Consider the following 57,671-nt stretch of genomic DNA (forward strand, 5'->3'; position numbering starts at 1 on the left):
AACCCCGTGCCGCTGGCCCGCTGTGCCCACGCGAAGCTGCCCATGCTGCCCGCATTAGTCAGTTTGGCCACGAATACGTCGGTACTGAACGCGGTGCTGGAATTGGTCAGGGTTAAGGTGGCGAGGCCAAAGCTCGCCGTAGAACTGTCGAAAGCACCAGCCACATATACGCCATTTTCACTCACAGCCAGCACGTTGACTGTGTCGCTGCCCGTGCCCCCTGCTCGCTGCGCCCACACGAACTGGTTGCTGGACGGGTTGAATTTCGCCACGAACACGTCACGGTATCCGATACTCGTTAGCGTGGTGCCGCCCAGCACCACCGTATTCTGGAAATTCCCTGCCAGGAACACATTGCCCGCCGCATCGACGGCCGTAGCCGTCACTATCGAGAAATTATTCGCAACTGCCGTGGCCACCGCCACGGCCCGCGCCGACTGCCAGGCCGGGGCCGGGGCCGCCGCCGGCAGGCGCAAGGCCAGCAGGAGAATAGCCAGCAGGGTGCGAGCCACCCCGGCAGGAAGTGGGAAGGAGGAAAAGTTGAAGATGGAAAGGAAGGAAATGGAGAGGAATAAAAGTTGCGGTAGGGCCAGCCCCGCACCCTACCCTACCTTGTTCGTGGTCTCGAACTCGTCCAGTTTGGCCAGGGTGGCGGAGATATTTTCCGTAAAAAGCGTAACCACGGCACCTTTGGGCGCGGTTTTCAGGATGTGGTCGATGGCATCGGGCTCGTGTTCGATGTAGGTAATTTTCAGGTCCGGCTTGTCGAGGCGCAGGCCACGCTCCATGATTTCACGCAGGTACCCGGCCGTTTTGCCGCGCAAGTCGGTGTCCTGGCGCAGAATCACTTCGTCGAAAATGCGGCCCGCAATGCGGGCGAAGCCCAGCGTGTCCTCGTCGCGGCGGTCGCCGAGGCCCGATACCACGCCGATTTTATGCGTGGCCGTCGTGGCCTCCATGAACTCGGCGAATTTGGTGATGCCCGCCGTGTTGTGGGCATAGTCCACGATGACTTCGAAGTCCGGAAACTTATACATGTTCATCCGGCCCGGCGTTTTCGTGCCCGAGGGCACAAACGTGCGGAAAGCCGTTTTGATGGTGTCCTTATCGAACCCAACCACGTAGCCGGCCAGGGCCGCGGCCAGACAGTTCTCGATGTTGAAGCCGGCCCGCCCGCCAAAGGTGATGGGAAACTCCACGGCCCGGTCGATGCGCACCTTGTAGGAGTTGCGGTAAATCGTGACGTAGCCTTCTTCGTACACGGCGGCCACGCCGCCGTCGGCCACATGCTCCAGGATGCGGGGGTTGTTTTCGTCCATGCTGAACAGGGCCACCTGGCAGTCCACGGTGCGGGCCATGGCGTACACGAGGTCGTCGTCGGCGTTGAGCACGGCCCAGCCGTTTTTGCGTACCGTACGGGGCAGCACGCCCTTCACGGCCGCCATTTCTTCCACGGTATGGATGTCGCGCAGGCCTAAGTGGTCAGCGGCCACGTTGGTCACCACCGCCACGTCGCAGTTATGGAAGCCCAGGCCGGAACGCAGCATGCCCCCGCGCGCCGTTTCCAGCACGGCGTAATTAATGGTGGGGTCCTTCAGCACAAACTCGGCGCTTTGGCTACCGGTGCAGTCGCCTTTTTGCAACTGCACGCCCTGAATATAAATGCCATCGGTGGTCGTAAACCCTACTTTGTAGCCGATGCTGGCCACCAGGTGCGCGATAAGGCGGGTGGTAGTGGTTTTGCCGTTGGTGCCGGTCACGGCAATAATCGGCACGCGGGCCGTGCTACCGGGCGGAAACAGCATATCGACCACCGGCGCGGCCACGTTGCGGGCGAGTCCCTCGGTGGGCGCAATGTGCATCCGGAAGCCCGGTGCGGCGTTCACCTCAATCACGGCGCCACGGCTCTCGTTGAGCGGTACGGCAATGTCCGTGGCCATCAAGTCAATACCGCAGATATCGAGGCCCACGATGCCGGCCACCCGTTCGGCCAGCAGCACGTTGTAGGGATGCATCTGGTCGGTCACATCGGTGGCGGTGCCGCCGGTGCTGATGTTGGCCGTGCTTTTCAGGTACAGAATTTCACCGGCCGGCAGCACCGATTTCAAACTCAGGTCACGGCCTTTGAGAATATCCAGCGTAGGCTTGTCGGCCTTGATGCTGGTCAGCACCTTCTCGTGGCCAATGCCCCGGCGCGGGTCCTCGTTCACTTTGGCAATCAGTTGCTGAATCGTGCTTTTGCCATCGCCGGTCACGGCAGCGGGCGTGCGCCTGGCGGCAGCAATGAGTTTGCCGTTCACCACCAGCAGCCGAAAATCGAACCCCTCAATGAACTGCTCCACAATTACGGCCCGCGAGTACACCTGCGCGGCCACCAGGCCCTCGGCGGCATCCTTCCAGTTCATGATGCGGATGGTGGCGCCCTTGCCATGGTTGCCATCGAGCGGCTTGGTCACGATGGGGAAGCCCAACTCCTCAATGGCATCGCGCAGGCCCGCTTCCGAATACACGGTGGTGCCACGCGGCACGGGCACGCCCGCATCGTTGAGCATGGCCTTGGTGCGGTTCTTGTTGCCGGCCACCTCCACGCCCGCGTGCGAGGTCAGGTTGGTGGTAGTAGCCCAGATGCGGCGCTGGTTCACGCCGTAGCCCAGCTGAATAATGGAAGTATTCTTTAGTTGGATGTAGGGAATGTTGCGCGAAGCGGCTTCGGCCACGATGCTGTAGGTACTCGGGCCAATAAACTCATCTTCCCGGATTTCGTGCAGTTCGGTAATGAGTAACTTCAAATCCACCTTTTCTTTCTTGCAGAGGGCTTCCACAATGTCAACGGCCGCCTCAGCCGCGCGACGGCCGGCGCGCTCCTCCTGGTAAGCAAACACCACGTATTCCAACCCTTCTTCGTGCGCCGGGTAGCTCTTACCCCAATACACCGACATGCCGGACTGCCGCTGCAGTTCCAGCGCTACGTGTTGAATAACGTGGCCCAGCGGCTCGCCATCGTTGAGGGCCTCCAGGGTCAGGGGCTGGTGCTTGGCGGCCTTCTTGCCGCTCATGCCGCCCGGCTGCACCTGGCCAATGTTGGGAAAAAGCTTCATCAACCGGCCGGGAAACCCTGAGATGGAATTAGACCATTTCCCGGCAAATTCCTGCAAATCAACTTTGGCTACGATGAGTTTATGGTGTTTAACAGACCAATAGCTCGGCCCGCGCATCGTGCGGAGGTCAACAATTTTCATAAGATGGCGGAGTGGTAAGGAAGACGGGTTTGACGACAAGCGGGGCACTGCCCAGCTTGGCTACGAAATGTAGGCATAATGCCGCCCAAAACCCGCAAAGCGCGCCACTTGCCCCGAAAAAAGCCTCCCAGGTTGACTGCTTATTTCCTGATTCCACGAAAATACTTGATGTCCCAGAGCTTGCTCAGGGTCCTGATAACAGCGCTATTAGCCGCGACTCGCCGCCGCCCGTCCCAACACTCGCCGCTGCCGAACGTTTTTTCCGGTCGTATTTGGGCTATAAGCAGCAATCCCCGAAATAAGCACGGGGCTTGTTTCGGGGATTGCGAACTTGAAAGAGGTGACGGGCGGATTCGAACCGCCGTAGGAGGTTTTGCAGACCTCTACCTAGCCACTCGGTCACGTCACCAGTAATGGGCTTTTGGGAGCGCAAAGGTAAGCAGCCCGTTTTGGCTGGGCAAGGTGCCCGCACAAAAAAAGCCCCGACGCGTGCGTCGGGGCTTTTTTTCAAACGATGCTAAGCGTTAGGCTTTGGCTTCGTCGTCCTTCTTGTCGGCAGCTTCGTCGCTACCGGCTACCAGGCCTTTGGCCTTTTCAACCAGGTCACCAGCTACTTCCGAAGCTTTGGTGAAAGCTTCCGAATGCGTTACAGCATCCACAGCGTCCGAGGCAGCGTGCTTCACTTTGTCGAAGGTTTCGCTGTGCGAAACGGCTTCGGCAGCGTCAGCGGCCACTTCTTTCACCTTGTCGAAGGCAGCAGCAGCAGCACCGGTGATGCCGGCCAACAGGCCACCCTCTTCGGCTGCCGGAGCAGCTTCAGCGGCGGGAGCCTCAGCCTTAGGAGCCTCAGCTGCCGGAGCAGCTTTCGGGGCTTCAGCAGCAGCAGGCGCTTCAGCAGCGGGCTTGGCAGCCGCAGCTTTCAGCTTTTGCTCGCCAGCCTTGCGCTCATTGCCCATCATCTGGTCGCGCAGGGCGCTCAGCGCGTCGAGGTCGCCGAGGGTCGACTTCTCTTCCGTCTTCTTCAGGTCGCTGATTTTGCCTTCACCCTGGGGCTCGCCCGCTTTGGTGTTGGTTTTCTTCTTGAACTTGGAGTTGCGGTTGTCGTCTTCAGCGGCGGCTTCCTTGTTGTAAACAGCCGTGTGCGAGAGCACGATGCGACGGTCATCCTTCGAGAATTCCGTTACGCGGAAGTCCAGCGCTTCGCCGTTTTCAGCGGTCGTGCCGTCCTCTTTCACCAGCGATTTGGGGTAAGCGAAGCCCTCGATGCCATAAGGCAATTCGAGAACCGCGCCACGCTCCGACTTCTCGGTGATGGTAGCACGGTGCACCGAGCCGGGGGTGAACACCGACTGGAACGTATCCCAGGGGTTTTCTTCCAGCTGCTTGTGGCCAAGGGCCAGGCGACGGGCGCCGAGGTCCAGTTCCAACACGACTACGTCCAGTTTGTCGCCCACCTTCACCATTTCCGATGGGTGCTTGATTTTCTTGGTCCACGACAGGTCGGAAACGTGTACGAGGCCGTCCACGCCCTCTTCCAGCTCAACGAACAGGCCGAAGTTGGTCAGGTTGCGCACGAGGCCGCTGTGCTTGGTGCCCACGGCGTACTTGTCGCCGAAGTCGCCACGCGTCCAGGGGTCTTCGGTCAATTGCTTGATGCCGAGGCTCATCTTGCGGTCTTCGCGGTCGAGCGTCAGAATCTGCGCTTCTACCGTGTCGCCCTGCTTGATGAAGTCCTGCGGGTTGCGCAGGTGCTGGCTCCAGCTCATTTCCGAAACGTGGATGAGGCCTTCCACACCGGGCACCACTTCCATGAAAGCGCCGTAGTCGGCCACGTTCACGATGCGGCCCGATACTTTCGAACCCGGCTGCAGGTCGGCCGGCAGCGAATCCCACGGGTGGGGAGTCAGCTGCTTCAGACCGAGGCTGATACGCTTCTTGGCTTCGTCGAAGTCCAGAACCACGATGTTCAGTTTCTGGTCCAGGGTTAGCACTTCGCTCGGGTGAGCGATGCGGCCCCACGAGATGTCCGTGATGTGCAGCAGACCGTCGACACCGCCGAGGTCGATGAACACGCCGAAGTTGGTCATGTTCTTGATGTTGCCTTCCAGAATCTGGCCTTTCTCCAGGTTGTTCAGGATGGCCTCACGCTGCTTCTCGAGGTCTTTCTCGATGAGTACTTTGTGCGAAACCACGACGTTGTCAAAAGCGGAGTTGATTTTCACCACTTTCACTTCCATGCGACGGCCCACATAAATGTCGAAGTCGCGGATAGGTTTCACGTCGATTTGCGAGCCGGGCAGGAAGGCTTCCACGCCGTCGAGTTCCATGATGAGGCCGCCTTTGGTGCGACGCTTCACCACGCCTTCGAGGATGGTATCCAGCTCGAGGGCATCGTAAATAGCCTTCCAGGCCTGCTTGATTTTAGCTTTCTTGCGGCTCAGGATGAGCTGGCCGTTGATGTCTTCCTGGTCTTCGATGAACACCTCCACCTCGTCACCGATTTTCAAATCGGGCAGGTCGCGGAATTCAGTAATCGACACCAGACCATCGGATTTGAAGCCGATGTTCAAAATAACGTCGCGGTCGGTGATGCCAACCACGGTGCCCTTCACAACTTCTTCTTCCTGTACGGTCGTCAGCGTGTCGCCGTACATTTTCTCCATCTCGGCGCGCTGGTCCGAAGAGTAGTTTCCACCAAACCCGGTGGCTCCGACATTATCCCAGTCGAAATCGTCAATCAATTCTGCCATAATAGCTTGTGGGTACCTCTTAGGTAAACGAGAAGGCCGGTGCCCGGGCCAATCCGCGGTTCTTGTTGAACACCTTGCCGTTAGTGAGCAAGGCCCGCCACCCTGGCGGGGGCGCAAAGGTACGGGTTTTTGTACTCAAGTAATTGCTTTTTTGCACAAATGGCCTTTAACATCATAGCGCCTCAGTGCGGCGACATTATGCCGATGAATTCATTAACGAAAAGGACAGCTTCTTTCATTAAAATCCCTTGAATGTGTTTATCAATATCTTTCTCTTGCACAGGCACTTCCACAGTTGCAAAAGTTCGTGCATCGTCTTTACTCACCTTCACCCTGGATTCAAAATACTCAACCGCAAAGGCATCGTTGGCTTCGCCCCAAGCCACCATTGAGTGCACCAAGGCATTTTCCAGCACCGATTTACGGACTGATTTGCAGAAAGCGACAGTGCCCACGCTGGTAATTCACGGCGATGAAGACCAAAACGCGCCCATTGCCAACAGCGGTGCCCGCACGGCCAAGTCGATTCCCGGCGCGCAATATCAAGTGTACGAAGGCGAGCCTAACGGTTTATTCTTCACCGCAAAAGATAAGTTGAGCCGCGACTTACTGGCTTTCATCGGCAAGTAAGCAGCACTGGATAAAAGTCCCGAGCGGCCCGACAAAAAGCACTGCTTTTCGCCGGGCCGCTCTTTTTAATGCGACATCAGAATTAGCTTTGGCCGCCCCCTCCTACCCGTCCAAAGTTCAAACCTGCTGCATGAGCATTGCTTCTTCCCTGGCCAAATTGTCTTTCTGCTGGCGGCTGGCCCGTACCCCCGCCACGTTTCTGCGGTTGGCGCTGCATAGCAGAGCGGCCGCCCGGGGAGGCAAGGCGCCTACCGCAACCCAAAAAACCGAGCAGGTAGCGTACCCGTTGAACCTAGCCAACGCGCCCAATGCCACGGTGTTGCGCACGTATGCCGGTGACCTCAGCATCCTCTACGAAATTTTTTGGCAGCGGGCCTACGACTTGCCCCAGCTGCAAAACGGCACGTTCCGCACGGTGGTGGACGTGGGGGCCAACGTGGGCCTGGCCGCGCTGTACTTTCTGGAGCGATTTCCGGTTTCCCGGTTGATTTGCGTAGAGCCGGAACCGGCCAACTTCCGGCTCCTGCAAACCAACCTGCGCGGCACCTCTGCCGTGGCGCTGCAAGCGGCGTTAGCAGCCACCGATGGCACGGTAAGAATTGATTCCAGCCCGCAGGCCTACAATGCCAAAATCAGCGCCGAAACCGGGACCACGGAAGTGGCGGCCATTTCCATGCCCACGCTACTGCAATCGCAGAGACTTTTCTGGGTCGATTTATTGAAAATAGACATCGAAGACTACGAGCAGCAGGTGTTTACCGGGCCCAGCGATTGGCTGGCGCAAGTAGGAGTTTTGCTTATCGAAATTCACTCAACGGCCAGTCAGCTGGCAGTGCGGGAGGCCGTGCAGGCGCAGGGGTTCAGTTGGGAGCAGGCGGCCGGACGGCACCCCGAAACGGGGCTCTTCGTCGCCCGCAATCCCCGGCCGGCAAGTCAGTAAGGCCCAAAGCAAAAGACCTCACCCTGACCGAATTGGCTGGGTGAGGTCTTTCATTTTAAAGAGAAAATATCTGGTTGCTAGGCAGCGCGGCCCATCTGGCGCAGGAATCCGACGTGGGAGGCGATGGCCGAGCGGGTGCGGGCGTAGTTGTTGTACGTCACATCAAACTCAACGCACACTTGCTGCACAATTTTGCTGATGGCGGGATAGTGGACGTGCGAGATTTTTGGAAATAAGTGGTGCTCAATCTGGAAGTTGAGGCCGCCTACCAGCCAGCTTACCACTTTGTTGTCGGTGGCGAAATTGGCAGTGGTGCGCACCTGGTGAATGGCCCACTCGTCTTCGAGCTTGCCGGTGGTGGCGTGGGGCACGGGAAAGGCAGCATCCTCAACAGTGTGGGCCAGTTGGAACACCATGCTCAGCACCAGGCCGGCCACGGCCGTACTCAGGAAGAAACCCACCAACCACGGCAGGAAGCCAACCATGTAGATGGGCAGCACCACGTAGAGCACCAGGTTCAGGGCCTTAAAACCCCAGAAGCTAACGTGCTCGCCGGTGTTCATCGGCTTGAGGCCGATGGCGCCAATTTGGCGGCTGAAGTACTTCTGGTAGTCCATGGCAAAAATCCAAGACGAGTAGAGCATGCAATACAACAGCCAGAAGTAGAAGTGCTGGAAGCGGTGCAGCGGGTGCTTGGGCTGGTCGGGGGTCATGCGCATCCAGGGCTGGATGTTGATGTCGTCGTCGTGGCCCTCGATGTTGGTGTAAGTGTGGTGGATGAGGTTGTGCTTGGAGTTCCACATGTAGGGACTGCCACCCATCACGCCCAGCGTGTAGGCCGCCACGCGGTTCACCCAGCCAAAGCGCGAAAAGCTGCCGTGGGCCCCGTCATGCATTACATTGAAGCCCACCGAGGCAATGGCACAGCCCAGCAACGCGCATTCGAGCAGCGCCCAGCCGGTGGCAGGCGTGAAGAACACCAGGTGCACGTAGAGGCCCACCATCACGGTTACGAGTAGCACCGCCTTGAACAGTAAGCTGAAATTTCCCGTCATCGGCCGACCGGATTCCTCAAAGTATTGATTTATCCGGGTTTTTAGCTCGGAGTGAAACGAGCGAGTAGCAGCGAACTTGGGGAGGGCCATGGGCGGAGTTTGGAAAATGGAGTTTGGAAAATGAAGGACAAATGTACTTCTTCTCCAACCCCCTACCGCTGAACTTAGTTTAAATATGCGTGCCAGTTCTGGTCAATCGCGCCCGCTGAGAGCTTCAGGAAGCCGGCCAACGTGGGCTTTTTGGGATGCTGCCGAATGGTGAGACCGGCCTCATTGGGGGTGTGGTGGCCCTTTGCGTGGTTGCAGCGGGCGCAAGCAGTGAGCAAATTCGTCCACGAAGATTCTCCGCCGCGCGAGCGCGGCACGACGTGGTCGAGGGTTAAATTTTTGGTCGACCCACAGTACTGGCACTCGAAATGGTCGCGCTTGAAAATGTTGTGGCGGCTTAGGGCAATGCCTTTGTAGGGCACGCGCACGTACCGCTGCAAGCGGATGATGCTTGGCTTGGGGTAGGCATGCGAAATGGTGCGGAGAGTGCCGTGTTCTGACTTGGCTACCATTTCCGCTTTGTCGAGAAATAAAAGCACAAACGCTTTTTGCACGCTGCACAGGGTGATGGCGGTATAGTCGCCATTCAGCACTAACACTTTTTGGTCCATACACACTTGGGGGCTCGGATAACCCGCCGAAAGCTAGCGGTTTCCGAGCGTATAAACAAGCGGCACGAGGTTAAGTTCAGCGAGCGTGACGTTCCTTTTTCCACCATTGTGGCCTCCCTTCTACTCCGGCAGCAGGCGCTTCAGCAGGCGCAGTTTGTGGCTGTAGCGTTGCCGGTCGCGGTTGAAGATGCCGTTGTGGTCGAGCGGGTCGAGGCGAACTTCGCCGTGGGCGTGGAGGATTTGGCCTTCGTCCATCACCATGCCCACGTGCACGATGCGGCCCTCGGCATTGTCGAAAAAGGCGAGGTCGCCGGGCCGGGCCTGGGCCACGAAGTGCACCGGCCGGCCGTGGTCAATCTGCTGGCGGGCATCGCGCGGGAGCTGGATACCGACCAAGCCATAGAGCTGCTGGCACAGGCCGGAGCAGTCGAGGCCGAAAATGCTTTTGCCGCCCCACACATAGGGCGCTTTCAGGTACATGAGGGCCGTTTTGCGCAGCAGGGCGGCCTGGCGGGCAGCATCGGGCGCGGCAACGGGGTTGGTGGCGGTGCCGTTGAAAAAGTAGTTGCGCTCCCCAATGCGCACATTCATGCCATCGAAAAACGGCAGGCGGCAGCCGAGGGTGAGCGGGATTTTGGTGGTGGCGTCGCTCACGGCCTGCACCACATCGAGGGCGCGGGGATGGTCCTGAGCGCACCAGGCGGCGTAGTATTCGGGCGAGACGGGCGTGTACTGTTTGGCGTCAATCCAGCCCACGTAGTCGTCGGCGGCGAGCTGCACCTGCAACCAGCTGTTGTCCTGCGTGACCAGAATCTGATAGCACTCGCCAAACAGGAGCTGGGTAACCAGTTCGGCCCGGTCGTTGGGCTCGGCGCGGACGGGGACGGCGCTCAGGGCGCAGATGCCGGGATTCAAAATAATGTGGAAAGGTGGGTGATGTGGAAATGTGAGAATGCAGATTAACTCATGCTTCCAACAGACCACAAAGATGCTACGGTTGCCCCGAATGAAGCTTTACTAAAATCACATTTCCCACACTCCTCACGCTGCCCACATTCCCTGCATTTCCCACATTCTCACATTCCCCATATTTCCACATCATCACATTCGCTCCATATCGCGCTTCTGGGCTTTCTCCTTGAGGTCGTTGCGTTTGTCGTAGAGCTTTTTGCCCTGGGCAAGGGCGATTTCGATTTTGGCGAAGCCCCGGTCCGTCACGAACAGGCGCAGGGGAATGATGGTGAGGCCCTGGTCCACGCTTTTGCCGGCCAGCTGCTTCAGCTCGCGCTTGTTGAGCAGGAGCTTGCGCTCGCGCATGGCGTCGTGGTTGTTGTAAGTACCTAAGGAATAGGGCGCGATACGGATAGAATGAATCCAGAGACTGCCATCGGTATGGAAAAGGCAGTAGCCGTCGGTGAGGTTGACGTTGCCTTCGCGGACGCTTTTTATTTCGGTGCCTTGCAGCATCACGCCCGCGTCGTACTTGGCCAGGAACGTGTATTCGTGGCTGGCGCGGCGGTTTTTGATGTTGATAATGATGGGTTTATCGTCTTTGGCCATTGGGCTAGTTGTCAGGTGCTCGTTGTCAGTTGTCGGGCCAACGGCGGCGGATGGGGCGGCAAAGGTAGAACGGTGGTGCTGGGTAGCTACGTCAGCTTCAGGCGCGGGTTGGGGCTGCTGAGCTGGGTGGCAAAGTCGCCGGCTTCGAATTGAAAATGGGCCGTCATGGCCACCATGGCGGCATTATCGGTGCAAAAGGCGAAATCGGGGATAAATACCTGCCAGCCTTGCGCCACGGCTTCGGCTTCCAATGCCGTGCGCAGGCCGGAGTTGGCCGCCACGCCGCCGGCCAGGGCAACCTGGGTGAGGCCGGTATCGGCGGCGGCGCGGCGGAGCTGGCGGAGCAGCGTGGCCACAATGGTGTGCTGAATGCTGGCGCAAAGGTCGGCCAGGTTTTCGGCTACGAAATCGGGATTGGCGGCGGTTTCTTTTTTCAGGAAGTAGAGCACCGAGGTTTTCAAGCCACTGAAGGAGAAGTCATAGCCGGGCATGGCGCCTACCGGGAAGGCAAAGCGCTGCGCATTGCCCTGGCGGGCCAGCTTGTCGAGGTGCGGGCCGCCGGGGTACGGCAGGCCGAGGAGCTTGGCGGTTTTGTCGAAGGCTTCGCCGGCGGCGTCGTCGATGGTTTGGCCGATGACTTCCATATCGAGGGCCGATTTCACGACCACCAGCTGCGTGTGGCCGCCGCTCACGGTGAGGCACAGAAAGGGAAAGTCGGGCTTGGGGTCGCGCAGGAAATGGGCCAGGATGTGGGCCCGCATGTGGTTCACGGCCAGCAGCGGCTTGTCGAGGGCCAGGGCCAGGGTTTTGGCAAACATGCCGCCTACCAATAAGGAGCCGAGCAGGCCCGGCCCCTGCGTGACCGCCACGGCGTCGAGGTCGGCTTTGGTGATGCCGGCTTCCTGCAGGGCGGCCGTGACGACGGGCAGCAAGTGCTGCTGATGGGCGCGCGAGGCCAGCTCGGGCACCACGCCGCCGTATTGCTCGTGTACTTTTTGGGTGGCCACGACGTTGCTTAACAGCTGGCCGCCAGCCAGGACAGCCGCGCCGGTGTCGTCGCAGGAAGACTCGATGGCGAGAATAATGGGGTGAGCGAGCATAAAAACAAATTCTCTGGAATGGGCCGGGGCCACGGGCAGCGAAGTGGAGCTGTACATGGAGGAAACCGCCGACGCTGGGCAGACTAAGCGGCGGCAGTCCGGCGTCAGCGGCCCGCAAAGTTCGGCCGAAGGAGTTGAACCCCAGCCCAACCGTGACCGTTCCATTGGCCTGATAGTTGACTTGCGCTGTCCTGCGCTTGCCTGCTACGGCTAAAAAACCGCAACTTTGCGGATTGACCCGCGTTTTTCGCTCTCAACCTTCTTGCTCCGGTGCGTCGTTTCTTCTCCATTTTGCTAAAAGTGCTGCTGGGCCTCGGGCTGGTGCTGGTGCTGGTGGTGGTGGGGGCGCTGGGGGCGCTGCGGGTGCCCAGCGTGCAAACGCGCCTGGCCCACGAGGCGGCCGATGTGCTCACGCAAAAACTTGGGCAGCAGGTCACTATCGGGCGGGTGGACGTGCGGCCGTTTTCGCGGGTGCTGCTTGATGGGGTGCGGGTGCAGGACCGGCGCGGCGGCGAGCTGTTCAGCATTGGGCGGGCCGATGCCGACATTTCGCTGTTTTCGGTGTTTGACCCGCGGCACCTGCACATTGCCACCCTCACGCTGAATGAGCCGCGCTTCGAGCTAAAAAACCTGCCCGGCCAGCCCGATTCGACCACGTTCAGCCAGTTTATGCGGGCCATAAAGCGGCTGATGGGGCCTTCGGACACCACCAAATCGGCTCCGTTCGATTTCAAAATCGCCGACATTGCCCTCCGCAACGGCCACTTCGCCATTGAGAAGGCCGACAAGCCGCACGCCAAAACCTACGGACAAAGCATTGACTACGACCACCTTTTAGTCGACAGCATTTACGCCGACATCTCCAAAGTGCACTTGGGCGACACGCTGGGCCTGCGCATCAGCCACCTGCACGCCGTGGAAACGCCTTCGCAGACGCAGCTGCGCGAAATCACGGCCGACATGAAGTACGGGCCGCACTTCTGGGAGTTTAAGGATTTGAGCCTGCGCGTGGGCCGCAGCCAAATCAAAGATTACGTGCGGTTTGAGTTCCGGGTGTTCGGCAATTTCTCGGACTACAACGACTCGATGAAGACCATTGCGCACCTGCGCAACTCGAAGGTGTATTCGGACGACATCGCCAAATTCGCCCCGCAGCTGGCCACCATGCACGAATCGGTGGCCATTTCGGGTGATGCATCGGGTTATGTACGTGATTTTAAGGTAAATAACCTGGACGTGCGCTACGGGCAGGGCACGCACATCGTGGCCAAACGGGCCCACGCCGACAACCTGCCCAACTACAAGGAAAGCTTCATCGACCTGCGCCTGCTGCCTTCGGTGGTGATGACCAGCGACTTGAAGAAGTGGCTGCCGGCCTCGGCCAACAAAATTGTGCAGCGCCTGGGCACCGTGAAATTGCAAGGCCAGATGCTGGGTTTTTATAATGACTTCGTGGCCAATGCCTCGTTCGACACCGCGCTCGGCTTTGTGGCGACGGACGTCAACCTCAAGACCAAAACCGACCTCACGCACGCCACCTATGAGGGCACGGTGCGCTCGAATGCCTTTCAGCTGGGCAAGTTTCTGGGCGATGAATCGGTGATTCGGGACGTGACGATGAACGGCCACGTGGCCGGCGTGGGGTTCCTGCCGCCGTTTGCGCGCGGAAAGGCTACCGCTACGGTGCCGAGCATCTGGCTGAATGGCTACCGCTACCACAACATCGCGCTCAATGGCGACTTTCACCAGCAGGCGTTTAGCGGCCACCTCAGCGTGAACGACCCGGCCGTGCGCCTCGTGGCCGATGGCCATGTAGACCTGGACCGGGAGCACCAGGACGTTGACATTCAAACCAAAATTGAAAAGGCCGACCTGCGCGCCCTGGGCCTGATGAGCCAGCCGCTGACCGTGGCCACCACGGCCGACGTGAAATTTAAAGGCGTACAGCTCGACTCGCTCATTGGCCATGCCTCCCTGCGGCACTCCCGCTTCACGCTGGCCGGCCGCAAGCTGGCCCTCGACACGCTGGACGTGGTGAGCACGCGCAACAGCCGCAACCAGCGCCGCGTCACGCTGCGCTCGGAGGCCGTGAATGCCAGCCTGGCCGGCGCTTTCAATACCTCCGATGTGGTGCGTGACGTGCAGACGCTCATCACCGAGTACCGGCTCAACTTTGAAAGCAACGCCACGGCCACGGCCAACTATTACCGGCGCAAGCAACAACGGACGCTGCCGGTCTATCAGGTTGATTTGCTGTTGAATTTGAAAAAGCCGAACCCGTTGCTGAAGCTTTTTATGCCCGACCTGGAGGTGGCGAATAACAGCCGCATCGACGGGTCTTTCCGCAACGGCGCCACCTCGATTCTCCAGCTGGGCGGGCACTTGGACAGCCTGCGCTACGGCCCGGTGCAAACGGTGAACGACGATTTTGACTTCCTCACCTCGAAGCTGCCGTACAAGGCCGACATCCTGGCCCAGGCCAGCGTGACGAGCGACCGGCAAGTGCTGCCCACGCTGGGCCGCACCGAAAAGTTTATTCTGGAAGGCGTGTGGGACCAGCAGCGCATCAACTTCTCGACCTCGCTGGCCCAAACGGGCACCACCAATAAGGCCACCATCAACGGTTCGCTGGGCTTTTTGCCACGCGCGGTGGAGGTGGTGTTTCGTCAGTCGGGCCTGCACCTGCTGGACAAGGACTGGACCATCGCGGCCGATAACTCGGTGACAATTTCGGATTATGGGCGCGAGTTTGATATTAAAAACCTGGCCGTTAGCAACGGCGTGCAGTTCGTGGGCGCGCAGGGCTTCATCTCACCCAATGCCGGCAAGCCACCCCTGCAATTACAAGTAAAGGACTTCCAACTGGCCACGCTAAACACCCTGACCGGGCAACGGCTGGCCGGCCGCGTGAACGCCCAGGGCACCGTGAGCGGCGTGTACGGCCCGCTCACCATCAACAGCACGCTGGGCGTGGATTCGTTGAGCTACGACGGCACCCTCATTGGGCAAGTGGCAGGGCGCGGCGACTGGGACAACGCCGCCAGCAAGCTGCGTGTGAACCTGGACGTGGCCCGCGACCACCAATCGGTGCTGACGGTGCTGGGCGACATCGCCCCGAAGGACCCGACCAACCAATTCAACCTCACGGGCACACTCAACGACGCGCCCATTGTGCTGGCCCAGCCGTTTTTGGGCTCCTTGTTCAAGAACCTGGGCGGCACCGGCCGGGGCGAGCTGCGGCTCACGGGCTTGTTTGGGGCACCCAATCTTATTGGCGCGGTGGACGTGAGCAACGGCCGGCTCACCTTCGGCTATCTGGGCACCACTTACACCTTTGCCGACCGTATCAGCTTCACCAATACCAGCATTGCGTTTCATAATATCAAGCTGCGTGATGTGCTGGGCAACACCGGCACCGTGGACGGCATCGTGCGCCACCACGGCTTCAAAGACATGAGCCTGGAGATTGCGGCCAGCTTCCGCAAAATGCAGGTGCTCAACACCATACGCAAAGACAACGACCTTTATTTCGGCACGGCCTACGCCACCGGCACGGCCCGCGTGACCGGCCCAACCGATGACCTGAACATCACGGTGCGGGCCAGCAGCGAGGCGGGCACTCGCCTGTCGCTGCCGCTCGACAACGCCGCGCACGCCCAGAAAGCCGGCTATATCAAGTTCGTGAACAACAACCCGGTGGGCGACACCGTCATCACGAAAAAGGCCGTGGCCATCGCGGCGCAGGACAAAGTTGACCTCTCCGGCATCACGCTTAACATGAACCTGACCGTGACGCCGGATGCCTACCTGGAAATCCTGCTCGACGAAAGCACCGGCGATGTCATTCGCGGCTCGGCGGCCGGGCAGCTGCGCATGGCCATCGACACGCGGGGCGAATTCAATATGTTTGGGCAAGTGGAAATCGTGCGCGGGGCGTATAACTTCACCCTGCAAGGCCTGGTGAACAAGGAATTTGTGGTACGGCCCGGCGGCATCATTTCCTGGAACGGCGACCCGCTGGCCGGCGAAATGAACGTGACGGCCACCTACACCCAGCGCACCTCGCTGGCGCCGGTGCTGGGCACGGGCTCGACCGGGGCGGCGGCCGTGGTGCCCGTCACGGCCGTGATGACTTTGACCGGGCCGCTGCTGCTGCCCGCCATCCGGCTGGGGCTGGAATTCAACGACGCGCCGGGCACGCTGCAGGGCGATTTGGCGGCGTTTACGGCTTCACTGCGCAACGACGAGCAGGAGCTGAACCGCCAGGTATTCAGCCTGCTGGTGTTTAAGCAGCTGTCGCCGCCGGGCTCTTTTGGCAACACCATTTCGCTGCGCGGCCAGGACAATACGGTGCAAAACAGCCTGGGCCAGATTCTGAGCACGCAGCTGGGCCTGCTCACTTCGCAAATCGACCAGAACCTGGAAATCGATTTCAACATCAACGGCCTCACGGCCGAGCAGTTGCAGGCCCTACAGGTGCGTCTGAGCTACTCTTTCCTGAACGGCCGCCTGCGCGTGACGCGGGAAGGCGGTTTCACCAGCAATGCCAACCTGGTGAACGCCCCCGGGGGCTCGCTGCCCGTGGGCACGGGCAACACCGCCGGCCAGGCCTCGCTGCTCGGCGACCTGAGCCTGGAATACTACCTGCGGCCCGACGGCAAGTTCCGCACCAAGCTGCGCTACGAAACCACCCCGCGCGACCTGGAAACCATCAACCAGCCCCGGGCCGGCCTTTCGCTGCTGCACACCGAGCAGTTCAACTCGTTCGGCGAGCTGTTCAGCCGCAAAAACCCCGGCAAGAAGGAGCGCAACACCCAAAAAGCCCGCCAGGGCAAGGAAGTGCTGACCGTGGACGAAGACCCGCGCTCGAATCTGTAAGTGTGGGTAGGTGGTGTCAATAGGAACATCAGGCTGAGCCTGTCGAAGCATCTGTACCGCAGTACTAATTCAATCACATGAGTTAGTGGCGCGGTAGAGATGCTCCGGCAAGCTCAGCATGACATTCTTTTTACTTATCCCTTCCGTTACCTTTGCCTCAATATGGCCGACCCCACCACCTCACATACGCGCAAGAAAAAGCTCGGCTCCTACCCTACTTTGCTCGTGGTGTTCAGCATTACGCTGGCCTTGGTGGTGATTGGTTTGTTCGGCCTGCTGCTTATCCACGCCCAGAAACTCTCGGAAGTGGTGCGCGAAAACCTGGAAGTGCAGGTGTACCTCGACCGCAACCTGCCCGAAACCGAGCTGCTGCGCCTGCAGCAGGACCTGGGCCAGCAGCCTTTCGTGGCCGAGCGCGGCGGCAAGCCCCAAATCAAGTTCGTGAGCAAGGAAGAAGGTGCCCGCCAGCTGCTGCAAAGCACCGGTGAGGACTTCCGCCAGTTCCTCGGCGACAACCCGCTACGCGATGCCTACGTGCTCAAAATCAAGCCCGAGTACACCGACACCGTGCACCTGCACCAGCTCCAGCGGAGCGTGGCGGCCCAGCGCGGCGTGTTTGAGGTGCAGTACCCGCAGGACCTGTTTGCGAGCATCAACAACAACCTGACGCGGGTGAGCCTGGTGCTGCTGGGCTTTGCGGCGGTGCTGGTGCTGGTGGTGGTCATTCTGATTAACAATACGATTAAGCTGGCGCTGTTTTCGCAGCGTTTTCTCATCCGCTCCATGCAACTGGTGGGCGCGACGCGGCTCTTTATCCAGCAGCCATTTTTGCGGCGGGCTACGTGGCAGGGCCTGGCCAGCGGCGTGCTGGCGGCGCTTATTCTCATTGCCCTGCTGCAATACGCCTACCTCGAAGTGAGCGAGCTGCGCATGCTGCGCGACGACTTCCGCCTGGGCCTGCTCCTGCTGGCCGTGGTGGGCCTGGGCGTGGTAATCGGCTTTTTCAGCTCGGCCCGCGCTGTGCACAAGTACCTTCAAATGTCGCTCGACGACCTGTATTAATTTTTAATTGTTGGTTGTCAGGTATTCATTCCCGGCGCTGGTTAGACCTAACAACGAACAACTGACAACTGACAACTAATTATGACTCCCAAACCCGTTTTTCACTTTGCCTTTGGCCCGCGCAACTACCGCCTGATGTGGTTGGGGCTGGCTCTGCTAGCCGTCGGTTTCATCACCATGATGTTCGGCGATAAGGAGAACTACGGCGAAGATTTCGTCGGCATCACGCTGGGGCCGCTGCTGCTCATTGCCGGGTTCGGGGTTGAATTTGCCGCCATCATGGTGCGCGACCAAACGCTGGCCGTGCCAACGAGCGCCCCCCTGGCCGCCCCCAATTTCACCGCTGAAACCGTGGCCGCGGCCAACGCGCCGGTGGCCGCCCCCGCTTACAAGCGCCTGTAATTCCTGTTTCTGATTATGACGTATTGGCACGCGCTGCTCCTCGCCATCGTGGAGGGCATCACCGAGTTTTTGCCCGTTTCCAGCACCGGGCACATGATTATTGCCTCGGCCCTGTTCGGCATTCCGGCCACGCCGTTTTTCAAATTATACCTCGTCGTCATTCAGCTGGGGGCCATTTTATCGGTACTGGTGGTGTACTGGCGGCGCTTTTTCCAAAGCATCGACTTCTATTTGAAGCTGCTGGTGGCCTTCTTGCCCATCGTGCTGGTGGGCCTGCTGCTCAAAAAGCACATCGATGCGCTGCTCGAATCCGTCACGACGGTGGCGGTCATGCTCGTTGTCGGTGGCGTGGTGCTGCTGTTTATTGACCGCTGGTTTCCGCAGGAAGACTCGCAGGAAGGCGGCCACCCCGTCACCAATCCCAGCTTCAAAGAAGCGCTGATTATCGGCCTGTTCCAGTGTCTGGCAGTGGTGCCGGGCACGAGCCGCTCGGCGGCCACCATCATCGGCGGCCTCACCCAGAAGCTCACGCGCCGGGCAGCGGCGGAATTCGCCTTTTTTCTGGCCATGCCCACCATGGCAGCCGCAGCGGTGAAAGACGTGTACGACTACTACAAGGAAGCCAAAACCCACGGGGTGGACCTGGGTCATTTGTTTTCTGCCGAACAGGTGAAGCAGCTTGCGTTAGGCAACGTGGTGGCCTTTGTGGTGGCGCTGCTGGCCATCCGGCTGTTCGTGGGCTTCGTGGCGAAATACGGGTTCCGGGCCTTCGGCGTCTATCGCATCATTGCGGGTGGTATCTTGTTGATTATGCTGGCGCTTAAACTTCCTTTGAACATCGTGTAATGACAAAAACTCTGGCCGATTTTGACTTTGAAGCGGGCGAAGTCCTGCTCCTCGAAAAGCCCCTGACGTGGACTTCGTTCGACGTGGTGCGCAAGGTAAAAAACGCGTTGCGCATCAAGAAAATCGGCCATGCTGGCACGCTCGACCCGTTGGCTACCGGCCTGCTCATTCTCTGCACCGGCCGGAAAACCAAGGAAATCGACCTGATTCAGGCCCAGGAAAAGGAGTACATCGGCACGTTCCGTCTCGGCGAAACCACGCCCAGCTTCGACCTGGAAACCGCCGTGGATTTGGTGCGCCCCTACGCCCACCTCACCGACGAGCAGATTACGGCCGCCACGGCCCAGTTCATCGGCCTCATTGAGCAAAAGCCGCCCCTGTTTTCGGCCGTAAAAATTGACGGCAAGCGCGCCTACGAACTGGCCCGCACCGGCCAGGAAGCCGACATCAAGTTCAAAACCGTGGAAATAAAAACCTTCGAGCTGACGCGCATCGCGCTGCCCGAAGTGGATTTCCGGGTAGTGTGCTCCAAGGGCACATACATCCGTAGCCTGGCCCGCGACCTGGGCGTGGCCCTGGGTTGCGGCGCCCACCTCACGCGCCTGGTGCGCACCCGCATCGGCGAGTTTCGGGTGGAGGACGCGTTTTCGCTCGAAGCCATTGAGGCCCTGCGGCCGGGCCGGCCCGACGGTGCCGGCCCGGCCCGGCCCGAGCGCCCGCGCACCGCGCCCAACCGCGCCGGCCTGCAGTATTTTGCCGCCCTCCAGGCCGATGCTTTGGCCGCGAAAGAACATCAGGCGCCCGATGCGGCGGCCCCAGCCCCCAAGCACCAGCCGGAATAAACCCCGCTCCGTTTCGCGGTGAATAAGCCTTTATGAGGTGTCGCGGCCACGGCCCACGGTTTGGGTAAGCCGAGCGCCCGCTACCTTCGCGGCGTTTCCAGTTCCATTTTTCGCTTCCCCCCGGTGCCCCATGCACGTCATCCGCGACCCGGCCCAGTTTCCGTTTCTGACCAATGCCGTTGTCACGAGTGGCACGTTTGATGGCGTCCACCTCGGGCACCAGCGCATTCTGGCGCGGCTGCGCGAGGTGGCGCGGGCCAGCGGTGGACCGGCGGTAGTCATCACCTACTGGCCGCACCCGCGACTGGTGCTGGGCCCGCCGCCCTCGCACCCCGAGCTGCTCGATTTGCAGCTGATTAACACCCTGGACGAGCGGATTGCCAAGCTGGCCGAATTCGGCGTGGACTACCTGCTCATCGTGCCCTTCACCCGGGAGTTTGCGCAGTGGACATCGGAAGAATACATCCAAAACCTGCTCTTGAAAACCGTGGGAGCCAGGCAATTGGTCATTGGCTACGACCACCGCTTCGGCAAAAACCGCGAAGGCGGCTTCGACTATTTAAGCCAGAATGCTGACCGCTACGGCCTGACGGTGGAAGAAATTCCGCGCGAGGACGTGGACGCCGTGGGCGTGAGCAGCACCCGCATCCGCCAGGCCCTGCGTGAGGGCGACATTGCCACCGCCAGCCGCTACCTCGGCTACCACTACCCGCTCACAGGCCTGGTGGTGCACGGCCAGAAGCTGGGCCGCACGATAGGCTACCCCACCGCCAACCTCGCGGCCGTGGAGCCGCTGAAGCTGGTGCCCGCCCGGGGCATCTACGCGGTATGGGCCATCACGGCGGCCGGCACCCGGCACCAGGCCATGCTCAGTATTGGTGTGCGGCCCACGATTGGGAATGATTTGGCGCAGACAATTGAGGTGAATCTGCTGGATTTCAGCGGCAACTTGTACGACCAATTGCTGACCCTGGAATTTGTGGCCTGGCTGCGGGCCGAAGAAAAATACGACGGCCTGGACGCGCTAACGGCTCAATTGGCGTTGGATGCCGAGAATACGCGGGCGGCGCTAGAAATCAGATAGTTGATTTAAAAATGGACCCCAACCAGACCTTCAAAACCAAAACAGGATTCTGTCACATCATGCCCGACAGAATTGTGCTGACCCGCGACGGCATTGCGGGAAACATGGCCAAGGCCACTATTGGAAACACTATTTGGCGAGCCCTGACAATTTACACAATACTAGCGGCAGTGCTTTTTTATTTTGCCTTCGAGGCGTTCCAAAAAGGTCAGAAATCAGAAGCCATTTTCCCGGGAGCACTGGGCATTTTTCTGCTCTTCGGAATACTGAGAAGCCTAAATAACTCGGCCACGCCGGTCATTGAGCGCAACCGAATTCAAGCGGTCAACTTTATAAAGGGCATTAGGTGGGTGACCCGGTCGCGCTTTGAGGTGTTGTTTGCGGATGAGCGGGGCAACATCAAGAAAAGACTAATTATGTTGCCGGGTTCGTTGACGGGTGGAGCAAGCGAAACGGAGAAAGCCCTCGAACTGATGATGAAAGAGAAGCTCATTACCGCTCACTAATCGTTTTATTTCTTTTTATTTTATTCTAATCCTGAAATTATGCGCGTTTTACTATTCTGTTTATTAACATTTTGCTGGTTTGAAACCTTGAGCGCGGCGCACGCTCAGGGCAAGCTCAGCGGCGTGGTGCAGGACTCGGCCACGCACGAGCCGCTGGCGTTTGCCAGCGTATTTCTGGCCAACACCACGCTGGGAGCTACCACCACCGAGAAAGGAGAATTTGAGTTTCCGCGCGTGCCCAAGGGCACCTACGACGTGGTGGGCTCTTACGTGGGCTACCGCCTGGCCAAGCAAACCGTCACGGTGGGCCCGGCGCCCCAGGAGCTGAAGCTGCAGCTGGCCGCAACGGGGAACCAGCTGGGCGAAGTAGTGGTGCAGCCGGCCCCCAACAAGCCGGAAGAATTCCAGCGGTTCACCGACATGTTTCTGGGGGGGAGCACGTTTTCGGAGCAGTGCCACATCAGCAATCCCGAACAGGTGCGCGTGTTTTTCAACGACTCGACCAAGGAGCTGACGGCCCAGACCAAAGGGTATTTGCAGGTCGACAACGACGCCCTGGGCTACCGCCTCAAGTACTACGGGCTGTATTTTGCCTACGACGACGAGGCCGGCTCCATTACGTATTACGGCCAGCCGGTTTTCGAGGAAATGACTCCGCGCGACGAGCGCCAGCGGCAGCAATGGACGGCCAACCGCCTTACGGCCTACAAGGGCTCGTTCATGCATTTTCTGCGCTGCGTGTACACCGACCGCGTGAAGACGGAAGGCTTTTTGGCGCAGCAGGTGCGCATGGTGCCCAATCCCCGCTTCGAGCGCGCCGAACGCCAGCGCAAACTTCTACTGGCACACCGGCCCAACGGCGCGTTCACGCCCGCCGAAAAGGACTCGCTGGCCCGCTGGGACCGCCTGCCACCGGCCTTCGCCACGCTCTACCCCGCCGCCCGACCCATCGACAGCCTGCGCCGGGTGTCGGCCGATGGGCAGCACACCTTTTTGCGCTTCTCGGGTGAGCTGCAGGTGGCCCACTTCGGCGAAGCCCCCGATCCGCGCTACAACCGGCCGATGGGCACGCTGGGCCCTGCCCGCACGCCCTACCCCGCCAAGCGGCAGGTGTCGCGCCTGAAATTGCAGGACGGCGAGGCCGAGATTCAGGCCGATGGGTCGGTGATTAACCCGCTGGAGGTATCAGTGGGCGACTACTGGGGCTTTGAGAAAATCGGGGAATTTTTGCCGTATGACTACGTCCCATCGGCCGAGCCCGCGCCGGTTATGCCTGAAAGCAAGAAGCAGCAGTAGCGCAACTTTCACTGCAATACGCTTTTACTCAGTGCTGCTGTTGCTTGGGCTGCTTTGGTGGCCGGGCTTCGCAGCGGCGCAGGTGCCGGCTTCCGTCATGGGGCAGGTGCGCGACTCGGTGACGCACGCGCCGCTGCCCTTCGCCAGCGTGTCTCTGGCCAACACCAGCCGGGGCACCACCACCGATGCGGAGGGCCGCTTTCAGCTGCCCGGCATTGCGCCGGGCCACTACGATTTGGGCGTGAGCTACGTGGGCTACCGGCTCTACGGCCAGCCGGTGAGCCTGACCGGGCCGCTCGTGCTCAACCCGGCCGTGACTCCGGCGGCCCAGCAGTTGGCCGAAGTGGTGGTGCGGCACGACCCCAACCGTGAGGCTGACTACCAGCGGTTCAAAGAGTTGTTTCCGGGCAGCTTGGCGCTAGCCCGGCAGTGCCGGATTCTGAACCCGGACGGCGTGCACGTCGATTTCAACCCGGAGCAGAACGTGCTTTCGGCCGTGGCATCTCACGCGCTGGAAGTGGAAAACCCGGCCTCAGGCTACCGCCTCAGGTTTTACCAGCTGGATTTCCGGGCCGAATTTGCCAACTAAACCATGGGCCTTACGCTGCTCACTCAAGTGGTTTTCAAAGAAATGAGCGGCACCGAGCGGCAGCAGAAGCGCTGGGCTGCCAACCGTGAAAAGGCCTATCCGGGCTCCTACCAGCACTTTTTGCGCAGCATCTACACCAATCGGGTGGCCGAGGAAGGATTTCGGGTGCAGAAGCTGCGGCGCGTGCCGAACCGGCACCGACTGGCGGCCGACAGCGTGCTGCGCGTGCGGCAGCGGCAGGGCCTGACGGCCAACCTGCCCGATTCGCTGCTCAAGGCCTTGCGCCAGCCGCGCATCCTTTCCTTCCTGTATAAGACTGTGCTGCCGCCCGATAGCCTGCGTCGCGCCGAGGCGGGCACCGGCCGCGTCTGGCTGCGCTTCCACGACTTGCTGGCCGTGACCTATGAGCGCGAGTCGCCCGATGTGAACTACCGGCTGCGGGGCCCGGATTTTATTTACATCCGGCCCAGATACCAGGAATCGGTGGTGCATTTGCACCAGCCAGAAGCGGCCGTGGAGTCGTTTGGGGCGCTGGTGGTGCCGCTGGCCGTGCTGAGCGAGGACTACTGGGGCTTTGAGAAAATCGGCGAGATACTGCCGCTCGATTACCAGCCGCTCGCCGCCCACCCAGGCGACGCGCCCGCCAAACCCGCGCCCTGATGTAATTTTCGGCCCCAACGGTGGCACCGCCGCCCAAATCCCACCCATGATAGACAAAACCGTTCCCCACGCCCAGGCCGCCCTCCAGGGCCTCGCCGATGGCATGACCCTGATGCTCGGCGGCTTCGGCCTTTGCGGCATCCCCGAAAACTCGATTCAGGAAATCCTGCGCCTCGGCGTGAAGAACCTGACCTGCATCTCGAACAACGCCGGCGTCGACGACTTCGGCATCGGCCTGCTGCTGCAAACCAAGCAGGTGAAAAAGATGATTTCGAGCTACGTGGGCGAAAACGCCGAGTTTGAGCGGCAGCTGCTGAGCGGCGAGCTGGAAGTAGAATTGATTCCGCAGGGCACGCTGGCCGAGCGCTGCCGGGCGGGCGGCGCGGGCATTCCGGCCTTCTTCACCCCGGCCGGCTACGGCACCGAGGTGGGCGAAGGCAAGGAAAGCCGCGAGTTCAACGGCAAAATGTACCTGATGGAAACCGGCCTCATCGCCGATTTTGCCTTCGTGAAAGCCTGGAAGGGCGACACGGCCGGCAACCTGATTTACAAGGGTACCGCCCGTAACTTCAACCCCATGATGGCCACGGCCGGCAAAATCACCGTCGCCGAAGTAGAAGAATTAGTGCCGGCCGGCGAGCTCGACCCCAACCAGATTCACACCCCGGGCATCTTCGTGCAGCGCATTTTTCAGGGCGCGCACTACGAAAAGCGCATCGAGCAGCGCACGGTGCGCGCCTGATTTGCTGATTTGTTAATGGGTTGATGTGCTACTTTTTGAAGCACATTTGTAGGGTTTCCACGAATTTTCCAAGCACAATGAAACGGACTTCTCTCGCGCTGCTTCTGTTGCTGAGCGGCTACGGCGCGGTTGCCCAAGTGGCAGCCCCGGCCCGCAAGGCTACCCGCCCAAACCCGGTGCTGCGGGCGGCGCCCACGGCCGCCCCGGCCACCATCGACCCGGCCGGTGCCCAGCGCATCGACCAGCTGCTGCAGGAATACACGGTCGATAACCGTGTACCCGGCGCCATCGGCCTGGTGCTGCGCGATGGCAAAGTGGTGTACCGCAAGGCGTTTGGCTTCGAGGACGTGGCAACCAAAACGCCGCTGCGCACCGACGCCATCGTGCGCATTGCCTCCCAAACCAAGGCCCTTACCAGCATTGGGCTGATGATGCTGTACGACGAGGGCAAATTCCAGCTCGACGACCCCATTTCGAAGTATTTGCCGGCCTTTGCCCATCCCAAAGTGCTGGCCACGTTCAACCCCGCCGACTCCAGCTACACCACCGTGCCGGCCAACCACGAAATCACCATCCGGGAGCTGTTTACGCACACGTCGGGCATCAGCTACCCGGTGATTGGCACGAAGGAGGCGCGGGCGATTTATGCTAAAGCCCACATTCCGAGCGGCATTGGCACGCCGACTGGCCTGCTGGCCAACTCCATGGACGCGCTGGGGCCCCTGCCGCTGATGCACCAGCCCGGCGAGCGGTTCACCTACGGCCTGAGTGTGGACGTGCTGGGGCGGCTGATTGAGGTGCTCTCGGGCCAGCCCCTGGATACGTACCTGCGCACCCGCCTGTTTGAGCCGCTGGGCATGAAGGACACCTGGTTTTACCTGCCCGCCGACAAGCAGGCGCGCCTGGCCCGGCTCTACACCGAAGACGCGGCCAAGGCCACCGTGCTCACGCTGCCCCACGACGGCATGACTCCGGATTACCCCAAGGCCGCGGGCACGTATTTTTCCGGCGGCGCGGGCCTCTCGTCCACCATCGACGATTACGCCCACTTCCTGCAAATGATGCTGAACAACGGCACCTACCAGGGCCACCAGCTGCTGAAACCCGCCACCGTGGCGCTGATAACGCAGAACCAGATGGGCGAGGTGAGCCAGGGCGGCAATAAGTTCGGCCTCGGCTTCAGCATCACCACGGCCCAGAACGCGGCCAAGCAGCCCGGCAGCCTGCAGGAAGGTTCTTTCGAATGGGGCGGCATTTTCGGCACCACCTACTGGGTCGACCCCAAGGCAAAGCTGGTGGCCTTGATTTACACCCAGAAATACCCCAACAGCACCGGCAACGACCTGGACGACAAGTTCAAGCCGGCCGTGTACCAGGCCTTCGTGCCCGACCCAAAAGCGCCGGCCGCTTCCGCCGTTTCGGGCACCAAATAATCCGGCATTTCAGCCTTGAAGGCCGCGCTGCAATCACCCCCCACCCAACCCCAACGGAACCACAAAAATCCGTTTCAATCTGTTTAAATCCGTTAAATCTGTGGTCTTATGCTTGACAAACACGGCATCGCCAAACGAATAGCCCAGGAGGTGAAGGACGGCTCCTACGTCAACCTCGGCATCGGCATTCCCACGCTGGTGGCCAATTACATCCCGGCCGGCATCAACGTCGAGCTGCAGTCCGAAAACGGCCTGCTCGGCATGGGCCCCTTCCCCACCGAGGACCAGGTCGACCCCGACCTCATCAACGCCGGCAAGCAAACCGTGACCACCCTGCCCGGCTCGAGCCTCTTCTCCTCGGCCGATTCGTTCGGCATGATTCGCGGCGAACACGTCGACCTCACCATCCTCGGGGCCATGGAGGTTTCGGAGCGCGGCGACATCGCCAACTGGAAAATCCCCGGTAAGATGGTGAAGGGCATGGGCGGCGCGATGGACCTCGTGGCATCGGCCAAAAACATCATCGTGGCCATGCAGCACGTTGCCCGCGACGGTTCTTCCAAGCTGCTGTCCGACTGCACGCTGCCCATTACCGGCCTGCGCTGCGTGAAGAAAATCGTGACCGAGCTGGCCGTGCTCGACGTGACGCCCGACGGCTTCGTGCTGCGCGAGCGGGCTCCCGGCGTGACGGTGGAGCAAATTATAGCCGCCACCGCCGGCAAGCTGGTGGTGCCAGCGGGCGAAGTGCCGGAGATGGTGATTTAGTGGTGCTTCAGGTATCCGACGCTCCATAAGCAGCACGTATCTTCGTAACCACCCATTACTGCGACCTTATGCGCCGACTCCTACCCCTTTTGCTCCTGGCCACCGCCTCCACGCTGGCCCAGGCCCAGGTTTCCCCCATCATCGACCGGACCGACATGCCGGCTCCGGCCAGTGGCGTCGATAGCCTGCGGCTGAGCGTGGCCCGCCCGGTGCTGCCCGTCACCGCCCCGCCCCTCACCCGGCGCGGGGCTAACCAAAACTGGAATTACGCCGGCCTGGCGCCCATCTCTCAGCGCGTAGAGAAATACGTGCCGGTGGCCACCGTGACGGCCACTTCCGTGTTTTATGTGTTGACATTCGGCGCGTTGGGAGGCGTGAACCGGGCCACCGTGGCCTCGCCGCAGGCCCTGCCCGGCGCCTTCCCCGTGCCGGTAACCGATACGTACCAGTTCTACGCCACTTCGGCCGCCACAGCTTCGGCCCAGGATTTTCGGGCGGTGGGCTTTGGTGCTTCGCTGAATGGCACGGCGCTGCCGGTTACCTACGCCAACCAGGCCCAGCAGGACGTTATTTACCGCTTCCCGCTGAGCTTTGCCAGCGCCGCCGACTCCAGCAATTCGTTTTTCCAAACGCCAGCGGCCATCGCCACGGTGGGCTACCTGAGCCAGAAACGCAAGCGCGTGAACCGGCCCGATGCCTGGGGCACGCTCATCACGCCCTTCGGCACGTACCAGACGGTGCGCGTAGTCACCACCCTGGTTGACCACGACAGCGTTTCGTTCAGCGGTGTCAGCCAGGGCTTCACGCTGCCCACTACCCGCGAATACAAGTGGCTGGCCAAAACCCAGCACGTCCCGCTGCTCACCATCACCACCACCCTGCTGGCGGGCCAGGAAACCATCACCGGCGTGGAATACCGCGACAGTTACCGCCGCATCATTCGCCTCGGCACCCGCGACGCGGCCACCGATGCCGTGCTGGCGGCCTACCCCAACCCCTCGGCCGTGGGCGGCCCGCTCGCGCTGAGCGTGCCGCTGGGCAGCGGCCCGCTCACGGTTTCAGCCACCGATTTGGTGGGGCGCGAGCTGTTCCGACGCAACTTTTCGGGCAGCACCGGCCTGCTCAGTCTTGGCGCCGAAGCCTTCGGAACCTTCCGGGGCGTGGCCCTGCTCACCGTAACTACTAGCCAGGGCACGGCCACGCGGCGGGTGGTGCGGGAGTAATTTTTACCGGTTTCCGCACCGTTCGGGCTGGTTTTTTGTTTGACTACCCGTTGGCGACTGCCGCCAACGGGGTTTTTTACGGGTAATTTTGTGGGGGCAAACGTTGCTCCCGCTCTCTGCGGACGCACCCTGTCCGGTTTTTACAGCACTTTCGTTTTCAATTATATGGCTACTTCTTCCAACGGCAAAGCTGCCGCTACCACCAATGGCCACGCCACGCCGGGCGGTGCCCACGCCAAAAAAATAGGCAAGCCCGGCGCGGCGCTGGTTGCCGAGCGCCTCACGCCCACCGCCGTGCCGGCCCACAAACTGGTGCTGCGCACCCTGCGCCGCTCCGATTTCAAGGCCATCAAGGACATCATGGACCAGGTGTATTCCAACATGGAAGGTGCGTGGTCGGCCGACGAGTTCAGCGCCCTGATTCGCAAGTTTCCCGATGGTCAGATTGGCATCGAGGACAACGGCCGACTGGTGGCCGCGGCCCTGGCCATCATCGTGGACTACGACAAGTTCGGCGACAAGCACACCTACGCCAAAATCACGGGCAACGGCAAGTTCGACACCCACGACGCCGACGGCGACACGCTCTACGGAGTGGACGTATTTGTGGACCCCGAATACCGCAGCCTGCGCCTGGGCCGCCGCCTCTACGACGCCCGCAAGGAGCTGTGCGAGAACCTGAACCTGCGTGCCATGGTGGCAGGCGGCCGCATTCCCGGCTACGCCGCCTACGCCAATGAAATGACGCCCGGCAAGTACGTGGAAATGGTGCGCAACAAGGAGCTGGTCGACCCCATCCTCACGTTCCAGCTCTCGAACGAGTTCTACGTCCGCAAAATCATCCGCGGATACCTGCCTTACGACTCCGAATCCAAAGCGTATGCTACTCTCCTGGAGTGGATTAACGTGTATTACGAGGAAACGGAAAAGCTTATCGGCAACACCAAGTCCAACGTCCGCATCGGCATTGTGCAGTGGCAGATGCGCGCCACCCGCAGCCTGGAAGACTTGTTGCAGCAAATCGAGTTTTTCGTGGACACCGTAAGCGGATACAAATCTGACTGTGTGCTGTTTCCGGAGTTTTTCAACGCCCCGCTCATGGCCTTGACCAACGAGGATTCGCCCTCGGTGGCTATCCGGGCCATGGCGGCGTTTACCGAGCCGATTAAGGCCAAAATGATGGAGCTGGCGGTGAGCTACAACATCAACATCGTGGCAGGCTCGATGCCGGTGTACGAGGAAGGCAAGCTGTTCAACGTGGCCTTCCTGTGCCGGCGCGACGGCACCGTGGACGAGCAGTACAAGCTGCACGTCACGCCCGATGAGGCCAGCTACTGGGGCATGCGCGGCGGCGACAAACTGAAATGCTTCGACACGGACTTTGGCAAAATCGGCATCCTGGTGTGCTACGACGTGGAATTCCCCGAGCTCTCGCGCATGCTGAGCGACGAGGGCATGAAAATCCTGTTCGTACCCTTCTGGACCGATACCAAGAATTCCTACCAGCGTGTGCGCCTCTGCGCCCAGGCCCGCGCCATCGAAAACGAGTGCTACGTGGCCATCACCGGCTCGGTGGGCAACCTGCCCCGCGTCGAAAACATGGACATTCAGTACTCGCAAAGCGCGGTATTCAGCCCCTCGGACTTCGCCTTCCCGCACGATGCCATCGTGGCAGAGGCCACGCCTAACACCGAGATGACCCTGATTGCCGACCTCGACCTTGACCTACTCAAAGATCTGAACACCAGCGGTGCTGTGCGCAACCTGCGCGACCGCCGCAAGGACCTGTACTCGGTGAGCTGGGTGAAGAAAACCGAGCGCGACGACGAGCTGCTGGCTCAGGGCGAGGAGCGCCTGCCCAAAACCAGCCGCCGCAAGGCCATCGCGGCAGGGTAAGCCAGGGCTTAGGCAGTAAAATTCAGGAGGCGGCTGTGGGAACGGCTGCCTCCTTTTTTATGCGGCTACTCTTCTGTGGCCAGCAGCTTGTAGTACAAGGCCGTAGCGTGCAGCTTGCCGTCATTGTTCAGAAAATATTCCGGAATCAGGCCCACCAGCTGGTACTGCAGGCGCAGGTAGAGCTGCTCCGACACGTCGCCGTGCCGGGTATCGAGCACCAGGGTGGTGCGGCCCAGCTCCCGGGCTTTTGCTTCCAGCGCCCGCATTATTTGCTCGCCAAGGCCTTGCCGCCGGGCCTGGCTGTGCACCATCACCTTAGCCACTTCGGCCCGGTGCGGGGCGTTGGGGTTGAGCACCAAAACCAATTGTCCGGTGGCCAGCACAGCTTTTGTTTGGGGGTGCCGGGCCACCAGCAACACCCGTTGCCCGGCCTCCACGGCCGCCACTATGTCCTGCCAAAACTGCTGCGCTTCGGCGTGGGCCATTGGAGGCATAAACCCAATTGAAGCGCCCGAATCGACCGCATCCTGCAATAAGGCAATCAGTTGCGGCAGCAATTCCTGGGTTTCGCTGGCGGTAAGCATTGAAATAGCAGCGTTCATTTCAGGCCGGTAGTGGGGTGGTTGGTATTGCAAATAATGCCCCAGGGCCATCCAATATCCAAACTTCTGTGGCCTGAGTACAGCCAGGACGTGCGCTTTTTTGCGTAAACTTCGGCCCCAAATTATTCCCGCTAATCCTCAAACCCACCACATGCGCGTTTTCATCACCGGAGCCAACCGGGGCCTGGGCCTCGAACTTACCCGCCAGTACCTGGAGCGCGGCGACCAGGTTTTTGCCGCCAGCCGGCAGCCCACCGACGCGGGCGACCTCCAGCGCCTGCGCCGCCAGTACCCCGACCTTCTCGTACTGCTCCCCCTCGACGTGACCAGCGCCGAATCAATTGCCGCCGCCGTGCAAACCGTGAGCACCACCACCGACGGCCTTGACGTGCTCATCAACAACGCCGGCGTGTATCCGCACGCCGGCTCCGGCGATGGGCACCAGCGCCTGGGCCAGCTCACGCACGACGACGCCATGGAAACCATGCAGGTGAACGCCATTGGGCCGCTGCTGGTGTCGCAGGCGCTGCTGCCGCTGCTGCGCGCCGGGCGCAAGGGGCGCATCCTCAGCATCTCCTCGGGCCAGGGCTCCCTCACCTGGAAAGCCACCGGCGACCCCTACCACTACAGCGCCAGCAAGGCCGCCCTGAACATGTACATGCGCAGCCTGGCCGTCGAAATCGGCCACCTGGGCCTGATTTCGGTGCTGGTGGACCCCGGCTGGATGCGCACCGAAATGGGCGGCGACAGCGCCACCCAGGACCCGGCTGACTCGGCCCGCGGCATTATCCGCCTGGCCGAGCAGCTGCACGCCGAAGAAAACGGTAGTTTCGTAACCTGGAAGGGGTTGCCTGTGCCGTGGTAATATCTTATATTTCAATGATTTATATCTAACAAACCCTCCTACTTTAACTGTTGTGCATTCTTTGAAAAGCCGCTCCGCAAGGGGCGGCTTTTTTGCGTTACCCGGTTTGAATTATTGCAAAACAAGTAGTCTGATTATCAATTTCCTATTTCCTGGCACTACCCAGTAAAACTCTTCTTTCAGCCGGCTTTATTTCGGTGTTACCCTTCTGTAATTTTACCACACCCGCCCCCGCTCAACCTAATAAAGGCCTCTGTGGTAGCAGCTGTAGAGCTACTTGCCGGCGTGGTTTCACTTCTCATTTTTTGTTCATGAGGAAATCCTCTACATTGAAACTGGGTCTGGCTGCACTCGGCCTATTGCCCCTGACTGCGCTGCACGCGCAGTCCATTACTCCCCAACAGGCCTTTGAACAAGCCCTCGCAGTGCGCACACAGTGGGCCGGTCCCGGCTTCCCGGCCGCCGACCTGCGCCTGAGCAGTACCTACGCCGACGCCAACGGCCTGGAGCACGTGTACGTGCAGCAGCTGAACCGGGGGGCATTCCGGTGTACAATTGCGTGCAGTCGCTGGCCCTGATGGGCAGCCGACTGGTTTCCCACGCCGGCGCCTTCGTGCCGGCCAAGCAGCTGGCGGCCCTGTCGGCCAGTCCAGCCATTGGCGCGGCCACGGCCATGAGCCGTACGCTGCAGCACCTGGCCCGGCCCTACGCCGCCACACCAAAGGCATAAAAAAGGCCCGCTGAGTTCAGCGGGCCTTTTTTATGCGCGGAGGGGCGCAGCGCTAGCTGCCCATCGACAGGTGCGCGTGGTCTCGCAGCACGGTTTTGAGGAAAGGGCCATCCTGCAAGTCAGTGTAAATGCCGGTGATGGCCTTGACCTTGTTGGCCACCTCATTAAGCAGCAAATAGTTTTCCTGCTTGGCGCTGTGAAACAACAGCTTGCGAATGAGGGCTACGTCGTGGTCGGACAAAGCGGCGGCCTGGGCAAATACCGGCTGATAGCCGGCGATGGCCGCCACATCGGCCGCCATTGGGGAGTTGTAGTCGGGCCGCTTTTTGAGGCTGATGACGGTGGTGCCGGCCGCGAGGTCGCCCAGGCGCTGGCCCCGGCCGTTGAGCAAAATGGTAATCAACGCGCCCACGCCGGCCGTCATCACGATTTCGATGGGGCGCAGCAGCCAGCGCAGCAGGTAGTCGCCGAGGCCGGCGCGGGTGCCGTCCACGCGCACCACGCGCAGGTGCAAGGCCTTTTTGCCCAGGGTCTGGCCGTTGAAAAACACTTCGCAGACCAAGAAATAAAACGTGGTGGGCAGCATGGCCAGGTAGGTACCCACCACGCCCACGCCGCCGATGTTCAGCCGGATGCTCAACAGATTCCAGGCAATAAACCACGTCACGTACAGCCCATAGTCGATGAGCGTGGCCACGATGCGGTCGCCAACGCTGGCGATTTCATACTCCAGGGTGACGTTTTGGGTGGTCTGAATGCGAATCGTACTCATGAGCTGAATAAAGGAAACGGGGCGACGGGCCGCGCAAACAAAGTCGAAATTTACGCTGCCGACGCCTGTTTTCCGCTGGCTTGCACCCGGCTTTTTGTCCCGGCGGTAGTTGGGGGCCGGCTAGGCCACATCGGCGCGGCTTGCTACCTTTAAGGCTCTAACCATGCCCCATGCGCGAAGCTCTTTTTCTGCGGCAAAACCAGGCCCGTTGGCAGCAGTACGAAACCAAGCCGACGGCCAGCCCCGATGAGCTCGCCGCCCGGTTCGTGGCCCTGACCGACGACCTGGCCTACGCCCAAACCTTCTACCCCGAGTCGCCGACCACGGCTTACCTGAACGCCCTCACCGGCAAGCTGCACCAGGCCCTCTACAAGAACAAGCCGGAGGCGCGCGGGCGCTTTGGCCAGTTCTGGGCGCGCGAGCTGCCCCTGGTGGTGAGCCGCCACCACGCCGTGCTGGGCTGGGCGCTGGCCTTCTTTGCGCTGTGCACCGCGCTGGGGGCCCTTTCGGCCGCCTATGACGACACCTTCGTGCGCTCCGTTCTCGGCGACAACTACGTGAACCAAACCCTGGAAAACATCCATAAGGGCGACCCGATGGCCATTTACAAGGGCGACGACGAAACGTCGATGTTCCTCCAAATCACCTACAACAACATCAAGGTGGCGCTGCTCACCTTTGCCTCGGGCATCACGCTGGGCCTGGGCACAGGCTACCTGCTGTTCACCAACGGGCTGATGCTGGGGGCTTTCCAGTATTTTTTCTATCAGCAGCACGTGCTGGCGGCGTCGGTGCTCACCATCTGGATTCACGGCACGCTCGAAATCTCGTCCATCGTGCTGGCCGGGGGCGCAGGCTTCGTGATGGCGCGGGGCCTCCTGTTTCCGGGCACCTACGGCCGGGGCGAATCCTTCCGGTTCGCAGCCCGCGAGGGCGGCAAGCTGGCCCTGGGGCTGGTGCCCATTTTCATGCTGGCCGGCTTCCTCGAAAGCTTCGTGACGCGCCACACCGAAATGCCCATGGCGGCCAGTGTGGCCATTATTGGCGGGTCGGCGGCCTTCATTCTGTGGTATTTCGGGTGGTATCCGTGGCGGTTGCGGCAGCAGGGAGCCACGCTGCCGGGGCCAGCCCGGTACTAAGTTGTTGGTTGTTGGTTGTTAGTTCTTAGTGTGTAGACAGCGTCTTGACTGACAACTAACAGCTGACAACCCGTTTACTTTTGAACGACTACTTAAAAGCCAAAGTCTGCGCAGCTCCAGATTCCCGCTTTCTCCCCTTTTCCAGCTTTTCCCTTTTCAAATGCGCCAACGCTATACCCAGGAATCCGATTTTCGCCAACAGCGGGATTTCGGCCAGAAAATCACCGCCACGTTCGAGTTCATCGGCGCGCATTGGCAGGGGTTGGGGCGGGCCCTGCTCTACATTGTGCTGCCCACGGCCCTGCTACAGGGCCTGGTGGCCGGCCTGCTGAACCGGCAGATGTTCACCAATGGCTTGGTTGCCGGCAAAACCTACGGCACCGGCTCTGGGGTAACCGAGCGCCTGGCTATGTTCAATTCTCTGCGCCAGTCGCCTTATTATTGGGTAAGCGTTGTGCTAGGCGCCATTTTCGTCACCATGCTGGTGCTCACGGTGTATGGCTACATGCTGCGCTGCCTGCGTCCCAACCCGTCGAACGAACCCATCACCGTGGGCGAGGTGTGGGCCGTCGTGCGGCAGCAATTCCTGAGCTCCTTCTTCTCGTATTTCGGCCTGATTATCCTCGTTATTCTGGCCTCGATTCTCCTCTTCTTTCCCGGTATCTACATCGGCGTGGCATTTACCTTGTTTTACGTGGTGAAGGTGGTGGAAGGCACTGGTTTTGGGGCCACTTGCAGCCGTTGCCTGCGCCTGACGCGGGGCAAGTGGTGGTCCACGTTCGGGCTGGGGTTCATCATGTCGCTGATGCTGGGGATAGTGGCCGCCGTTGTGGGTGGCGTTGCGGGCGCGTTGGCCCTGGGCCTGGGCAGCGTCCTCGGCTTATATCATGCCGGAGACGCTGGCGCGACTATTGGCCTGTTTACGGTGGTTACGTCCTCCCTCGGGGGCTTGCTTTACCTGCTGATTTATCCGCCGCTGCTCGTGGCATTAGCGTTCCAATATTTCAACCTCGTGGAGCGCCAGGACGGCGTGGGCCTGCACAACCTGGTCAGCCAGCTGGGCCAGGCCCCCGTCGCGGTGCAAAACGCCACCTATCGCCCCGATGAGGAGGGCGAATACTAAATTTTAATGAGGAATGAGGAATGAGGAATTTATTTTTGGCTTCAGGTGAAGCTGTTTAGAACGTCCGTTCGCCGCTGTAGAGACGCCGTTCGGGCGACTTTCTAAACAGCTTTGGTATCATTCTTCATTCCTCGTTCCTCACTAAACGCAGCGCTTCATTCCTCATTAAATTATCCACCACGGCTTTGGCTTTCTTTTCCTGTTGGTTTCGGGTGTTGATGGTGCTGGCGGCCCTGGGCGCGGGCGCAGCCCACGCGGCGCCACCGGCGGAGAAACCGCCCACCACCCGCACCCTGCCGCCCGACCTCGGCCCCGCCCCCACGCTGCGCCACCCCGACGCGGCCCGCCTGCGGGAGCTGCGCGGCCAGCGCGCCTTTCAGTACGAAGAGCCGGTGGCCCGCCCCGAGCAAAGCGCCTGGGACGCCTTCAAGGCGCGGCTGTGGCGGGCCATTGCCGAGTGGCTGAACAGTCGCAGCTACAGTCATTTCTGGCGCTGGGTGTTCTATGCGCTGTTTTTGGTGGTGGGCGTGTTCGTGGTGCTCAAGCTGTTGCAGCTGGACATCACGGCCATGCTGGGCCGCACGCCCCGGCGCGTGGGACTGGCCTACGATACCGCCGCTGAGAACATTCACGAAGTAGACTTCGCCACGCGCCTGGCCGAAGCCGAGGCAGCCGGCAACCTGCGACTGGCCGTGCGCCTGGGCTATTTGCAGCTGCTCAAAGCCCTTTCCGACCGGGGCCTCATCCTCTGGCAACCCGACAAAACCAACCACGCCTACCTGGCCGAATTGCCCTTAAACGGGCCATTACGGAACGATTTCCGCGAAATCACGCGGCAGTTTGAGTTTGTGTGGTACGGCGAGCTGGCGCTGTCCGGGCCGCTGTATGAGCGGGTGCGGGCCGGGCACCGCGCTTTCCAGCGCCAGGTGGCGGGGGCCAACGTTGCCCGCCGCGCCGCCTGATTTATCTTTCTGCCTTTATGACTACTCTTCGCTGGTATTTAGTGGGTTTGCTGGCCCTGTTCGGGGCCTACGTGGCGCTGGAATACTACCGGCCCAAGCCCCTGGACTGGCGGCCCACGTTCGTCAACAAGGACAAAATTCCCTATGGCACCTACGTGCTCTACGACCAGCTGCCGCACCTGCTCGGCACCGATTCGGTGGAGATGACCCGCCTGCCCATCTACAACCAGCTCACCGGCGTTTCGCTGGAGCTGAGCGATGCCATGACGGAGGCGCAAACCCACACCGTGACCAGCCCGCCCGACACCGCAACGGCTACGGCCACGGCTTCGGACTCAACGGCGGCGGATTCGGCAACTTCTGATGCTGATTCAACCGAGGAAACCGCCGATACAACTCCCGGCCGCGACACTGCCGAAGCTCGCGTCCCGGCTACCGGCAGTGTCGCTCAGGAAGAAGAAGAGGACGAGGACGGCCAGAACCACAATTGGTCAGAGGAACACCTGTTGGCGGCACGGGCCAACTATTTGTTCGTCAACACCCGTTTTCAGGCCGGCAACACCGACACCCACGCCCTGCTGCGCTTCATCGGCAATGGCAACGACGTGTTCATCGTGGCCGAGGATTTTGGCGATTCCGCTTCCGCTTTTCTCGACACGCTGGGCGTGCGGACCCGCACCATTAATGTGCCCACCCACGCCGGCCCGCAACGCCTGCCCGTGGTCGATTCGGTGACGGTGCGCTTCACCAATCCGGCCCTGGCCGGGCCGCGCTACCGCCTGCCGGGTGCCGATGCCAACGTCCGGTTCGTGGTTGATTCGGGCCGGGTGGGCCGCGCTCTGGCCGCTGATGCCCAGGGGCGGCCCGTGCTGGTGCGCCTCAACTACGGCCGGGGGCACGTGTATTTGTGCTCAGTGCCCATTACTTTCACCAACCAGTACGTGCTGCGGCCGGCCACCAGCCAGTTTGCCGCCACGGCCCTCTCCTACCTGCCCGCCCGCCGCACCTGGTGGGACGAATACCAGAAGCAGGGCCGGCGCGGCGACCAGTCGCTGCTGCGCATCGTGAGCGGCCACGAAGCCCTCAATACCGCGTTTTATCTGCTCGTTGTTGGCGGGCTGCTCTTCGTGTTTGTGGAGGCGCGCCGCCGCCAGCGCATTATTCCCACGCTCAAGGCGCTGCCCAACACCACGCTGCTGTTCACGCGCACCGTGGCCAGCCTGTACCGCCAGGGCAGCAGCCACGCGCTCATTGCCGAGAAAAAAGTCGGTTTATTTATGGATTACCTGCGCACCCGCTTCCAGGAAACCAACCCGGATTTTGGCGATTCCGACTTCCGCGAGCGGCTCAGCCAGAAGTCGGGTCTGGCCCGGCCACGGGTTGACGAGCTACTTCGCCTCGTAAACTTTGCCCGCACCGCGCCCCAGATGACCGACCGCGACCTGCTGCAACTGAGCAAGGCGCTGAGTGATTTCAGGCGGGAAGCCAGCCGTTAAAACCGTTTTGCACTGTGCCGGGAAACGGCAATTTCAGCGAATTGCACTATCCCGTTACCTTCAACTTACCAGCCTTTCAACCAGATTATTACCTGCAGTAAATTACTGTTTTTGCTTCGCTTCGACCAGCGGTATTACGTGCCGCCAAATGTAATGGAAAACAATAACCTCGATACTACTTTCGGTGCTGATCCGGCCGGCCTTTCGGGCAACGTGCCCGCGCTGGATGCCCTGAATCCCGCGGCTCCGGCCAGCCCACCGGAAACCCCTAGCAAACCGGCGGCCCCGGAAGCAGCCTTCGCCCCGCGCACCGATTTTGCCCGGCTCACGGCCCAAACCGATGCCATCCGGGCCGAAATCGGCAAAATCATCGTCGGCCAAACCGACTTGCTGGAGCTGCTGCTCACCGCCGTGCTGGCCGATGGCCACGTATTGCTGGAAGGCGTGCCCGGCGTGGCCAAAACCCTCATGGCCAAGCTGCTGTCCCGCACGCTGGAAGTCCCGTTCAGCCGCATCCAGTTCACGCCCGATTTGATGCCGAGCGACGTGCTGGGCACGTCGGTGTTCCGGCAGAACAAGGCGGATTTTGAGTTTCGGCCCGGCCCCATTTTCGCCAGCGTGGTGCTGATTGACGAAATCAACCGAGCCCCCGCCAAGACGCAATCGGCGCTGTTTGAGGTGATGGAGGAGCGCACCGTGACCCAGGACGGCACCACCTACGCCATGCCCGAGCCCTTTTTGGTACTGGCCACCCAAAACCCCATCGAGCAGGAAGGCACCTACCGCCTGCCCGAAGCCCAGCTTGACCGCTTCCTGTTCAAGCTGCACGTGGGCTACCCAACGTTGGCCGAGGAAGTGCAGATTCTGACCGGCCACCACGCCGGTTTCGGCAGCACCAATCTCGAAGCTGTGCAGCCCATTCTCAGCGCCCCCGACCTGGCCTCGCTGCGCCAGCAAGTGCGCCAGCAGCGCGTGGAGGCCAATATTCTGGAATACATCGCCAAGCTGGTGGGCCAGACGCGGGCGCACAAATCCTTGTACCTGGGCGCTTCGCCCCGCGCCTCATTGGCCCTGCTGAACGGTGCCAAAGCCCTGGCCGCTCTGCGCGGCCGCGACTTCGTAACGCCCGAGGACGTGCAGTTCCTCGCGCCCAGCGTGCTGCGGCACCGCATCATGCTCACCCCGGAGCGCGAGATGGAAGGCGGCACCCCGGACGAGGTAGTGAAACAGATTATCCAGAGCGTGGAAGTGCCACGGTAGATGTAGTTTGCTGGAACGTCATGCTGAGCGCAGCCGAAGCATCTCCCGTGCAGCAGTAAAATCAATACACCCGACCATAATTTTTCACTCTGCTAACTCAATAGGCCATGAAGAATAACATAGCATCATTGCCTGTCATGGCGGAGGCTATTCAATCTGGGGCGGCAGCAATTCTGCTACTTAAGCATCTGTGCTGCAGCCACTTTTTATGACAAACTTCTTCCTCACACCGCGCTTTTTCCAGGCGGTGGCTTTATTGGCCGCTGGCTTCGTGGTGGCCTTTTTTCTGCCGTGGCTGCTGGGACCGATGCAAATTGCGCTGGGCCTTATAGTGATGCTGGTGCTGCTCGATGCGCTGCTGCTCTACGCGCCCACCAAGGGCCAGACCGCGCCCGTATTTGGCCGGCGCGTGATGGGCGAAAAGCTGGCCAACGGCTCGGAGAACGACATTCAGCTCTACATCGAAAACCACTACCGCTTCCCCATTCAGACCGAAACGATTGATGAGATTCCGCACCAGTTTCAGCGGCGCGACGTGCTGTTTCGGGCCAGCATCAAGCCGGGCGAAACCCAGATTATCAACTACCAGCTGCGGCCCGTGAAGCGCGGCGAGTATGAGTTTGGAGCGGTGAACATCTACGCGGCGTCGCCGCTGGGGCTGGTGCGCCGGCGGTTTCGCTACGACCAGAACAAGGTGGTGCCCGTGTACCCGTCGTTCCTCCAAATGCGGCAGTACGAGCTGCTGGCCATCCACAACCGCCTCACGGAAGTGGGCGTGAAACGCATCCGGCGGGTGGGCCACAGCCAGGAATTCGAGCAAATCCGGCCTTACGTGGCGGGCGACGACCCGCGCAGCATCAACTGGAAAGCCACGGCCCGCCGAGCCGGCACGGGTACCGACGACGCGCTGGTGGTCAACCACTTTCAGGACGAGCGGGCCCAGCAAGTGTACTGCCTCATCGATAAAGGCCGGGTGATGCGCATGCCTTTCGACGGCCTCAGCCTGCTCGACTACGCCATCAACGCTACGCTGGTGGTCAGCAACATTGCCCTGCTCAAGCACGACAAAGCCGGCCTGCTCACCTTCTCTAATCGGCCGGGCGCTACGCTGGCCGCCGACCGCCGCCCCGGCCACCTCCTGAAGCTGCTGGAAATCCTCTACCGCCAGAAAACCAAGTACCTTGAAACCGATTTTGAGCTGCTCTACGCCACGGTGCGGGCCCGCATCAAGCAGCGCAGCCTGCTGATTCTGTTCACCAATTTCGAGACGCTGCACGGCATGCAGCGGCAGCTGCCCTACCTGCGCCGCCTGGCCAAAGACCATTTGCTGCTGGTCATATTTTTCGAAAATACCGAGCTGCGGGAATACCTGGACGCGCCGGCCACCACCACCGAAGACGTGTACAACCAAACCATTGCCGAGAAATTTGCCCAGGAAAAGCGGCAAATTGTGCTGGAATTGCAGCGCTACGGCATCTATTCGCTGCTCACCGCACCGAAGGATTTGACGGTAAACACCATTAACAAGTACCTGGAATTTAAGGCCAGGGGAATGATATGAGGTATTTCACGCAGGGTTTCGCGGTGCTAAACCGCAGGGTTTCGCAGTGGCGTTCTGGGGTAAGCGCACTGCGACACCCTGCGCTAAACCCTGCCAAACTCTGCGTGAAACTGGTCCTGCTCCTGCTCACCAGCACCGCAACGGCCCAAAACCTCATGCCCCTGCCCGCCGAAATGCACTGGGGCCAGGGCCAGCTCGGCTGGAAGGACGCCCTGAAGCCGCAGCTCAGCGGCCCCACCGATTCGGCCGTGACGGCGGCCCTTGGGCGCACGCTGGTGCGGTTGCGCCGCGATGGCCGCAACCTGCCCGGCACGGCAACCGTGCCGCTTCAGATTCGCTACGGCCGCACAGGTAACCCGACCAGCTTTGATTCGGAAAAATACAGCCTCCGCGTCACGCCCATGGGCGTTTTGCTGGACGCTCCCACCAGTCTGGGCATTCTGCGCGGCCTGGCAACCCTGGAACAGCTGCCCGTGCGGGACGGCCACCACAGCTACCTGCCCGAAGTCGACATTCAGGACCAGCCGCGCTTTGCCTGGCGCGGGCTGTCGCTCGATGCGGCGCGGCATTTCCTGCCGGTGGCCGTCATCAAGCGCAACCTCGACGGCATGGCGGCGGTGAAGCTGAACGTGCTGCACTGGCACCTGACCGACGACCAGGGCTTCCGCATCGAGAGCAAAGTGTTTCCGCGTTTGCAGCAGGCAGGCAGCACCGACGGCTTGTTTTACACCCAGGATGAGGTGCGCGAAGTGCTGGCCTACGCGGCGGCGCGGGGCATTCGGGTGGTGCCCGAGTTCGACGTGCCCAGCCACACCACCAGCTGGATTGTGGCCTACCCACGCCTGGCTTCCAACGACTCGACCTACGCGCCCTACCGGCTCTGGCGCACCACCAACGTGGCCATCGACCCCACCCGCGAAACCACTTACACCTTCCTCGATTCGCTGTTTACGGAGATGACGGCGCTGTTTCCGGACCCGTATTTCCACGTTGGGGGCGACGAGAACGACGGGCGCAACTGGCGGCGCACCCCGCGCATCGTGGCCTACATGCGGGCGCACGGCATGGTGAAGGCCGACGGCAAAACCGTGGATAAGCACCAGCTGCAAACCTATTTCAACCGCCGGGTGCTGGCTATGCTGCAAAAACGCGGCAAAACCATGATTGGCTGGGACGAAATCCTCGGCCCCGATTTGCCCAAGGAAGCCGTTATCCAGAGCTGGCGGGGCAAAAAAGGGTTGAACGACGCCGCCAAGCTCGGCCATCCGGTGCTGCTGTCCAACGGCTATTACCTGGATTTGAACTACTCCGCCGCCAGTGCCTACGCCGCCGACCCGCTGCCAGCCGATACACCCCTCACCCCTGCCGAGCAGAAGCTGGTGCTGGGCGGCGAGGCGGCCATGTGGACAGAATTTGCCGATTCCGCGATGGTGGATTCGCGCATCTGGCCCCGCGCCGCCGCCGTGGCCGAGCGGCTGTGGTCGCCCCAGGCCACCTCCCAAAACGTGGCCGATATGTACCGCCGGCTGGCCGCCGTTTCTACCGAGCTGGCCACGCTGGGCCTGCGCCACCAGCGCACCCCCGAGCTGCTGCTCAAGCAAATGGCCGGCCCCAATAACGTGGCCCCCTTGCGCACGCTGGCCGAAGTTATTGAACCAGTGAAAGAGTATAAGCGCCACTTCCAGGGCTACAGCTATACCACCCAAACAACCCTGAACCGCCTGGTAGACGCCGCCCCGGCCGAGTCGGAAACGGCCCGGCGCTTCGGCACGCTGGTGGATAGCGTGGTGGCCGCCGGGGCGCTCGCCCCGCTTCACGTGCCGGCGGCGGTGCGGCAGGTGTCGGCCCTGCGGGCACAGCTCCTGCGCTGGGAAGCCAACGATGTGCTGTTGCAGCCCCTGCTCCTCAGCAACTCTGCCCTGCGCGAATATGGCCCGCTTTCCACCCAGCTCACGGCCGTGGCCAGGGTGCTGCTGGAGCGCCTCACGCAGCTGCAAACCGGCCAGGCGGCCTCTCCCGCGTGGCTGGCCGCCGCCCGCGCCACGCTGGACGCCGCCCAGGCCCCCGCCGGCCAGGCCGAGCTGGCCGTACTCAAGGCGGGCCGCAAGCTGCTGGGCAGCTAAAGCACAAGCGCCAGACCGTAAACTCAGCTCCTGAATTTTGGTAAATATCCCGAAGCTGCACCTTGCAACTCTGCGGCTGGGCCTGCTGCTGGCCCTGGCGCCGTTCCTGCTGCTAACGATGTTCAACCAGCCGTTTCTGGATGATTTCCGCTATGCCAACTCGACGCGGGAGCACGGCCTGTGGGCCGTGCAAAGCTGGCTGTACCTGACCTGGACCGGGCGCTTCACGTCCTCGTTTATGCTCACCGTGCTGAATCCCGTCACTTATGGCTGGCTGGGCGGCGTGAAGGTAGTGGCGGCCGTGTTTTTTGTGGCGCTGTGGGCCGGCATGGCGTTTTTCATTCGGTCATTGGTGCACTCAGCCGCACGGGCCGCGTGCTCACGGAGCACGGCATTCTGGGCGTCGGGGATATTGCTGGCGCTGTTTTGTAATGCGACTGCTTCGCCGTTTTCCTTCTTTTATTGGTTTAGCGGCGCGGTGGGCTACTTGGTGCCGCTGCTGGCCCTGCTGGCTTTTTGCGCCCTGGCGGTGCGGGTTGGCTGGGGCCAGGAGTCCCGGCCCTGGCGGTGGGCCTGGCTGGCGTGTGGCCCACTGGTGCTGGCCATGTCCGGCTGCGAGCTGACGCTGGTGCAGGGCGTGCCAGTGCTGGCCCTTTTGGGTTACGCCCTGCCTCGTGCCAGCCGCCCCAAATGGTGGCTGTGGGTAGCGGTGGGCGCAACAGCCGGAGCCCTCGATGTGCTGGCCCCCGGCAACTGGCTGCGGGCCGGCGCCATGGCGCCCTACGACCGGCTTTATGCCTACCGCTGGCTGGTGCTGGGGCCGCGCAGTGCCTATTCGGCCGTGCTGTTTCTGGGCCAGCCCATGGTGCTGCTCACGCTGGTGGTGGCCGGCGGGGCAGGCCTGTGGCTGGGTTTTCAGCAGCGGCCCCACGCGCAGCCGCTCCCGATGCCAAGCTGCTGGCGGGCAATCCTCCTGGCCTTCGGCGTGTTGAACGGGGCCGGTTTTGTGCTGTTTCGCTACCTGATTGTGGGGCCGCCGTTGCCGCGCGGGCAAAATGAAATCCTGCTGGTTATGCTGATTTCAACCGCCGGCCTGGCGTGGGCCGCGGCCCGGAATTTGCCGGCCCTGGCCGCTTGGGAACCCCGCTTTCGGCGCTCCGGGCTGGCTTTTGGACTGCTGATTGCGGGACTCCTGGCAGCCGGGCACGTGCCCCGGGCCTGGTGGGAGTTGTGCACCAGCGCCGCCCCGTTCGACGCCCAGATGCAGGACCGATACGCCCGCTTGCGGGCCGCGCACCGGGCGGGCAAGGCGGCGGCGGGCTTGCCCGCCCTGCACCTGCGCTACGGCCACGTGCTCATTCCACTCCAGCGATTCGACCCCGGCGTTGAGTTTGATGTTGACCTTGTGGCGGGGTGCAGCAGCGTCCATAACTGGATAGTGGCGCGGTACTTTAAAGTGCCGGATGCCTGCCGCTTGCCCCTTGCCGAGCCCGCTGCCAAGCCATAAGTGTAGGGCCACCCAAGCTGCGGCCCGGCGTCTTTTTCCCACAGCCCTGGTTAACTTGCCAATATGGAAGCAGAAATTACCCACGCCCTCGCCAACCTCAACTTCACGGCCATCGACTTTGAGACGGCCAACGAGCGCCGCGACAGCGCCTGCGCCGTGGGCGTGGTGCGGGTGCGCGGGGGGCAGCTGGTCGACTCGTTTCAGACGCTTTTGCGGCCCCGCCACCTGCGCATGGACTGGCGCAACCAGCAGGTGCACGGCATCGCGGAAGCCGATTTGCACGGCGCCCCTTCCCTGGCCGATGCCTGGCCGCAGCTCCTGCCCTACCTGCACCGCCAGCTGGTGGTGGCCCACAATTCGGCCTTCGACGTGAGCGTGCTCGAACACACGCTCCGCGATTTCGGCCTGCCCGTTCCCGCCTTCCACTGCCTGTGCTCGGTGAAGCTGGCCAAGGTATGCTGGCCGCATCTGGAGCGCCACCGGCTCAACCACGTCGCGGAGTATTTCAACATCCCGCTCAACCACCACGACGCCCTTTCCGATGCGCGGGCCTGCGCCGAAATCACCGTGCGGGCCTTCCAATCGGGCGCGGCACTGCCGCTCTCGTTCAAGCAGCGCGAGCTGACGGCCGGCCTGGCGGCGCGGGCGGCTAAGCTGCAATATTCCAGAGTCCGCTAAGCTCCTCTAAGTAGTTGTCCAACAGTAAACGGGTTGTCAGTTGCTCGTTGTTGGTTGTCAGTCATACGATTATGAACTTACTAACGACTGACAACTAATACCGAACAACCTAAAACAGCACCGCTACCTGCATGCGGCCGGTGTGCACGGTGTTCTGGCCGCTGGCTTTGCGGCCGTCGTAGGCCAGGGTGATGTTCAGGCCGTTGCTGAGGCGCTGCTCCACGTTCAGGTTCCAGGTGAAGTTGCTGCCGGGGCGCAGGGCGTTGAGGATTTCAATGGCCACCACGGAATTAAGGGCCGTTGGGTCGACGTCGAACTTGACGCGGGTGAAGTGGGTGGCGGCCGTCACGGTGCGCTTGCTCACCTGGCTGAGGCGGGTTTCGAGGCCCAGGTCATCGAAGATGCCGGGGTGTAATTCCGCGTTGGCCACGTCGAGCGTATTCTGCTTCTGGGTGTGCATATAGGTGCCGGTGAGGCGCAGCGAAGGCGTGGGCTGGTAGCTGATTTCGGGCTGCACGGTGTAAATCAGCAGGCGGTAGTTGCGGGTGAGGAGGTAGGTGCTGCTGGCCTCGCGGATGTCGCGGGTGCCGGTGAGGCGGCCCGTGAACGAGGTGGCCAGCGTGCGGCGCAGCAGCACGCTCTGCGTGCTCAGGTTGCGGCGGTCGAAGCCTTGGTCGAGTAGGGTTTTCTGTTGGGTTTGCTGCACGGTAAGCTCGCCCCCAAAGATGGGGTTGGAGCGGTTAAAATACACCGTATTTCGCACCAATTGATTAAAGGCCAGCACTTGGTTATCGTCTTTGTCGAGGCTGAACGGCACGAGGCGCGAGAGCAGCGAAGGGTTGGTGGTGCGGCGGTCAACGGTGACGCTGCTCAGCGTGGCGAAGCGGGAGGCTATGCCGCGCCAGCCGCCGGCTTCGCGCCAGCCGCGCGGGGCCGCCGTGGTGAGACGGTAGCTGAGCCGGTTGGTAAACGCGGTGATGTAGTCGGCCGTGGGCAGGTATACTTTGATGTAGGTTCGGTACTGCGCATCAGGCGTTTGGGCCTCAAAAAACTCGTCTTTCTGCTGTCGGCCGTCGCCGTTGGTGTCGATGTAGTAGTGGGTGCCCTGGCCGGCGGGCACAGCCAGAAAAGAGTAGTCGCGCTTCAGCTCACGGCCGGTGGCCACGCTGTAGCTCAGCTCGGAGCGGATTTGGTTTTGCAGCAGGCTGGCGTTGTAAAACACCTGCCCCAGCACGGTGCGGTTGCGCGCCAGGCCCAGCGAATCCAGGTCGCGGTAGGTGGCCAACACCCGGATATCCTGGGTTTTGCCGAGGCGCGAAGCCAGGGTGCCCTGCCAGGTTTGGGCGGTGCCGCGCAGCCGGAGCGCGTTTTGCTCGGCGTTGGGGGTTTGGTCGCGGCGGTAGCTGTAGTCGAGGCGAAACTGGGTGCGGGCCGAGTCGCGGCTCTGGATGAACACGTCGTGCTCGTCGAAGTAGTTGGCCGAGCGAATGGTGTCGGTGGTGGTCGAGCTGACGCGGTTTTTATCGAAACGGTAGGTGTAGCCGGGCACGATGCGGCCGCCCACGTACCGGCCCGTGGCCTCGCCCCGCGCCCAGTCGGAATGGAACCGGCCGGCATCGGAATTCAGCACGAACAACGACCCGCGCAGCTCCAGGTTGCCAAACTTCTGAGCCGCATCCAGCCAGTGCTGCAGGCCGTTCACTTCGCCGGGCCGGTAGCGCCGGCTCAGGCGGTAATTGACGCTGTTGTTAATGTCCTTCGCCGCCCCCACGCTGAAATTGAGGATGTTGTCTTCGCGGGCCACCGGCGTGGTGCCGGTGGCCTGCACCGGGCTGGTGTTGCTCCAGTTGCGGTCGAATTCGATGTCGCGGTAGCGGTCAATCGGCGAGAAATGCTTGCCCGTGTACTCGTAGTCGAGGGTGGAGCGCAGCCGGTAGCCCCGCAGCAAGCCGGCGGCCAGCGCGGCGGGCAAGCGGCGGTTCTGCATCGAATAGCCCACGTGAAAGGCCCCGTCCTGGTCGCTTTCCGACGAAAACCGGTTGCGGTCGAGGCGCGAGTGAGCCGCGTCCACAAACACCGTCGTGCTGCTATCTACCTGGTAGCTAATGCCACCGGCCACCATCTGCTTCAGCAGCGGCGTGGGGATGAGGCGCACCGGCTGGTAGCGGCCCAGGTGCGGCCCCAGGTATTCGTACACCCGGCCGTTGGCGCTCTGGAACCGGGGGTCGGTGCTCAGCCCGTAGTCGCCGTTACCCTGGCCCACGTCCGTAAAGCGCACCGTGTAGGAGCCCCGCAGCGAATCGACGGGCGTGGTGCTGCCCACGTAGGTGAACACCGGCACCCGCTGCGTGCCCCCGGCGGGCACCCGCAAGTCGCGGTGGTACTGCACGATGCGGTGGTCGTAAGCCGTCGAATCGCCGCCGGCAAAGGAGGCCACGGCCACGTTGCCGGCCCGCCGCAGCTGCGCCCGCAGGGTGTCGTTCAGGTTGAGGTTGGGGGCGTTGTCGGGGTTATCGGCTTCCTGATACAGGTTGCCATGCACGCTCAGGCGGCCAATCTGCTGGTAGTGGCTGGCGGCCACTAGTGAGCGCGAATAGTTGAGGTCCGAATATTCGAAGTCAATCTTAATCCGCGAGTTGCGGGTAATCAGGTGGCGCGGCGTGAACGTGACTTCGGCCAGGTTGTAGTCGATGACATAGTCCGCGTCGAAGCCCCGGGTTTGCAGGCGGCCGTCGAGGTACACCTTCTCCGAGTTGGCCAGCACGATGATGTACTGCTCACCGTTTGGCCCGTTGAGGCGGTACGGCCCCTGCACGTTTTCGATGGGCGCCACGTCGGTGCTGGCAAACTTGCCCTTGGCCACCCCGCCCGCGATGGCCGTGGACGAGCGCCACGCCACGCCCTTGCGCACGCCCGCGCTGCTGGCCACGGCCCCGGTCAGGGGCGCCCGGTCGCCCAGCGGCAGGGGCGCGCCGGTGCCGGGCACCTGCCGGTTGGGGTCCGTGAGCTGGGGCTGGCTGATGGCCGGCGGGTTGAGCGTGGCCGGCAGCGAGCCATTCACCACCTGCCCGGCCACGCCGTTCAGAAACACCGCGTTCGACACGCCCTGCGACACGCCCGAGCCGGCCAGCCCCACGATGGGCGGGCCGAAATTGGCCTCGGCCGCCGCGCCCTGGATGTTTTTGTAGTAGCGCAGGAAGTAGTCGGGCTTGTTGCGCAGCACCACGTCGCCGGCCGTCAGGTTCCAGTTGGGGTTGGCCAGGGTGATGTAGATTTTGTCGAACTGCTGCAGCTGCTGGGTATTGCCCTCGGGCTGAAACGGCACGTTCTGGTCCGAAATAGCGGCCGTGAGGTGAATGTTCTCAGCCAGCTGGCCCTCCAGCTGCAGGTTCAGGGCCGAGTTCACAAACACGTTCTGGGTGTTGCCAAAGCTGAGCCCGCGCGACAGATTCCCGGTTTTGCTGATGCCCGGCGTGTTCAGAATCTGCTCTTTCACCGAAAAATCCTCGTACCCCATCACCGGCCGCCGAAAGCCGATGCTGTCCATCAGGCTGCGCGGCCGGCGAAACCGGGCGGCCGTGAGGCGCAGCGGCAGCACCCGGTAGCACACCAGCACCGAGTCGGGCCGGCCCGCGCCGCTGCTGTCGCGCGGGGCGGGCCGCACGTAGCGGTAGCGGTCGGTGCGCCCGTCGTAGTCCAGCCCGTGCCCATTGGCAATAACCGACGAGGGCACCACGGTCAGCGTATCGGCCAGGGCAAAGCTGGTCGTATCGCGCCCCAGGGCCAGGCGCACCCAGCGGCAGCGCCGGGTACTGGGCGGCGGGGTCGTACCCGGTAGGGCCTCGCCTGTTTTCCTAGGTTGCCCCTGTGCAAAAGCACTCCCGCTGGTGAAAAACAGCGCCGCAACGAGCAGGCCCACCAAGGGGAAGCACAGGCGTAAGCGGCGAATCATGCGGTAAAGGTCGGGTTTGGCGGGTAACGACGGAAGCGGGCGGTTTCGTGCCGTTGCGCTGGCATCCGGGCCGGTGTTATCCGGCATTATCCCGCCAGCGGCAGCTCGATGAAAAAGTCCGTGCCCTCCCCCACTGCCGTTTCAAACCAGATTTTGCCGCCGGCGCTCTCAATCCCGCGCTTGGCCACCGCCAGCCCAATGCCCGAGCCGCTGGCTTTGGTGGTGAAATTGGGCACGAATACCTTTTCCCGTACCTCCTCGGAAATGCCCGCGCCGTTGTCGCGGATGGCCACGCGCACACTGCCCGCGCCCGCCGTGGCCAGCGACACGTCGATGTGCGGCTCGCGGCCTTCGGGCACGGCCTGCCGGGCATTTATCAGCAGGTTGTTGAAGGTGCGCACCAGCAGGTTTTCATCGGCATACACCAGGTAGCGGCCGGTTTCGGCGTCGGGCGGCAGGTGCAGCTCCAGGGCGCCGTCCTCCGCATCGGGCTGGTGCAGGGCGGTGCAGCGGCGCAATATCGCGGCCACGTCGAGGCGCTCGGGGCGCATGGTGGGCAGGTTGGTGAAGGTGCTGAAACTGGTGGCAATGTCGCTCAGCACGTCAATTTGGGTGATGAGCGTTTGGGAAATCCGGCTGATAAGCTCCTCCGCGTTGGGCCGACGCTCGGCAATGGCTTTCTGCAGGAACTGCAGGCTCAGCTTCATGGGCGTGAGCGGGTTCTTGATTTCGTGGGCTACCTGCCGGGCCATTTCGCGCCAGGCGGCTTCCTTTTCCTGGGCGGCCAACTCGCGCTTGCTGGCTTCCAGCTTGGTGAGCATCGTGTTGTATTCGCGCACCAGCAGGCCGATTTCGTCGTCGGAGCTGCGGTAGTCCAGCAGCTCATTCTCCCCGGTGAGCGTGGTTTGGGTCAGCTTCTCGGTGATGAGCTTCAGGGGGGCGGTAAGCTGCCGGGCCGCCACAAAAGCCAGCCCCAGAAACAGCAAAAACATCAGCGTGAAGATGTTGAGAATGGTGGTAAATAGCTCCGTCAGCTTGGTATTCAGCTCTTTCTCGGAGTCGAAGAAGGGAATGCCCACGTAGCCCAGAATGGGCCCGGTCGGCATGGCCGTTTCGTCGGCCGACGACCCGTCATCATCGTCAAATACGGAGTGCACCGCGTAGGTGGGCGCTTTCTTCGGGGGGCCGTCGGCTTTGCCGTGCCCCAGCGCGTGGCCCGCCAAATCGGTCGCCACGACTTCGTCGGCCCCCGCCCGCACGGGCAAGTACAAAGCGTTGAACGACAAGGACCCCGCGCGCTCGGTGAGCAAGGCGCGCGGCCGGTTGTGTTCGCGCAGCGCCACCACGGCCTGTGGGCTCAGCAAGGGCCCCAGCAGGCCCGTATCGAAGATGATGGGCTGGCTGCTGGCCAGCAATTCCCCGTGGGCGTCGTAGAGGTTGAGGTCGGTTTCTGTGAGGGCGGCCACGTTCTTGGCCAGGACAACCAGCGTGGGCCGCGCCGTGCTGTCGGACAACAGGTGCCGCTGGCGGCGCAGGCTTTCGAGGGCCAGCTGGCCGCGCCGCTCGTAGGTGCGGGACAAATCGCGCTGATACGAGGCAATGAGCTGGCTGGCCGTGGCCACGCTCACCACCAGCAGCGGCACCACAATGCCCACGTTCAGCAACAGCTGAATGCGGGTACTGAAATTGAGCCGTAGCTGGTGCGCGGCCCGGCCGCGCACCAGCAGCACCACCCCGCCCGCCAGCAACCAGACCAGCGACGACAGCAAAAACTGAAACGAAAAATTGGCCAGCCAGTCGCTCGGCGAGTACGTGGCCGTGGTCACCACCACGGTCCGGTTCATCGAGCCGCGCACGCCCAGATGGTGGTAGCCCCGGCGGTTCAGGCCGCCCACATACAGACGCGGTTCGGCCAGTAGGGAAGCAGGCAGGCGGTTGGCATAATCAAAATCGCCCTCGCTGTACACCAGTCGGCCGTGGTTGTAGCCCGCGTAGCTGAGCTCGGTAGCCAGGCCCGGCTGAAAGAATTTCTGGTCGACCAGCAGCTCCGGCAAGACGCTGTAGGAAGTCAGCTTTTTGAGCGTCAATTCCACGCGCACCGCCCCCAAAGGCAGGCCAATGCCGTTCACCCGCTGGCCGGGCACGGTGATGTGGGCCACGTAGCGCCGCGAGCCAAACGGGTTGTCGGACTGCACCAGGTACACGCCAGCCTGGTCGGTGGGCGTGGCAATGCGCGCGGTGGCCGCGCGGGCCGCGCTTAGGCTGGGGGTACCCGGCGCGGCCCCCACGGCCGCCCCCGAGGCATCATAGAGGGTGATATTGCTCTCGTATTTATCGAAATAATCGCCCAGATATTGCCGGGCAATGCGCTCCCGCACCACCTCGGGCCGCCCAAAGGCCGCCGACAGCGCCCGCCGGACAAAGGGGTCGGCGGCGATGTCGTGCATGCGCTCACCCAGGAGATACTCGCCCTGCAGGTCATTGTCGATAAGCAGGTTGCCGGCCAGGCGCTGCTTGTCCACCAGCAGCTGCTTTTCGAAATGCGCGTAGAGCGCCAGCGCCCCGGTGGCCGAAGTCAGCGCCAGTAGCAGCACCACCAGCATCGCGGCCTGGTAGCCGCCCGTGGTAGGCTCGGCGCGCAGGTTCACGGCCCGTACCAGGGCCGCATACAGCAGCAACACCGCCAGCAGCAGCAGCCACGGCTCGCCCAGCCCCAGGCCCGTGCCCAGTACCGGCAGCGCAGCCAGCGCCGGGCCCAGCAGCAGCATCCGCCGCGGCACGTGCTGAAGCAAGGCCCCGGCCAGCTGCGTCAGCCCGAAAAAGCCCACCAGCCACGCCGCCGTGTGCAGCAATGCCACCAGGGCCAGCAGTACCCAGAAGCCCGTTATCTGCAGGTTGTGGGTCACGTCCAGGCTCAGCTGTGAGCTGCCAAAAACGGTGACATAATACGCAAACAGCAGGGCCGTCCAGCCGCAGAAAGCGGCGCCCACCCCGGCCGCCGCCACTACCTGCCCGCCCGGCGTGCGCGGGGCCCGCACCCAGGCCAGCACGCTCCAATGCTGCCACAGCGCCGCGGCGCCCGTCGCGACCAGCAAAGCCAGCAGGGCATCCAGCAGCAAATCGCCCAATGAAGGCGCCCACCACGAAGCCGCGTACACGCGCGGGTCAAACAGCGGCAGCTCGATGAATGAATACGGCAGTCCCAGATGCAGCAGCACCGCCCGCAACGCCGCCAGCGGCAGCACCAGCGCCGCCACCGCCGCGCCCGCCCGCCCGGCCCGCCACCACCGCCAGGCCAGCAGCAGCCACCCCGCCGCATACAGCAAACTCCCCAGCGCCAGCAGCGCCAGCGGCACGTATTGCCCCGTTAGCGGGTTGGGTTGCAGCCGCTTAATCGAAAACAGGTAGTGCCCATCGGCCGCTTCGAAACGCGCCGGACCGTGCGCCGAGCTATCGGCCACCACCTGCAGCTCCATGCCCCGAAACAGGCCTTGCTCACCTCCCTCCCGCAAGTACCGGTTGCTGATGCCATAGTGCCGTTCGAGCGGCAGATAGGTCAGAATCAGATACCGCCCGGCCATCCGGCGCAGCAGCAGGAAATCCCCCACCGGCGTTTCTATCAGTCGCTCGGGGCTGAGGCTGGAGGTTTCGTTTTCGGGCCGCAGGGTCGCATCAGACCAGTAGCGCAGCGCGCCGTTTTCCAGCACGTACGTGGGATAGGTGGTCTGAGCCATCAGCTTCTGGAAGCTGTAGTAGCCGCGCGGCAGTTGCTCGGCTACGGAATCAGCCTCGCGGCGCGCCGTGGCTTCCGCATCGCGCACGAGCTGCTGCAGGCGCATCACGTCGGTGCGCTGCACCACGCCCGGCGTCTGAGCATAACGGCTGGCCAGGTAGCCGCCCACAAAACACAGCGCCGCGGCCAGCAACAACAGCCACGGCAAACGACGCCCCGGAGGATGTTGAGAGATGGGTTTGCGAGGGTATTGAATGGTCTGCAAAAAAAGAAGATTCGAGGCCAATAGTAAGCCTAAGCTAACGCCCTGCGCAGGAGTCAGGCAATGAACAGCACAGCTTAGGTTTGTACGCCCCGCAAAATCCACGCCTAATAAAAAATACCACCCATGGGCAGTATTTTCAATCAAAATAACTATTCCCTCCTAGCTGTATAGTCCCAGCGTGAGGAGGGTCGGGTCACGGGTAAAGATAGCCGGGTTCTTTTGCCACTGGATACTGTTGGCGAATTGGTTCTGGGGTAAAAAAGGCTATTTTCGGAGGCATCTTAACCGCCTCTGCTCATGAGCCTGCACCTCCAACCCAGCACGCCTGTTCCGCCCCAAACGCGCCAGGTAGCACAGGCAGCTTTTCCGCACGGCAATCGCTATATGCAACTGCGCGATACGCTGGGCACCCTGTATGACGACACCCTCTTTGCCGACCTGTTTCCACCACGCGGGCAAGCGGCCCAGGCGCCCTGGCAGTTGGCGCTGGTGACGCTGCTGCAATTTGCGGAAAATCTCTCCGACCGCCAAGCGGCCGATGCCGTGCGCAGTCGCATTGACTGGAAGTATCTGCTGGGCTTGGAGCTGACCGACCCCGGGTTTGACTTTAGCATCCTGTCGGAGTTTCGCCAGCGGTTAGTGGCCGCCAAGGCCGAGGAGCGTCTGCTCACACACCTGCTGACGTGTTGCCAGGACCAGCAGTGGCTGAAAGCCGGGGGTAAACAGCGAACGGACTCGACCCATGTGTTGGCGCGTGTGCGGGATATGAACCGCCTGGAGTGCGTGGGGGAAACCCTGCGCTTCACGCTCAATCGCTTGGCCACGCTCTTGCCCGACTGGTTGGCCAGCCAGCTGCAACCGGAGTGGGCCGCCCGGTACGGTCCCCGAGCCGAGGAGTATCGCCTGCCGCACACCAAACCAGAGCGATTGGCTTATGCGCAACAAGTCGGTCAGGACGGCTGGTGGCTGCTGGAGCGAATCGAACAGGATGCACAGGCCGCCTGGCTGTGGCAGTTGCCAGCCATTGATGTCCTGCGCCGGGTCTGGCTCCAACAGTTTCGGCTGGTGGACGGCCAACTCAACTGGCGCGTGGAAAATCAGGACGAATTGCCTCCTTCCGCGCAGCTCATTAGCTCTCCCTACGATATAGAAGCTCGTTTTAGTCGCAAACGCACCACGACGTGGGTGGGCTATAAAGTCCATTTGAGCGAAACCTGCGAAGCCGACCACCCGCATTTGATTACGCAGGTAGCCACGACCGTCAGCACGGAGGCAGACTCGATTACCTTGCCGCAGATTCAGCAGGGATTGGCGGACCAGTCGTTACGGCCGTCCCAGCAGTTGGTCGACACCGCGTACGTGAGTGCCGAACTGCTCGTCCAGAGTCAGCAACTTCATCAGGTGGAGTTAGTCGGGCCCGCTCGGAAAGACCAAAAATGGCAGGCTTTAGCGGGGCAAGGATATGCGGCGGCGGATTTCCACGTGGATTGGGACGCGCAGCGAGCTACTTGTCCCCAGGGGCATCCGTCGCAATCCTGGATTAAGACGCTGGAAAAAGGCCAGCCCCGCGTGTTTATCAAGTTTTCGCGCAAGCACTGCGGGCCCTGTCCCGTGCGGGCGCAGTGTACACGAATGAAACGCCGAGCCATTAAGTTGCGCGCCGATGCCCCGTATCACGCTTTGCAAGCCGCCCGAGCGCGCGACAGCCGGGCGGACTGGCCCCTACTTTATAATCAGCGAGCGGGCATTGAAGGCACGCTCTCGCAAGGGGTGCGCGGCTTTGGCCTGCGCCGTTCGCGCTACGTGGGCCTGGCCAAAACCCATTTACAGCACGTCTTTATTGCTGCGGCGATGAACCTGTCGCGTATCGTTAACTGGTTAAACGACGTGCCGTTAGCCCAGACCCGTCGGGCCGCCTTCGAGCGGTTGATTCCGCCAGCAATGGCTTAAAACCAATTCGCCAACAGTATCCAGTGGCAAAAGAACCCGGCTATCTTTACCCGTGACCCGACCCTCCTCACGCTGGGACTATACAGCTAGGAGCTGCGTGGTACACAATCAGCAGCAGCAGGATGATTATCCCAATGAAAGGAACAAAATATTCCACCGCTGCCGCTGCGCCATAGCACGCCATTCCCACGCGGGGGTGCGCCCGCTGGCCGTGAAAAAAGTCGGCTTGCGCAGGCTCTTTCAGCAATGCTGGATGGTCGCGAACGCACGAGAACATGGGCAGCCAAGCAGCCTACATCAGGCAGGCAATCAGCGCGTAGAAGGCCACGGCAACCCCCTCATCAGTCGCGTTTCCTTCCCGAAAAGCCTGCGCCAGTACGCCCGTCGGAAAGGTCAGTAGTATGGTAGTTGCCAAAATGCCCAAGTTCCAGCCCTGCAACCCCAAGCTCACGGAGCGCAGTTGATGAAAAAGCGCAAGGTGATTGAGCCGGATAATGCCTATGTAAGCGAAGGAAAACGAATAGGCTACCAACGGCGGTCACAGCCGTACCAACGCGTCAAGCAGATGCCCGGGCTCCGATTCGGGCACTCTAAATTCCAGCACAAGAATGGTTATTGCAATGGCAAATACCCCATCGCTGAAGGCTTCGAGTCGATTGGTTTCGTCTAATTGCTGGTGGTGGCGGCGCATGGGCTGTTCTGCGAAGAACCAAGGTAGTGAAGTAGGGGTAAAATGTCGAAAGAAGCTGTCGTATAGCTAATGCTAGCCAAGCTACGTTGCTTTGCCGATTTGCGCCCAAATTCGACCAAGTGAAGGGCCATTGATGCCTAAAACTGCTCGGCCAGCAAGCGCCTAAATCGCTCCCAGCCGTGCGATTGGGCATACCGCTTCTGACGCGGCTGTGACGCGTGCACGCTGCAGCGGCACTTGGACGACTTCGCAGCGTTGGGCTTGCTCACGCGGCGGCAGAAACCAGGACTCAATCGCTACGGGTTGCCCAGCTTCCAACTGGTGCTGCGCGCTGATTTTCTGGACTAGGAATGGGGCAAGGAGGTGCCCGTTCCCGAGGCGGTCGTAGGCCTCCGCCAGTACCGGCGGCCCACTTTGTCGCGTCCCCCGTGGCCCTCCTCTCCGAGACCGCGCTTGGCGCCCCGTTCGCTCGGCCCTGAAACAAGTCGAGGCGCTGCGAGAAAAGCTGAGCCGTGCCTTTCGGCAGTAAGGCGGGGGAGCAATACGACATTTTACGGGCGTTGGAAAGGACTTCATAACGTAAAGTCTAGCAGAGCAATAGGAACATCTCCAAACCGGTCACTTATCCACCCGATAACGGCCACCGGCTGTCGCTGGGCGGTACTAAAAAGCACAACGACGACCTCTGGCTAGTGCCTTTTTATACCCTCTCCCGCTGGATACTAAAGCTCCCTTTTGACACTGAAGCCCCTTAAGGATTCAGATATTACATGAATGATTTTTATACATTCTTATACCTTAAACCATGCAGTGTCGAGTACTCCTTGACTTAGAAATCGTTGGCTACTTGTGATATTACGAGAAGCACGAAAGCTGAAGTGGCAGGGGAAGCTAACTGTTTGGTCAGTTGCTCTAATATTCGTGCTTTTTGTAATACTCCCCCTCTTCGGAGGCTTCAACTCTGGTACCTATTCGCTGTTTCGTGCTTTTTGTAATAGGAGGACCACTGCTGTATCATAATAAATCCCGTAAAACACTGAATTTGAGTTTTTTTGATTTGTGATTCCAATGGCATTGCTATTACAAAAAGCACGAAAAAAACAAACCTGCTCAATAAACCCAATTATGCAGTATCAATTCAGCTCTTACTGACACCGACTAGGGGGAAATTTGAAACTAAATAAATTAAAAAGCGACCCCCCATTTAAACGGTCGTTTTATTTATTAACCTATTACCTATATTATAGGTGTCATAACTATTTGAAAATCAAGTGCTAAAATGGCCAATCTATTACAAGAAGCACGAATGTGCTATTACAAGAAGCACGACGAAGTATTACAAGAAGCACGACGAAGTATTACAAGAAGCACGAAAAGAAAGTAACCAGCTATTACAAAAAGCACGAACACCTATTACAAGATTATTTTTTGTAATAGATTGCGACAGCAACTCCTACCCATCCCCTGCTGTCCTATGCAAGCTACCTTGTTCGACAATGCTAAGCCTGAGCCAGTTAATAAGCTAGTAGTTCAGCGCAATGACTTGGTGAACGCCCGGTTTGCACTCACGACTCTGGAAATGCGCCTGTTCATGGCCATGCTCTCCCGGATTCACCGGGAGGATACCGAATTCCGCGAGATGCGAATTCCTGTGACGGAGGTAGTGGCGTTGTCAGGCCGTAGGCCGAGCAGCAACGACTACCAACAACTCAAGGACATGTGTGCCCTGCTGGCTTCGCGGGTGATTTACATTGAGCGGCCTAGCAAGAAAAAGCGCACCAATAAGGTAACTGAGGATGCGCCAAGCTTCTCGAACACTCCACTAATGGCCTATGCGGACTACAGTAGCGAGGAACGGGCCTTAGTGGTACGGTTCAACGACCGGGTGCGCGACTATCTGCTGCAACTCAACGAAGGCAATTTCACCCAGGCGCAGCTGATGCAACTGCTGAAGCTCAAGAGCGCCCACTCCTACCGGATTTACTGGCTGCTCAAGCAGTACGGCAGCTTTGGCTCGCGGACCGTCCGGGTCGATGACCTCAAACGGCTCCTCGACTTGGATGGACAGTACAAGCAATTCCCATTGTTCAAGATGAGGGTACTGG

The 57,671-nt window shown here is 61.3% G+C and carries 43 protein-coding genes, 1 tRNA gene and 2 pseudogenes (2 of these 46 only partly in view); 31 read left to right on the forward strand and 15 right to left on the reverse strand.

Annotation, left to right across the window (positions count from 1 at the left end; genetic code table 11):
- From J4G38_RS28990 to J4G38_RS14910, 5 genes and pseudogenes are all read right to left on the reverse strand, one after another.
- Positions 1-512 carry the 5' portion of a T9SS type A sorting domain-containing protein gene (locus J4G38_RS28990; RefSeq protein ID WP_210518682.1) on the reverse strand. Its footprint begins 406 nt before the window's first position, so the window shows 512 of its 918 coding nt (coding positions 1-512); the start codon lies at positions 510-512; its stop codon lies beyond the left edge, outside the window.
- 90 nt (positions 513-602) lie between these two features.
- Positions 603-3,239: a cyanophycin synthetase gene (cphA, locus tag J4G38_RS14895; RefSeq protein ID WP_210518683.1), complete on the reverse strand. Its 2,637-nt coding sequence runs from the start codon at positions 3,237-3,239 to the stop codon at positions 603-605.
- A 338-nt stretch (positions 3,240-3,577) separates the two neighbouring features.
- A tRNA-Cys gene (locus J4G38_RS14900) sits at positions 3,578-3,648 on the reverse strand.
- A 547-nt stretch (positions 3,649-4,195) separates the two neighbouring features.
- Positions 4,196-5,989, reverse strand: a pseudogene (gene rpsA / locus J4G38_RS14905) (30S ribosomal protein S1); the annotation flags it as partial.
- Positions 5,990-6,171: 182 nt separating this feature from the next.
- Entirely contained in the window at positions 6,172-6,444 is a 273-nt protein-coding gene (locus tag J4G38_RS14910; protein WP_210518684.1) for a hypothetical protein, read from the reverse strand.
- On the opposite strand from J4G38_RS14910, the gene J4G38_RS14915 reads away from it, so the two are divergent.
- Complete coding sequence (locus J4G38_RS14915; protein ID WP_210518686.1) at positions 6,437-6,619, forward strand: alpha/beta fold hydrolase; 183 nt, start codon at positions 6,437-6,439, stop codon at positions 6,617-6,619. The two genes, J4G38_RS14910 and J4G38_RS14915, sit on opposite strands and share 8 nt — an antisense overlap.
- Before the next feature lie 130 nt (positions 6,620-6,749).
- Positions 6,750-7,559, forward strand: a complete 810-nt coding sequence (locus tag J4G38_RS14920; RefSeq protein WP_210518688.1) for an FkbM family methyltransferase — start codon at positions 6,750-6,752, stop codon at positions 7,557-7,559.
- A gap of 77 nt (positions 7,560-7,636) precedes the next feature.
- Here the strand turns inward: J4G38_RS14920 and J4G38_RS14925 are convergent, their stop codons facing one another.
- The 5 genes from J4G38_RS14925 to tsaD all read right to left on the reverse strand — a co-directional run bounded on the left by J4G38_RS14925 (position 7,637) and on the right by tsaD (position 11,933).
- On the reverse strand, positions 7,637-8,704 hold the full coding sequence (locus J4G38_RS14925) for a fatty acid desaturase family protein (RefSeq protein ID WP_210518690.1): 1,068 nt from the start codon (positions 8,702-8,704) through the stop codon (positions 7,637-7,639).
- A gap of 74 nt (positions 8,705-8,778) precedes the next feature.
- Positions 8,779-9,273 (reverse strand): HNH endonuclease, encoded by a 495-nt coding sequence (locus J4G38_RS14930; protein WP_210518691.1) that lies wholly within the window; start codon positions 9,271-9,273, stop codon positions 8,779-8,781.
- Positions 9,274-9,393: 120 nt separating this feature from the next.
- Positions 9,394-10,188, reverse strand: a complete 795-nt coding sequence (locus J4G38_RS14935; protein WP_226163439.1) for a C40 family peptidase — start codon at positions 10,186-10,188, stop codon at positions 9,394-9,396.
- A 186-nt stretch (positions 10,189-10,374) separates the two neighbouring features.
- Positions 10,375-10,833 (reverse strand): SsrA-binding protein SmpB, encoded by a 459-nt coding sequence (gene smpB / locus J4G38_RS14940; RefSeq protein ID WP_210518693.1) that lies wholly within the window; start codon positions 10,831-10,833, stop codon positions 10,375-10,377.
- A gap of 86 nt (positions 10,834-10,919) precedes the next feature.
- A complete protein-coding gene (gene tsaD / locus J4G38_RS14945; protein WP_210518760.1) occupies positions 10,920-11,933 on the reverse strand; it encodes a tRNA (adenosine(37)-N6)-threonylcarbamoyltransferase complex transferase subunit TsaD in 1,014 nt (337 codons plus the stop codon).
- 270 nt (positions 11,934-12,203) lie between these two features.
- Here tsaD and J4G38_RS28995 point away from each other — a divergent pair, with 270 nt between their 5' ends.
- The 15 genes from J4G38_RS28995 to J4G38_RS15020 all read left to right on the forward strand — a co-directional run bounded on the left by J4G38_RS28995 (position 12,204) and on the right by J4G38_RS15020 (position 30,157).
- The gene (locus J4G38_RS28995) at positions 12,204-16,811 is read left to right on the forward strand and encodes a translocation/assembly module TamB domain-containing protein (protein WP_210518695.1); all 4,608 of its coding nucleotides are present in this window, start codon (positions 12,204-12,206) and stop codon (positions 16,809-16,811) included.
- A 162-nt stretch (positions 16,812-16,973) separates the two neighbouring features.
- Positions 16,974-17,873, forward strand: a complete 900-nt coding sequence (locus J4G38_RS14955) for a cell division protein FtsX (protein WP_210518697.1) — start codon at positions 16,974-16,976, stop codon at positions 17,871-17,873.
- Positions 17,874-17,954: 81 nt separating this feature from the next.
- On the forward strand, positions 17,955-18,275 hold the full coding sequence (locus J4G38_RS14960) for a DUF3098 domain-containing protein (RefSeq protein ID WP_210518699.1): 321 nt from the start codon (positions 17,955-17,957) through the stop codon (positions 18,273-18,275).
- A gap of 15 nt (positions 18,276-18,290) precedes the next feature.
- Positions 18,291-19,121, forward strand: coding sequence for an undecaprenyl-diphosphate phosphatase (locus tag J4G38_RS14965; RefSeq protein WP_210518701.1), 831 nt, complete (start codon positions 18,291-18,293; stop codon positions 19,119-19,121).
- Positions 19,121-19,963: a tRNA pseudouridine(55) synthase TruB gene (truB, locus tag J4G38_RS14970; protein ID WP_210518703.1), complete on the forward strand. Its 843-nt coding sequence runs from the start codon at positions 19,121-19,123 to the stop codon at positions 19,961-19,963. Before J4G38_RS14965 ends, truB begins: the two co-directional genes overlap by 1 nt.
- A gap of 130 nt (positions 19,964-20,093) precedes the next feature.
- A complete protein-coding gene (locus J4G38_RS14975; RefSeq protein WP_210518705.1) occupies positions 20,094-21,047 on the forward strand; it encodes a bifunctional riboflavin kinase/FAD synthetase in 954 nt (317 codons plus the stop codon).
- Positions 21,048-21,058: 11 nt separating this feature from the next.
- Entirely contained in the window at positions 21,059-21,553 is a 495-nt protein-coding gene (locus J4G38_RS14980) for a phosphoribosylaminoimidazolesuccinocarboxamide synthase (protein WP_210518707.1), read from the forward strand.
- 39 nt (positions 21,554-21,592) lie between these two features.
- Positions 21,593-22,849: a carboxypeptidase-like regulatory domain-containing protein gene (locus tag J4G38_RS14985; RefSeq protein WP_210518709.1), complete on the forward strand. Its 1,257-nt coding sequence runs from the start codon at positions 21,593-21,595 to the stop codon at positions 22,847-22,849.
- Between the two features lie 31 nt (positions 22,850-22,880).
- Positions 22,881-23,438 carry a carboxypeptidase-like regulatory domain-containing protein gene (locus J4G38_RS14990; RefSeq protein WP_210518711.1) on the forward strand — a complete coding sequence of 186 codons (558 nt, stop codon included), beginning with the start codon at positions 22,881-22,883 and terminating at the stop codon, positions 23,436-23,438.
- Between the two features lie 3 nt (positions 23,439-23,441).
- A complete protein-coding gene (locus J4G38_RS14995) occupies positions 23,442-24,098 on the forward strand; it encodes a hypothetical protein (RefSeq protein ID WP_210518714.1) in 657 nt (218 codons plus the stop codon).
- Between the two features lie 46 nt (positions 24,099-24,144).
- The gene (locus J4G38_RS15000) at positions 24,145-24,840 is read left to right on the forward strand and encodes a CoA transferase subunit A (RefSeq protein ID WP_210518716.1); all 696 of its coding nucleotides are present in this window, start codon (positions 24,145-24,147) and stop codon (positions 24,838-24,840) included.
- A gap of 77 nt (positions 24,841-24,917) precedes the next feature.
- Positions 24,918-26,273, forward strand: coding sequence for a serine hydrolase domain-containing protein (locus J4G38_RS15005; RefSeq protein WP_210518718.1), 1,356 nt, complete (start codon positions 24,918-24,920; stop codon positions 26,271-26,273).
- Positions 26,274-26,381: 108 nt separating this feature from the next.
- Positions 26,382-27,038 (forward strand): 3-oxoacid CoA-transferase subunit B, encoded by a 657-nt coding sequence (locus tag J4G38_RS15010; RefSeq protein ID WP_210518720.1) that lies wholly within the window; start codon positions 26,382-26,384, stop codon positions 27,036-27,038.
- Positions 27,039-27,106: 68 nt separating this feature from the next.
- Complete coding sequence (locus J4G38_RS15015) at positions 27,107-28,261, forward strand: T9SS type A sorting domain-containing protein (RefSeq protein ID WP_210518721.1); 1,155 nt, start codon at positions 27,107-27,109, stop codon at positions 28,259-28,261.
- 360 nt (positions 28,262-28,621) lie between these two features.
- Positions 28,622-30,157, forward strand: coding sequence for a carbon-nitrogen hydrolase family protein (locus J4G38_RS15020; protein ID WP_394371043.1), 1,536 nt, complete (start codon positions 28,622-28,624; stop codon positions 30,155-30,157).
- A gap of 65 nt (positions 30,158-30,222) precedes the next feature.
- Here the strand turns inward: J4G38_RS15020 and J4G38_RS15025 are convergent, their stop codons facing one another.
- Entirely contained in the window at positions 30,223-30,759 is a 537-nt protein-coding gene (locus J4G38_RS15025) for a GNAT family N-acetyltransferase (RefSeq protein ID WP_210518723.1), read from the reverse strand.
- Between the two features lie 151 nt (positions 30,760-30,910).
- Here J4G38_RS15025 and J4G38_RS15030 point away from each other — a divergent pair, with 151 nt between their 5' ends.
- The 3 genes from J4G38_RS15030 (at position 30,911) to J4G38_RS15040 (ending at position 32,354) form a co-directional block, all read left to right on the forward strand.
- Entirely contained in the window at positions 30,911-31,624 is a 714-nt protein-coding gene (locus J4G38_RS15030) for an SDR family oxidoreductase (RefSeq protein WP_210518724.1), read from the forward strand.
- A 311-nt stretch (positions 31,625-31,935) separates the two neighbouring features.
- Entirely contained in the window at positions 31,936-32,202 is a 267-nt protein-coding gene (locus J4G38_RS15035) for a hypothetical protein (protein WP_210518725.1), read from the forward strand.
- Entirely contained in the window at positions 32,184-32,354 is a 171-nt protein-coding gene (locus J4G38_RS15040; protein ID WP_210518727.1) for a hypothetical protein, read from the forward strand. The genes J4G38_RS15035 and J4G38_RS15040 overlap by 19 nt, the downstream gene beginning before the upstream one ends.
- A gap of 52 nt (positions 32,355-32,406) precedes the next feature.
- Here the strand turns inward: J4G38_RS15040 and J4G38_RS15045 are convergent, their stop codons facing one another.
- A complete protein-coding gene (locus J4G38_RS15045; protein WP_210518729.1) occupies positions 32,407-33,126 on the reverse strand; it encodes an RDD family protein in 720 nt (239 codons plus the stop codon).
- Positions 33,127-33,296: 170 nt separating this feature from the next.
- Between J4G38_RS15045 and J4G38_RS15050 the strand changes: the two genes are divergently transcribed.
- The 9 genes from J4G38_RS15050 to J4G38_RS15090 all read left to right on the forward strand — a co-directional run bounded on the left by J4G38_RS15050 (position 33,297) and on the right by J4G38_RS15090 (position 44,975).
- Positions 33,297-34,265: a stage II sporulation protein M gene (locus tag J4G38_RS15050; protein WP_210518731.1), complete on the forward strand. Its 969-nt coding sequence runs from the start codon at positions 33,297-33,299 to the stop codon at positions 34,263-34,265.
- A gap of 160 nt (positions 34,266-34,425) precedes the next feature.
- On the forward strand, positions 34,426-35,388 hold the full coding sequence (locus J4G38_RS15055; RefSeq protein WP_210518733.1) for a hypothetical protein: 963 nt from the start codon (positions 34,426-34,428) through the stop codon (positions 35,386-35,388).
- A 185-nt stretch (positions 35,389-35,573) separates the two neighbouring features.
- On the forward strand, positions 35,574-36,350 hold the full coding sequence (locus J4G38_RS15060; protein ID WP_210518735.1) for a DUF4129 domain-containing protein: 777 nt from the start codon (positions 35,574-35,576) through the stop codon (positions 36,348-36,350).
- Positions 36,351-36,367: 17 nt separating this feature from the next.
- The gene (locus tag J4G38_RS15065; protein ID WP_210518736.1) at positions 36,368-37,846 is read left to right on the forward strand and encodes a DUF4350 domain-containing protein; all 1,479 of its coding nucleotides are present in this window, start codon (positions 36,368-36,370) and stop codon (positions 37,844-37,846) included.
- A gap of 153 nt (positions 37,847-37,999) precedes the next feature.
- Entirely contained in the window at positions 38,000-39,106 is a 1,107-nt protein-coding gene (locus J4G38_RS15070; protein WP_226163440.1) for an AAA family ATPase, read from the forward strand.
- A gap of 208 nt (positions 39,107-39,314) precedes the next feature.
- Complete coding sequence (locus J4G38_RS15075; protein WP_210518737.1) at positions 39,315-40,667, forward strand: DUF58 domain-containing protein; 1,353 nt, start codon at positions 39,315-39,317, stop codon at positions 40,665-40,667.
- Positions 40,668-40,771: 104 nt separating this feature from the next.
- Complete coding sequence (locus J4G38_RS15080) at positions 40,772-42,790, forward strand: beta-N-acetylhexosaminidase (protein WP_210518738.1); 2,019 nt, start codon at positions 40,772-40,774, stop codon at positions 42,788-42,790.
- A gap of 37 nt (positions 42,791-42,827) precedes the next feature.
- Positions 42,828-44,297: a hypothetical protein gene (locus tag J4G38_RS15085; RefSeq protein ID WP_210518739.1), complete on the forward strand. Its 1,470-nt coding sequence runs from the start codon at positions 42,828-42,830 to the stop codon at positions 44,295-44,297.
- Positions 44,298-44,360: 63 nt separating this feature from the next.
- Positions 44,361-44,975 (forward strand): 3'-5' exonuclease, encoded by a 615-nt coding sequence (locus J4G38_RS15090; protein ID WP_210518740.1) that lies wholly within the window; start codon positions 44,361-44,363, stop codon positions 44,973-44,975.
- A 109-nt stretch (positions 44,976-45,084) separates the two neighbouring features.
- Here the strand turns inward: J4G38_RS15090 and J4G38_RS15095 are convergent, their stop codons facing one another.
- The gene (locus J4G38_RS15095) at positions 45,085-48,927 is read right to left on the reverse strand and encodes a hypothetical protein (RefSeq protein WP_210518742.1); all 3,843 of its coding nucleotides are present in this window, start codon (positions 48,925-48,927) and stop codon (positions 45,085-45,087) included.
- Positions 48,928-49,013: 86 nt separating this feature from the next.
- Positions 49,014-52,868 (reverse strand): sensor histidine kinase, encoded by a 3,855-nt coding sequence (locus J4G38_RS15100; protein ID WP_226163441.1) that lies wholly within the window; start codon positions 52,866-52,868, stop codon positions 49,014-49,016.
- A 354-nt stretch (positions 52,869-53,222) separates the two neighbouring features.
- Between J4G38_RS15100 and J4G38_RS15105 the strand changes: the two genes are divergently transcribed.
- Positions 53,223-54,875, forward strand: coding sequence for an IS1182 family transposase (locus J4G38_RS15105; protein WP_210522228.1), 1,653 nt, complete (start codon positions 53,223-53,225; stop codon positions 54,873-54,875).
- Positions 54,876-55,167: 292 nt separating this feature from the next.
- Here the strand turns inward: J4G38_RS15105 and J4G38_RS15110 are convergent.
- Positions 55,168-55,566: pseudogene (locus tag J4G38_RS15110) on the reverse strand (TMEM175 family protein).
- Between the two features lie 1,474 nt (positions 55,567-57,040).
- Between J4G38_RS15110 and J4G38_RS15115 the strand changes: the two are divergent.
- A protein-coding gene (locus J4G38_RS15115; protein WP_210522107.1) for a replication initiation protein crosses the window boundary here: on the forward strand, positions 57,041-57,671 show its 5' portion. It continues 584 nt past the right edge of the window; 631 of the gene's 1,215 nt are visible here — the first part of the coding sequence; its start codon is at positions 57,041-57,043; the stop codon falls past the right edge of the window.

Source organism: Hymenobacter terricola (assembly GCF_017921975.2).
Lineage (GTDB): Bacteria > Bacteroidota > Bacteroidia > Cytophagales > Hymenobacteraceae > Hymenobacter > Hymenobacter terricola.

What these genes read in the sequence shown, in the direction of transcription:
- cphA (WP_210518683.1), bottom strand. Translation starts at nt 3,239, where the DNA reads ATGAAAATTGTTGACCTCCGCACGATGCGCGGGCCGAGCTATTGGTCT.
- J4G38_RS14920 (WP_210518688.1), top strand. Translation starts at nt 6,750, where the DNA reads ATGAGCATTGCTTCTTCCCTGGCCAAATTGTCTTTCTGCTGGCGGCTG.
- J4G38_RS14925 (WP_210518690.1), bottom strand. Translation starts at nt 8,704, where the DNA reads ATGGCCCTCCCCAAGTTCGCTGCTACTCGCTCGTTTCACTCCGAGCTA.
- J4G38_RS14930 (WP_210518691.1), bottom strand. Translation starts at nt 9,273, where the DNA reads ATGGACCAAAAAGTGTTAGTGCTGAATGGCGACTATACCGCCATCACC.
- smpB (WP_210518693.1), bottom strand. Translation starts at nt 10,833, where the DNA reads ATGGCCAAAGACGATAAACCCATCATTATCAACATCAAAAACCGCCGC.
- tsaD (WP_210518760.1), bottom strand. Translation starts at nt 11,933, where the DNA reads ATGCTCGCTCACCCCATTATTCTCGCCATCGAGTCTTCCTGCGACGAC.
- J4G38_RS14955 (WP_210518697.1), top strand. Translation starts at nt 16,974, where the DNA reads ATGGCCGACCCCACCACCTCACATACGCGCAAGAAAAAGCTCGGCTCC.
- J4G38_RS14960 (WP_210518699.1), top strand. Translation starts at nt 17,955, where the DNA reads ATGACTCCCAAACCCGTTTTTCACTTTGCCTTTGGCCCGCGCAACTAC.
- J4G38_RS14965 (WP_210518701.1), top strand. Translation starts at nt 18,291, where the DNA reads ATGACGTATTGGCACGCGCTGCTCCTCGCCATCGTGGAGGGCATCACC.
- truB (WP_210518703.1), top strand. Translation starts at nt 19,121, where the DNA reads ATGACAAAAACTCTGGCCGATTTTGACTTTGAAGCGGGCGAAGTCCTG.
- J4G38_RS14975 (WP_210518705.1), top strand. Translation starts at nt 20,094, where the DNA reads ATGCACGTCATCCGCGACCCGGCCCAGTTTCCGTTTCTGACCAATGCC.
- J4G38_RS14980 (WP_210518707.1), top strand. Translation starts at nt 21,059, where the DNA reads ATGGACCCCAACCAGACCTTCAAAACCAAAACAGGATTCTGTCACATC.
- J4G38_RS14985 (WP_210518709.1), top strand. Translation starts at nt 21,593, where the DNA reads ATGCGCGTTTTACTATTCTGTTTATTAACATTTTGCTGGTTTGAAACC.
- J4G38_RS14995 (WP_210518714.1), top strand. Translation starts at nt 23,442, where the DNA reads ATGGGCCTTACGCTGCTCACTCAAGTGGTTTTCAAAGAAATGAGCGGC.
- J4G38_RS15000 (WP_210518716.1), top strand. Translation starts at nt 24,145, where the DNA reads ATGATAGACAAAACCGTTCCCCACGCCCAGGCCGCCCTCCAGGGCCTC.
- J4G38_RS15005 (WP_210518718.1), top strand. Translation starts at nt 24,918, where the DNA reads ATGAAACGGACTTCTCTCGCGCTGCTTCTGTTGCTGAGCGGCTACGGC.
- J4G38_RS15010 (WP_210518720.1), top strand. Translation starts at nt 26,382, where the DNA reads ATGCTTGACAAACACGGCATCGCCAAACGAATAGCCCAGGAGGTGAAG.
- J4G38_RS15015 (WP_210518721.1), top strand. Translation starts at nt 27,107, where the DNA reads ATGCGCCGACTCCTACCCCTTTTGCTCCTGGCCACCGCCTCCACGCTG.
- J4G38_RS15020 (WP_394371043.1), top strand. Translation starts at nt 28,622, where the DNA reads ATGGACCAGGTGTATTCCAACATGGAAGGTGCGTGGTCGGCCGACGAG.
- J4G38_RS15025 (WP_210518723.1), bottom strand. Translation starts at nt 30,759, where the DNA reads ATGAACGCTGCTATTTCAATGCTTACCGCCAGCGAAACCCAGGAATTG.
- J4G38_RS15030 (WP_210518724.1), top strand. Translation starts at nt 30,911, where the DNA reads ATGCGCGTTTTCATCACCGGAGCCAACCGGGGCCTGGGCCTCGAACTT.
- J4G38_RS15035 (WP_210518725.1), top strand. Translation starts at nt 31,936, where the DNA reads ATGAGGAAATCCTCTACATTGAAACTGGGTCTGGCTGCACTCGGCCTA.
- J4G38_RS15045 (WP_210518729.1), bottom strand. Translation starts at nt 33,126, where the DNA reads ATGAGTACGATTCGCATTCAGACCACCCAAAACGTCACCCTGGAGTAT.
- J4G38_RS15050 (WP_210518731.1), top strand. Translation starts at nt 33,297, where the DNA reads ATGCGCGAAGCTCTTTTTCTGCGGCAAAACCAGGCCCGTTGGCAGCAG.
- J4G38_RS15055 (WP_210518733.1), top strand. Translation starts at nt 34,426, where the DNA reads ATGCGCCAACGCTATACCCAGGAATCCGATTTTCGCCAACAGCGGGAT.
- J4G38_RS15065 (WP_210518736.1), top strand. Translation starts at nt 36,368, where the DNA reads ATGACTACTCTTCGCTGGTATTTAGTGGGTTTGCTGGCCCTGTTCGGG.
- J4G38_RS15070 (WP_226163440.1), top strand. Translation starts at nt 38,000, where the DNA reads ATGGAAAACAATAACCTCGATACTACTTTCGGTGCTGATCCGGCCGGC.
- J4G38_RS15075 (WP_210518737.1), top strand. Translation starts at nt 39,315, where the DNA reads ATGACAAACTTCTTCCTCACACCGCGCTTTTTCCAGGCGGTGGCTTTA.
- J4G38_RS15090 (WP_210518740.1), top strand. Translation starts at nt 44,361, where the DNA reads ATGGAAGCAGAAATTACCCACGCCCTCGCCAACCTCAACTTCACGGCC.
- J4G38_RS15095 (WP_210518742.1), bottom strand. Translation starts at nt 48,927, where the DNA reads ATGATTCGCCGCTTACGCCTGTGCTTCCCCTTGGTGGGCCTGCTCGTT.
- J4G38_RS15105 (WP_210522228.1), top strand. Translation starts at nt 53,223, where the DNA reads ATGAGCCTGCACCTCCAACCCAGCACGCCTGTTCCGCCCCAAACGCGC.